The sequence below is a fragment of the Flavobacterium erigeronis genome (genome assembly GCF_054075165.1).
This window is the reverse complement of record NZ_JBSKGP010000009.1, coordinates 115,343-173,013: the sequence shown is the minus strand read 5'-3', so window position 1 is coordinate 173,013 and position 57,671 is coordinate 115,343. Positions and strand designations below refer to the sequence as shown.

Annotated in this window: 54 protein-coding genes and 1 pseudogene (2 of these 55 running past the window's edge); all 55 read right to left on the bottom strand. The window is 29.7% G+C overall.

Annotated elements, in window-relative coordinates; genetic code table 11:
- Window positions 1–493 carry the start of a sugar transferase gene (locus ACWA1F_RS18100; protein WP_456895870.1) on the bottom strand. Its footprint begins 902 nt before the window's first position, so only the first 493 of its 1,395 coding nucleotides appear in the window; the start codon lies at window positions 491–493; its stop codon lies off the left edge, out of view.
- Window positions 494–558: 65 nt separating this feature from the next.
- On the bottom strand, window positions 559–1,899 hold the full coding sequence (locus ACWA1F_RS18095; RefSeq protein ID WP_456895680.1) for an O-antigen ligase family protein: 1,341 nt from the start codon (window positions 1,897–1,899) through the stop codon (window positions 559–561).
- Between the two features lie 3 nt (window positions 1,900–1,902).
- Complete coding sequence (locus tag ACWA1F_RS18090; RefSeq protein ID WP_456895678.1) at window positions 1,903–2,973, bottom strand: glycosyltransferase; 1,071 nt, start codon at window positions 2,971–2,973, stop codon at window positions 1,903–1,905.
- Window positions 2,970–4,088: a glycosyltransferase gene (locus ACWA1F_RS18085; RefSeq protein ID WP_456895676.1), complete on the bottom strand. Its 1,119-nt coding sequence runs from the start codon at window positions 4,086–4,088 to the stop codon at window positions 2,970–2,972. The genes ACWA1F_RS18090 and ACWA1F_RS18085 overlap by 4 nt, the downstream gene beginning before the upstream one ends.
- A gap of 3 nt (window positions 4,089–4,091) precedes the next feature.
- On the bottom strand, window positions 4,092–4,994 hold the full coding sequence (locus ACWA1F_RS18080) for an FkbM family methyltransferase (protein ID WP_456895674.1): 903 nt from the start codon (window positions 4,992–4,994) through the stop codon (window positions 4,092–4,094).
- 8 nt (window positions 4,995–5,002) lie between these two features.
- The gene (locus ACWA1F_RS18075; protein ID WP_456895672.1) at window positions 5,003–6,073 is read right to left on the bottom strand and encodes a glycosyltransferase family 4 protein; all 1,071 of its coding nucleotides are present in this window, start codon (window positions 6,071–6,073) and stop codon (window positions 5,003–5,005) included.
- Complete coding sequence (locus ACWA1F_RS18070; RefSeq protein ID WP_456895670.1) at window positions 6,070–7,212, bottom strand: glycosyltransferase family 4 protein; 1,143 nt, start codon at window positions 7,210–7,212, stop codon at window positions 6,070–6,072. The genes ACWA1F_RS18075 and ACWA1F_RS18070 overlap by 4 nt, the downstream gene beginning before the upstream one ends.
- Window positions 7,212–7,838, bottom strand: coding sequence for a CatB-related O-acetyltransferase (locus ACWA1F_RS18065; RefSeq protein WP_456895668.1), 627 nt, complete (start codon window positions 7,836–7,838; stop codon window positions 7,212–7,214). The genes ACWA1F_RS18070 and ACWA1F_RS18065 overlap by 1 nt, the downstream gene beginning before the upstream one ends.
- 25 nt (window positions 7,839–7,863) lie before the next feature.
- Window positions 7,864–9,264, bottom strand: coding sequence for a glycosyltransferase family protein (locus ACWA1F_RS18060; RefSeq protein ID WP_456895666.1), 1,401 nt, complete (start codon window positions 9,262–9,264; stop codon window positions 7,864–7,866).
- Window position 9,265: 1 nt separating this feature from the next.
- The gene (locus tag ACWA1F_RS18055) at window positions 9,266–10,150 is read right to left on the bottom strand and encodes a hypothetical protein (RefSeq protein ID WP_456895664.1); all 885 of its coding nucleotides are present in this window, start codon (window positions 10,148–10,150) and stop codon (window positions 9,266–9,268) included.
- The gene (locus ACWA1F_RS18050; RefSeq protein WP_456895662.1) at window positions 10,150–11,583 is read right to left on the bottom strand and encodes an MBOAT family O-acyltransferase; all 1,434 of its coding nucleotides are present in this window, start codon (window positions 11,581–11,583) and stop codon (window positions 10,150–10,152) included. Before ACWA1F_RS18050 ends, ACWA1F_RS18055 begins: the two co-directional genes overlap by 1 nt.
- Window positions 11,584–11,618: 35 nt before the next feature.
- Complete coding sequence (gene neuC / locus ACWA1F_RS18045; RefSeq protein WP_456895660.1) at window positions 11,619–12,752, bottom strand: UDP-N-acetylglucosamine 2-epimerase; 1,134 nt, start codon at window positions 12,750–12,752, stop codon at window positions 11,619–11,621.
- The gene (neuB, locus tag ACWA1F_RS18040) at window positions 12,745–13,785 is read right to left on the bottom strand and encodes an N-acetylneuraminate synthase (RefSeq protein ID WP_456895658.1); all 1,041 of its coding nucleotides are present in this window, start codon (window positions 13,783–13,785) and stop codon (window positions 12,745–12,747) included. Before neuB ends, neuC begins: the two co-directional genes overlap by 8 nt.
- A gap of 23 nt (window positions 13,786–13,808) precedes the next feature.
- Entirely contained in the window at window positions 13,809–14,474 is a 666-nt protein-coding gene (locus tag ACWA1F_RS18035) for an acylneuraminate cytidylyltransferase family protein (protein ID WP_456895656.1), read from the bottom strand.
- 76 nt (window positions 14,475–14,550) lie between these two features.
- Entirely contained in the window at window positions 14,551–14,748 is a 198-nt protein-coding gene (locus ACWA1F_RS18030; protein ID WP_456895868.1) for an LbetaH domain-containing protein, read from the bottom strand.
- A 343-nt stretch (window positions 14,749–15,091) separates the two neighbouring features.
- Entirely contained in the window at window positions 15,092–16,030 is a 939-nt protein-coding gene (locus ACWA1F_RS18025) for a glycosyltransferase family 2 protein (protein WP_456895654.1), read from the bottom strand.
- 1 nt (window position 16,031) lies between these two features.
- On the bottom strand, window positions 16,032–16,997 hold the full coding sequence (locus ACWA1F_RS18020) for a glycosyltransferase (RefSeq protein WP_456895652.1): 966 nt from the start codon (window positions 16,995–16,997) through the stop codon (window positions 16,032–16,034).
- Window positions 16,988–18,148: a glycosyltransferase family 4 protein gene (locus ACWA1F_RS18015; protein ID WP_456895650.1), complete on the bottom strand. Its 1,161-nt coding sequence runs from the start codon at window positions 18,146–18,148 to the stop codon at window positions 16,988–16,990. The genes ACWA1F_RS18020 and ACWA1F_RS18015 overlap by 10 nt, the downstream gene beginning before the upstream one ends.
- Window positions 18,149–18,368: 220 nt before the next feature.
- Window positions 18,369–19,214, bottom strand: coding sequence for a glycosyltransferase family 2 protein (locus tag ACWA1F_RS18010; protein WP_456895648.1), 846 nt, complete (start codon window positions 19,212–19,214; stop codon window positions 18,369–18,371).
- A gap of 1 nt (window position 19,215) precedes the next feature.
- On the bottom strand, window positions 19,216–20,055 hold the full coding sequence (locus ACWA1F_RS18005) for a DUF5672 family protein (RefSeq protein WP_456895646.1): 840 nt from the start codon (window positions 20,053–20,055) through the stop codon (window positions 19,216–19,218).
- Window positions 20,056–20,191: 136 nt separating this feature from the next.
- Window positions 20,192–21,001 (bottom strand): 6-hydroxymethylpterin diphosphokinase MptE-like protein, encoded by an 810-nt coding sequence (locus ACWA1F_RS18000; RefSeq protein ID WP_456895644.1) that lies wholly within the window; start codon window positions 20,999–21,001, stop codon window positions 20,192–20,194.
- A gap of 1 nt (window position 21,002) precedes the next feature.
- Window positions 21,003–22,295 carry an ABC transporter ATP-binding protein gene (locus tag ACWA1F_RS17995; RefSeq protein WP_456895642.1) on the bottom strand — a complete coding sequence of 431 codons (1,293 nt, stop codon included), beginning with the start codon at window positions 22,293–22,295 and terminating at the stop codon, window positions 21,003–21,005.
- Entirely contained in the window at window positions 22,296–23,159 is an 864-nt protein-coding gene (locus ACWA1F_RS17990; protein ID WP_456895640.1) for an ABC transporter permease, read from the bottom strand.
- A gap of 130 nt (window positions 23,160–23,289) precedes the next feature.
- Complete coding sequence (locus ACWA1F_RS17985) at window positions 23,290–25,233, bottom strand: polysaccharide biosynthesis protein (RefSeq protein WP_456895866.1); 1,944 nt, start codon at window positions 25,231–25,233, stop codon at window positions 23,290–23,292.
- 108 nt (window positions 25,234–25,341) lie between these two features.
- The gene (rfbA, locus tag ACWA1F_RS17980) at window positions 25,342–26,226 is read right to left on the bottom strand and encodes a glucose-1-phosphate thymidylyltransferase RfbA (RefSeq protein WP_456895638.1); all 885 of its coding nucleotides are present in this window, start codon (window positions 26,224–26,226) and stop codon (window positions 25,342–25,344) included.
- Window positions 26,227–26,263: 37 nt separating this feature from the next.
- On the bottom strand, window positions 26,264–27,109 hold the full coding sequence (gene rfbD, locus ACWA1F_RS17975) for a dTDP-4-dehydrorhamnose reductase (protein WP_456895636.1): 846 nt from the start codon (window positions 27,107–27,109) through the stop codon (window positions 26,264–26,266).
- Entirely contained in the window at window positions 27,109–27,657 is a 549-nt protein-coding gene (rfbC, locus tag ACWA1F_RS17970; RefSeq protein ID WP_456895634.1) for a dTDP-4-dehydrorhamnose 3,5-epimerase, read from the bottom strand. The genes rfbD and rfbC overlap by 1 nt, the downstream gene beginning before the upstream one ends.
- A 14-nt stretch (window positions 27,658–27,671) precedes the next feature.
- Window positions 27,672–28,799, bottom strand: coding sequence for a DegT/DnrJ/EryC1/StrS family aminotransferase (locus ACWA1F_RS17965; RefSeq protein WP_456895632.1), 1,128 nt, complete (start codon window positions 28,797–28,799; stop codon window positions 27,672–27,674).
- A complete protein-coding gene (locus tag ACWA1F_RS17960; protein WP_456895630.1) occupies window positions 28,789–29,220 on the bottom strand; it encodes a WxcM-like domain-containing protein in 432 nt (143 codons plus the stop codon). Before ACWA1F_RS17960 ends, ACWA1F_RS17965 begins: the two co-directional genes overlap by 11 nt.
- A complete protein-coding gene (locus ACWA1F_RS17955; RefSeq protein ID WP_456895628.1) occupies window positions 29,210–30,181 on the bottom strand; it encodes an MraY family glycosyltransferase in 972 nt (323 codons plus the stop codon). The genes ACWA1F_RS17960 and ACWA1F_RS17955 overlap by 11 nt, the downstream gene beginning before the upstream one ends.
- 9 nt (window positions 30,182–30,190) lie before the next feature.
- Window positions 30,191–31,123 carry a GDP-L-fucose synthase family protein gene (locus tag ACWA1F_RS17950; RefSeq protein ID WP_456895626.1) on the bottom strand — a complete coding sequence of 311 codons (933 nt, stop codon included), beginning with the start codon at window positions 31,121–31,123 and terminating at the stop codon, window positions 30,191–30,193.
- A gap of 47 nt (window positions 31,124–31,170) precedes the next feature.
- The gene (gene gmd, locus ACWA1F_RS17945; protein WP_456895624.1) at window positions 31,171–32,289 is read right to left on the bottom strand and encodes a GDP-mannose 4,6-dehydratase; all 1,119 of its coding nucleotides are present in this window, start codon (window positions 32,287–32,289) and stop codon (window positions 31,171–31,173) included.
- A 4-nt stretch (window positions 32,290–32,293) separates the two neighbouring features.
- The gene (locus ACWA1F_RS17940; RefSeq protein ID WP_456895622.1) at window positions 32,294–33,205 is read right to left on the bottom strand and encodes an NAD-dependent epimerase/dehydratase family protein; all 912 of its coding nucleotides are present in this window, start codon (window positions 33,203–33,205) and stop codon (window positions 32,294–32,296) included.
- Window position 33,206: 1 nt separating this feature from the next.
- A complete protein-coding gene (locus ACWA1F_RS17935; protein ID WP_456895620.1) occupies window positions 33,207–34,247 on the bottom strand; it encodes a CgeB family protein in 1,041 nt (346 codons plus the stop codon).
- The gene (locus ACWA1F_RS17930) at window positions 34,244–35,377 is read right to left on the bottom strand and encodes an NAD-dependent epimerase/dehydratase family protein (RefSeq protein WP_456895618.1); all 1,134 of its coding nucleotides are present in this window, start codon (window positions 35,375–35,377) and stop codon (window positions 34,244–34,246) included. Before ACWA1F_RS17930 ends, ACWA1F_RS17935 begins: the two co-directional genes overlap by 4 nt.
- 2 nt (window positions 35,378–35,379) lie before the next feature.
- The gene (locus ACWA1F_RS17925; protein WP_456895616.1) at window positions 35,380–35,964 is read right to left on the bottom strand and encodes a DapH/DapD/GlmU-related protein; all 585 of its coding nucleotides are present in this window, start codon (window positions 35,962–35,964) and stop codon (window positions 35,380–35,382) included.
- A gap of 1 nt (window position 35,965) precedes the next feature.
- Window positions 35,966–36,757, bottom strand: a complete 792-nt coding sequence (locus ACWA1F_RS17920) for a glycosyltransferase family 2 protein (RefSeq protein WP_456895614.1) — start codon at window positions 36,755–36,757, stop codon at window positions 35,966–35,968.
- Between the two features lie 18 nt (window positions 36,758–36,775).
- Entirely contained in the window at window positions 36,776–37,909 is a 1,134-nt protein-coding gene (wecB, locus tag ACWA1F_RS17915; protein WP_456895612.1) for a non-hydrolyzing UDP-N-acetylglucosamine 2-epimerase, read from the bottom strand.
- Window positions 37,910–38,002: 93 nt separating this feature from the next.
- Complete coding sequence (locus ACWA1F_RS17910) at window positions 38,003–39,121, bottom strand: polysaccharide biosynthesis C-terminal domain-containing protein (RefSeq protein WP_456895610.1); 1,119 nt, start codon at window positions 39,119–39,121, stop codon at window positions 38,003–38,005.
- A gap of 53 nt (window positions 39,122–39,174) precedes the next feature.
- Window positions 39,175–40,206, bottom strand: coding sequence for a polysaccharide biosynthesis protein (locus ACWA1F_RS17905; RefSeq protein ID WP_456895608.1), 1,032 nt, complete (start codon window positions 40,204–40,206; stop codon window positions 39,175–39,177).
- A 37-nt stretch (window positions 40,207–40,243) separates the two neighbouring features.
- The gene (locus ACWA1F_RS17900; RefSeq protein WP_456895606.1) at window positions 40,244–41,533 is read right to left on the bottom strand and encodes a glycosyltransferase family protein; all 1,290 of its coding nucleotides are present in this window, start codon (window positions 41,531–41,533) and stop codon (window positions 40,244–40,246) included.
- Between the two features lie 12 nt (window positions 41,534–41,545).
- Window positions 41,546–42,787, bottom strand: a complete 1,242-nt coding sequence (locus ACWA1F_RS17895) for an O-antigen ligase family protein (RefSeq protein WP_456895604.1) — start codon at window positions 42,785–42,787, stop codon at window positions 41,546–41,548.
- Between the two features lie 136 nt (window positions 42,788–42,923).
- Entirely contained in the window at window positions 42,924–44,114 is a 1,191-nt protein-coding gene (locus tag ACWA1F_RS17890; RefSeq protein ID WP_456895602.1) for a glycosyltransferase, read from the bottom strand.
- Window position 44,115: 1 nt separating this feature from the next.
- Window positions 44,116–44,871, bottom strand: coding sequence for a glycosyltransferase family 2 protein (locus tag ACWA1F_RS17885; RefSeq protein ID WP_456895600.1), 756 nt, complete (start codon window positions 44,869–44,871; stop codon window positions 44,116–44,118).
- 3 nt (window positions 44,872–44,874) lie between these two features.
- The gene (locus ACWA1F_RS17880; RefSeq protein WP_456895598.1) at window positions 44,875–46,014 is read right to left on the bottom strand and encodes a glycosyltransferase; all 1,140 of its coding nucleotides are present in this window, start codon (window positions 46,012–46,014) and stop codon (window positions 44,875–44,877) included.
- Window positions 45,993–46,886, bottom strand: a complete 894-nt coding sequence (locus ACWA1F_RS17875) for an NAD-dependent epimerase/dehydratase family protein (RefSeq protein WP_456895596.1) — start codon at window positions 46,884–46,886, stop codon at window positions 45,993–45,995. The genes ACWA1F_RS17880 and ACWA1F_RS17875 overlap by 22 nt, the downstream gene beginning before the upstream one ends.
- A pseudogene (locus ACWA1F_RS17870) lies at window positions 46,883–47,068 on the bottom strand (DapH/DapD/GlmU-related protein); the annotation flags it as partial. The gene ACWA1F_RS17875 and the pseudogene ACWA1F_RS17870, both read right to left, overlap by 4 nt.
- Before the next feature lie 696 nt (window positions 47,069–47,764).
- Window positions 47,765–48,607, bottom strand: a complete 843-nt coding sequence (locus ACWA1F_RS17865; protein ID WP_456895594.1) for a glycosyltransferase family 2 protein — start codon at window positions 48,605–48,607, stop codon at window positions 47,765–47,767.
- Window positions 48,604–49,350, bottom strand: coding sequence for a dTDP-4-amino-4,6-dideoxyglucose formyltransferase (locus tag ACWA1F_RS17860; protein WP_456895592.1), 747 nt, complete (start codon window positions 49,348–49,350; stop codon window positions 48,604–48,606). The genes ACWA1F_RS17865 and ACWA1F_RS17860 overlap by 4 nt, the downstream gene beginning before the upstream one ends.
- 45 nt (window positions 49,351–49,395) lie before the next feature.
- Window positions 49,396–50,478, bottom strand: a complete 1,083-nt coding sequence (locus ACWA1F_RS17855) for a DegT/DnrJ/EryC1/StrS family aminotransferase (RefSeq protein ID WP_456895590.1) — start codon at window positions 50,476–50,478, stop codon at window positions 49,396–49,398.
- Window positions 50,475–51,908: a lipopolysaccharide biosynthesis protein gene (locus tag ACWA1F_RS17850; RefSeq protein WP_456895588.1), complete on the bottom strand. Its 1,434-nt coding sequence runs from the start codon at window positions 51,906–51,908 to the stop codon at window positions 50,475–50,477. Before ACWA1F_RS17850 ends, ACWA1F_RS17855 begins: the two co-directional genes overlap by 4 nt.
- 287 nt (window positions 51,909–52,195) lie before the next feature.
- Complete coding sequence (locus ACWA1F_RS17845; protein WP_456895586.1) at window positions 52,196–53,260, bottom strand: Wzz/FepE/Etk N-terminal domain-containing protein; 1,065 nt, start codon at window positions 53,258–53,260, stop codon at window positions 52,196–52,198.
- A 7-nt stretch (window positions 53,261–53,267) separates the two neighbouring features.
- On the bottom strand, window positions 53,268–55,763 hold the full coding sequence (locus ACWA1F_RS17840) for an SLBB domain-containing protein (RefSeq protein ID WP_456895584.1): 2,496 nt from the start codon (window positions 55,761–55,763) through the stop codon (window positions 53,268–53,270).
- Between the two features lie 45 nt (window positions 55,764–55,808).
- Entirely contained in the window at window positions 55,809–56,855 is a 1,047-nt protein-coding gene (gene rfbB, locus ACWA1F_RS17835) for a dTDP-glucose 4,6-dehydratase (protein ID WP_456895582.1), read from the bottom strand.
- 11 nt (window positions 56,856–56,866) lie between these two features.
- Window positions 56,867–57,671 carry the 3' portion of a mannose-1-phosphate guanylyltransferase gene (locus tag ACWA1F_RS17830; RefSeq protein WP_456895580.1) on the bottom strand. It continues 203 nt past the right edge of the window, so the window shows 805 of its 1,008 coding nt (coding positions 204–1,008); its start codon lies off the right edge, out of view — the gene reads right to left on this strand; it ends in the stop codon at window positions 56,867–56,869.

Sequence of the window (57,671 nt, the reverse complement as noted above, 5' to 3'; positions counted from 1 at the left end):
GCGGATCAACATTTTCAAGTCCCAAAACTAATCGTTCGACTTCACTTTGACCACAAATCAAAACCACATTTTGTGAGAATCGATGAGAAGCTAGAAAATAACAGTAAAATAATCGCCATGCTAAAAGTGTAATTAATATTGTAAAGTAGAATATTAATATAATTAACCTTTGTTTTGGAAGAACAGGGGAAAGTATTGGCGTGAATAAATAAGCTAAAACAGTGGCTGTGGCAGTAAAAACAACATTTTGCAGAATCTGAAGCTGATTGCTGGCAACCTGCAAATTATAAATTTCAAATATTACTCCAAAAATGTAAAGATAGCTTATCAATAAAAGAATGCTCAGCGAGCTGTGCATATCAAAATCAAAATAATGATAATCGAATATGGAGCTTAGTAAATATAAAGCAGATAAAACAAAAACAGCATCGAAAGAAAGAAGTAATATTTTCCTCTCCGAAATTTCGAAATGCATTTTCTTTTTTGATGATATCACTGTAGGTTTAAATTTGGTTGTTGGGCAGAGCAAATGTATCGCAAAAAAAAACAACTAACCTATTAATTTTCTGTTTCTTCGGGAATTTTTATTTGGACAGAAAGGAGGCACAATGCGTATACAAAAGCAGGGGCGGCAATTCTTAATGCTGCATGATTGATTGTAAGAAGCCAAAAGAGAAAAAAGGAAAAAAAATAGATATGTTGTCTGTTATTTATATAGAGAGCAAAAGGTGCGAAAAGTAAAATAAGAAAACTAAATATACCAAATAAACCATGTTCGCTAAGCAAACGAGAAATCTCGCTATGAGCTGCTACAGCTTGTCCTAAAGTTTCTTTTCTATTTTCTTTACCCATTCCTACTCCAATACCCAAAATAGGATTATCTAGAAACAATTTTAAATCTGTATCAATAACAGCCTCTCTACCTCCTAAGCGGTCTTTTTTCTCTCTTCCTTTACCATCTTTATTAGCATATCTTTTTTCAATCATTCCATAAGTCTGTAATGATGTGTATGCGAATATTCCTGCTCCAAGTATGCCTGCAAATAAAAATACCAAAATAATTTTCCTTTTACCCTTATCATTTGAAAAAGAAAAAAGTATAAGTAATAAAAGCAAAATCATTACAACACCCGTAATTACACCTCCTCGAGAAAATGTTGCAATAGCACGATAACTAACCAATATTAATAAAATAAAATTTATGAATATTTCTTTTTTCGATTTGGAGAAAAGAACCAATTGTGAAAAAAAAACAAACATTCCTAATCCTAAAATTGTTGATACTTGATTAGGCCCAAACCCTCCTGAAGTTTCAAAATTAGATTGAGTCCCTGTAACAACATCTTTTACACTAGGATTATATAAGAATAAATAAATAACTGTTGAGATAATAGGTAAACCAATCGCAACTAATACATTTTGTAACTGCGAAAACGAAAATCTCTTTTTATACATATAAATAGATGCAATTGCTAAACATAATGCTCCAGACAAGTTAAAAACTATAGCTTTTTTAATATCAAAATCAATATTTTCTGCAGAACTCACGACTAGAACCCCAGGAACTAATAAAAATAAAAAAACAACATATAAGAATGATTTTATCGAAAAATTGCTGTAAAACATCCCTACTATCATAAAAAAAATTACGAGAAATTTTACGTATTCATTATTAAAGTTACCTCCAGTCATTCGTAGAAAAACCTCAATTCCTACTAAATATGCAGATACAAAAATTACTTCATTATTTTTATTCTGGTTTCTAATAACAATTGAAAGCCCTACAACGGGTATTAAAAGTGCATAAATTTTAGATAAAAAAGGCACAACAAAAATAGCCAGCCCTACGACTATATGAATCAAAACAAGAAATGTATATGATATTGATTTATTTTGCATTTTTTATTTTCTATATAACTTCATTAGCTTTTCAACCACCACTTCTTCTGAATAATTCCTATTAGCGTTTTGCATGAAATTCTCTGCGAGCTTATTTCTAAACGGTTCGTTTTCTATAATTTTGATTAATTTCTTTTTTATTTCTGACTCATTTAACGGATCAAACAATAACCCATTTACCTCATCATCGATAATCTCCGAACAATAACCCGCATTTGTCGAAACAACCGGTAAGCCAGCCAAAGCATATTCTAGTAACGTTACGGGAAACCCTTCATCTGTTGAAGCTAAAACTCCTACAGAAGCCTGCGACAATATATGCTGAATATCACTTCTATTTCCATATAAAAAAATATGATTCTTTAACGAATTTTTGTTAATAAAGTCTTTCAAAATTTCGGAATAGTAATCTTCAAAATCTTTTCCTACCAAATGTAATGTCCAATCTAAATCTTTTAATTTTAAATCAAGAAAAGCTTTTAGGATTGCAATATGATTTTTAGGGCTTTTTAAATTGGCCAAAAACACAATACGTTTATTTTCAAAACCTTCTAAAGTCGTTGCTTTCTCAGGTTTATCTTTTAAAGATGAAAAATTTGGAATAAAGATTATTTCATTGCACAGCATATTTCTTTCGCTCCACTCCTTTAATTGTAAATTCACTACAAAAATGGAAGAAAAAAAGAATGAACAAAAAATTAAAACCTTATTTTTTTTTCTTGACTCCTTAGATCTCGCTCCATAATGATCATGCCAAATAATCTTAATCTTTGGCATGGTTAATTTTGTTAAAATCGCAATAAAAAAAGAAGAGCCATGAGCATGAATTATAGTTACTTGATTTTTAATTATAAAATTTCTTAATCTAAAAACCGCTCCGAAATCAAATATTTTCTTTTTATTTAAAAATAGATAGGAAACGTTCTGACTCAATTGACTAAGCAGCTGACCTTCTTTCCTTGTTGCTATTAACCCTGAAAAGTCAATTTTTTCTGTTAAAGAATTTGCAAAGCTAACTGCTATTCTCTCTGCTCCACCAGCCTCTAAAGAATCTATTAACTGTAAGACTCTCATTTTATAAGTAATTTTTCAATTTCGCTTTCAAATCTGTCTATTGTAAAATTCTGTGACCATTCTTCAGCTAGTCTACTCTTTATTGTGAATAAGTTTTCATCAGAAAGAATATCCTTAACTTTTATTAAATCTTTCTCAAGCTTCATTTCTAATAAAATTCCTCTTTTTCCGTAATCAACCATAAAAGGTAGACAAGAAATATTTGTTGTTATTGGCAAACATCCCCAAAACATTCCTTCGGCTATAGCTTTTGGCCATCCTTCGCTTTTTGAAGGTAAAATTACAAAATGACTTTTTTTGTAAAATTGCTTTACCGTTTCTTTATTTTGATTTCCATATAAAAAAACAAAACTTTCAAGCTGATTATTTTTTATATAAACTTCTAAATTTCCTCGTTCAATTCCTTCTCCAAAAATATGAAGCGTAACATTCTCACCATTCTTTGCTAAATTCTCTATCAGTTTAATCGCATACAGTGGATTTTTCCCAGAAACTAAGCTTCCAACAAAAATAAAAGTTGCGTCTAGATTTATACTTTTTTTCGGAAGAGTTTCTTTTTCGCTTTCAGAATAGGTCGCTGTAAAAAAAGGCTTAACATTTTTAGACTGTTTTTCCCATTCTCCATAAACTAAAACCTGCATATTCCTAGTTAAAAATGTATTGCTTAAAATCCACTTTTGTAATTTGTAAGTAAAAGGCTGTTTACTCTCAGGATCCCAATTTCCAGCATATTTTGCTGTCTTTTTTTTTGAAGGGAAAAATATTTGAATTAAACAACCTAACAATCCAACGTTTCCTGGACATCTGAGATGTATATGATCCGCTTTTCTCATTACCTTATAGATCTCATATGCATTTTTTGGAATTTTAAAAAAAGCTTGAATTTTAGCTCTACTAGTAAGTATATTAAAATTACTAATTTCAATAAATTTAATATTAGAATGTTCATAAACCAATTCAATTTCTGGTTCCTTACTTGTACTAATAGGAGCAGTAATAATAACCTGATCAGCATATTTATTCCATATATTCATTTCTCTCACATATGGTGCATAAGAAAAAAAATGTCCATTTTTGTTAGAATGAATAGCATGGGTAATTATTGCGAATATCATACTTTAAAAAAAAGGTTTTATAGCATTATATAAAACTGCATTAGATAATTTTTTGTAGCAATTTTCATTTTCCTTTGGAATACAAATCCAATTTTTATTAGTTTTTATTCTAAATTTCTCAATATCAACCTTTTTTATTCCCAAAGAATCAATATAATAAGAATCATAATTCATATTCTCAATTTCTTTATAAAGAAAATCAACACTTATATTTGCTCTTTTTTCTAAATAATTCCCATTGACTTCCAAAATAATAAAAGGTCTGAACTTATTAATAATATTTTTGGCACCTTTTAGAACACTGTATTCATGGCCTTCTACATCAATAATAATAGAAGAACAGCTTTGTATATCAATTAATTCCCTATCCAAGGATACCATATCAATTTCAATTGTTTCTTCATTTCGTTCTAAAGCGATATGTCCCGATCCAGAATCATTTTTAGTTGGTATTTTAAAATCTATTCTGCCTGTAGTATCAGATACAATTTTTTCATAAAGATGTAGATTATCAAAGTTATTCAACTTCTTAATTTCTACTAAACACTTAAAGTTTAAAGGGACTGGTTCAAATGAATGGATTAAATTGTTTTTATTAAAATCTGCAAAAGAAATTGTTTCGGTACCAATATTTGCACCAACTTCAATAATATCTCCATTTTTGATTTTTAATATTTTCTTAGCCAATACAATATTTCGCCAATCAAAAAACCCATGAATGGCAAGTTTAAAAGCATGAAAATCTTTAGTGTTCCCTTTAAATGTACCTCCTGTGAAAACTTTTCTTTCAAAATCTAATTCTAAATCTTCTGCTTCTTTTACAGTAATAATCCAGTTCCTAATTTTTTGAGAAATAATTGGCGGTAAGAATTGTGATAAAAATTTAGCTATATAGAATTTATTCATAAAATATGTTATATTAAACTTTGCAACATATTAGCGGTTTCGTTTGTGTTTTTTTCTAATTCAAATTTTTCTAGAAATCTTTCATAACAATTGGCGCTAAATTCATTTCTAAGTGCAGGTTGCTTTAATAAAAAAATCATTTTTTCTGAAAGATCATTTTCATTTTGAGTTTCAAATAGGAATCCGTCTTTTTTATCCCTAATAACTTCAGCTATACCCGTATTATTCGCACCAATAACAGGCGTCTTGACTGAGAAACTTTCAATTATAACAAAACCAAATGCTTCTGTTATAGAAGGCACAATTGAAAAATAAGCTGATGAAAATTCATTCAATAAAACTTCTTTAGACTGATTTCCAGTAAAAATTATATTATCCTTAATCTTTAACAAGAGAGTCATTTCTAAATATTTTTCAAATTCACTACTATTAAGATTGCCACCTATAATTTTTAGTTTCAATTTCGGGAACTCTTTTAAAACTTTCGGCATAGCTTTTAAAAGCGTGTCAATTCCTTTAGATGGATGCATACGACCTGCATATACAATTTTATTACTCTCAACTTCAACTTTATTTTGAAAATTTTGAGTTTTTACAGCATTATAAATAACATGAATTTTTTCATTTTTTACTCCAAAATTATTTATAAGGTCTTGTTTAACCGCATATGAATTTACCAAAACATTTGTACACAATTTATAAACCATCCTTTTTCTAAGCTCAAGCATTTTGCTGTTTTTAAATTGTGTTGAAAGTGTTCTACACCAAGCTATTCTATTTTTTACATTTAATATAAAGCCTGCAACGGTAAACATGTTAACCGCTCCGAAAATTGAAACCATCAATACTGGTTTAAATCTTTTTATTAGTTTACATAAAAAAACAAAATCTTTAAACTTGTTTGGTCTAACTGAAGGCCATTTGAAAACCTCAATATTCGAATTAGCTTCAATTTTTCTTTCTAATCTATCTGTAATTATAATTACATTATTTTCTTCTGCAAGCTTATTTGCAAGTTGCAAAAAAAAATCTGTTACAGAAGAATTTGAAATACTAAAAGACAAGAAAATAGTGTTCATAAGTTTTTATAGAAATTTATATTTTTTTTGCTAATAAATATATTATCAAATTTTTTCATTACTGATAGTCTTGCTTTCTCACCAATCATTTTGCTATTCTCTGGATATTCAAAAAACCATAAAATTTTTTTTGCTATATCTTCCACATCCAGTGGATCACACAATAAACCTGTTTCATAATCTTCAATTATCTCTGGCCCTGGACCATATTTTGTAAAAACAACTGCTTTTTCCATGGCCATTGCTTCTGGAGCGACTAAACCTTGAGTTTCCATATGTGACGGAAAAACGCATACAGAAGCTTCTGAATATACTTTGGGAATATCGCTGTAAGAAACTGCCCCATTAAAATGAATATCTTCTCCTAGCTTACCTAATTGCGATATTTCGTTTTCTTTTAACATCTCTATATAAGAGCTTCCATCTGGAAAAAACCAATCTCTACCATAAATTTCAAGAGTTGCATCTGGAAATTCTTTTTTTACATATGGAAAACACTGAATCAATTGGCGCACACCTTTCTTTTCGCAAACTGTACCAGCAAAAACAATTCTATTTTTATATTCTTTTTCAGTTACTTTGGGTTTAAAAAACTCTGTATCAATCGGATTACTTATATAAGCTATAGGTTTATTATTAAAACTTAGATATTTCTCGGTATGATTTTTTACATAATGCGAAACAGCAATAAACGCGTCACTTTTCTTAAATGACCTTTTTTCCTGAAATCCCTTCCATTTATTAATCTTTCTTTTTTCACTTTCGGCAAAAAAATGATGTCCTCCGTGAAGTCTAATAATATATTTTATGCCTTTTATTTTAGAAAGAAACGCAAGCCCAAGTTCAGAAGACTCAACAATCTGAATAGGATTCTCTTGGTGAATTTCTCGGAGTTTAGAATTGATTGCCTCAGAATTGAAATACCATGACAATCCTTTTGTTTTATTTGGTTTTAATCGATAAACATTTACACCGTCAATATTTTGAGTTTCTGTTTCTGTAGTATAATTAATTCCGACAACTGAAACTTTAATTCCATTTCTGACTAATGCAACAGAAAGTGTTTTAACAAAAGTACCTATCCCGCCATGCGGGAATCCTTCTTTTGGAAATTCGTTTGTTAAAAAACAGATGTGCATTATAAATGTTTTTGAATAAATGTTTCAATAGGTAAATAGAAATCGTTTATATTTTCTTTAATCTTTTCTTCAGACCAATCCCACCACTTTATATTGTTCAATGCATTAATATTTTCTGAGGTATGTTTAATTTTTATAACTTTTGCAGGTACTCCACCTGCAATTGCATAATCAGGAACATCTTCAGACACTACAGCTCCCGCTAAGATAGTTACTCCGTTTCCAATTGTGACGCTTGGCAAAATTGTGGCATTCATTCCTATCCAAACGTCGTTCCCAATCACTATATTTGCCTTATCAGGTTTTAAAGAGCTCGTTATCTTATCGACTTTATATACAATATTGTTGATTGTCAACTCTTCATCTTTGTTTAAAACGTGATGGAATAATGGAAAAGAAGTAATCTCACTTTCTGTATGATAACCAGAATCACAAATAAAATTAACATCATTTGCAATAGAACAATATTTACCAATCTGCAGCTTGGAATTGTTGTACCATTTCCATACAAAAGCACCGTTATCATATGTTTTATTTCCCACATATACCCATTTAGCATCTTTTAAGTATGTTGATCTTTTTCCTTTTAAATAATTATAATAATTAATTCCCAGAATCTTCCACAAAAACTTTCTGATTTTCTCTATCATATTATTTTTTTTCTCTTCTATTTTCTAACACTTTTGCAATTTTAAATGATGCATTATTTACATCCTGTACATTTATTATTTCAAGCCATTTTTTACAATTTTCTATAGAAATCCAATCTTTTTTATATATGATCTTACTGATGATTTCCTCTTTACCATTGAGCCAAATTACAGAATTATTATTTGGCATGCTTTTAAAATGTTGAAACCTATAAATCATTTTTACTGACCAATTCTTATCAGTCTTATTTTCTTGATCATAGTTAATAAATACACACGGTTTATTAAACATGGAAAAATCGAACGCCATTGTTGAGCCAACATTAACTACTGTATCTGAATAAAAAGCAGTACTAACTAATAATTTGACATCATCAATTGATGGATATACTAAATTCCATTCTTTTGATTTGGTGAAATGCCACAGCGGGGGAGCTTCCTTGATTAAATCCTTATATTGTTTTAATACTTTATCAAATCTACCCGAAAAATCTACGGGACATCTTCTTAATAAGATTTGATATTCATGTTGCAAATTCGCTTTGGTAATTTCCTCCGCAATATCTTTTAAATAATATGGGTCATCAGGAGATGTTTTAGTATCATCTCCTGAGAAACATATAATTTTTTTATTAGGATCTAAGTTATATCTTTTATAAAAAACTTCTTTATCAATTATATTATCCGAGTCTTGATAAAATTCAAACTGAGGAGTTCCTGTTACATGAATTTGCTGAGGTGCTATTTCTGGATAATAGAGATTCAGTTCATTTTTCATGTAAACTGACCAAACCAAATAGTTGTCTGCTCGTAAAGCCATACGTGCTTTTGGTAAATTATCCCACGAATAAATAACGGTTGCTGTCGGAATATTCAAATCAACAGCGGCACTAAATACTGTTGCTACTTTTAATGCTCTTTGATGTGAACAAAAAACAATTGAAGGTTTCGTTTCGCTTAAAATATCTTTAACCTCACTGTAAAAAATATTTTGGCGAATAGCTTTTTGATATTTTTTTTCGAGTTTTAAAATACTAGAATAATTTTTAAAATGAGGAGCTAAAAACTGAATAAATTTGTAAAAACTCTTTTTAGCAAATGACTTTTGATTCCAATTCCAATTGGTTAATAATGTTGGATTACCAACTTTGGAATCATTATAGTACAATCTTGAAAGACATATCAATTCACGAAGAAACTTTTCTTTAAACGATTCTTTATAATCTGGAATTACAATATCTTCATTGATAAAAGTATTCTCTTCAATAGCTCGTACAGTTTCTGAATCGAAATTATGAAAGAGAACTAAATCGCCATTAAAACTCTTAAAAACATTTGAATAAAGATAATTCCTTATACCAACACCGTCTGGAAACAATAATAAAACCCTATCTTTTTTCATTTTATTTTTTTGTGAAAAAATCTTCTAATATTCTTGCTGTAAAAATCTTAGCTCCAGCATCGTTCAAATGTCCACAAGACGAAAAATATTTATCTTCTACAACTACATTTTCATAGTTATGAATCTCTGGATATACTTTTTTTACTTTATCGAAATAATTCATTCCTTTTACATTTTCGCACATTGGCGTCATAACTGCTATAAAATTAATATTGTGACTTTTGCAAAGGCTTTTTATTTCTTCGTAATATTTATTATGTGGCAAAGGATTCAAATTTGCAATATTATTTTTCATATTGCCATTTTTATGTTTTTGAAGAGGATAATATCCTAAATTATCTTGCGCATTTGTTTTTTTGCCAATAGAAACGAAAAAAAAATCTCTAAATCCAATTTTACTATCGTATTTTATATATCTATAAAAAGGAATATAATATAGCTCGTCAAAATCTGATTCATTCGAGAAATGATCTTTTATAATTTCTGAATCATGAATGTATGGCAGAAATCTTGCAGAAATTCCTTCAGCTTGATGTTCGTTTGAAAGGTTTAAATCGGCTTCGAGAATGATATTTTTTATCTCGTATTTTCTTTCCAACATTAATTTTAGCATTAGCGATGCTTCAAATAAATGGCCTCCACTCATTCCATAATTAAATGTTTTTAGTCCTTTTTCTTCAAACATTTGAGCTACAAAGTGATTATTTGCTCTTGAAGATCCAAGAATAACAACATCGTACTTCTGAGCTTTTGAATTAAAAACTTTCTCAATTTTCCCTCTTTCATGAGATTGCATAAAGACATACGTGTAGATTCCGTCTAAAAGAAATGCTATTAACACAGTTATTAAAACAATTGTTGCTGTATAAATTACAAATTTCTTCATTAAAATTGAAAGTATATAAATTCTTTATAATCTGAAAAAGTTCCAAAAGCCATTATAGCTAAAATGGCCAAAGCTGTTTTTAACATGCTCATTTTTCCTGAAAGCGGTTCTATTTTTAAACGATTATTCCATTCTATTAAAACAAAAACGCCAATCATCAATAACAATTCATAACTATAACGTTCGTTATCGAGATATTGAAAACTAAAATCCTTGCTTGTTATAATGCGTTTTAGATATGAAACCGCATCTGTTATTGTTCTCGCCCTAAAAAAGACCCATGCTACGCAAGTCAATAAGAATGTATACAATATGCTAGCAAATATCTTTACCGAATCAAAATTGAATCTTAATTGAATGGCATCCATATTATTTCGATTACTGTTTGATAAAAGTAACGGAAGAAAATAAACTGCATTTATAAATCCCCAAGCGATATAAGTCCAGTTTGCTCCGTGCCAAAAACCACTAACTACAAAAATTATAAACGTGTTTCTGATTTTCATCCAAAGCCCTCCTTTGCTTCCGCCCAGAGGAATATACAAATAATCTCTAAACCATGAAGAAAGAGAAATGTGCCATCTGCGCCAAAACTCGGCTATATCTCTTGAAAAATAAGGATAATTGAAGTTTCGCAATAAGTCTAAACCAAATAGTTTTGAAACTCCTAAAGCAATATCTGAATATCCTGAAAAATCTCCATAAATCTGAAAAGCAAAATAAATAGCTCCCACAATAAGTGAGAAAGAATTCATTGAAGTATAATTATCGAAAATAGCATTTGCATAAGGTGCACATGTATCTGCAATAACTACTTTTTTGACTAATCCCCAAATAATTTGGTAGACACCTTCTTTGGCAGTCTGATAATTAAATTCTCTTTTTACTTTTACTTGTGGTAATAAATGAGTTGCTCGTTCTATTGGTCCAGCCACTAAAAGAGGAAAGTAACTTACAAATAAGGAATAATCCACAAAATTATATTCGGCTTTTATTCTCTTAAAATAAATATCAATTACATACGAAAGTCCGTGAAAAGTATAAAATGAAATTCCTACAGGAAGAATAACATTCAATAAAATAGGACTCGCTTTAAAACCTGCAGAAGTTAATAACTCAGCAAATGAAGAGGCAAAGAAATTATAATATTTAAATATTCCTAAAAAACCTAGATTAACTATAATACTAAGCCAAAACCAAAAATTCCGGCTTTTCTGAGATTTTCCTTTTTCTATTTGAATTCCAGTGTAATAATCTAAAAAAGTGGAAAAAACCAATAGAAATAAAAATCTCCAATCCCAACAAGAGTAAAAATAATAACTCGCAACAATTAGCAATGCATTTTGTGTGCTTTTGCTTTTATTAAAAACAAACCAATAGAGGAAGAAAACGATTGGCAGAAAAATAGCAAATGCTATAGAATTAAAAAACATAAATATTTTTAAGTGACATTTATTAAATAAGATATTTATATATCTCTAAATTGTTTTTGGTGATTGAGTTGCCAAATATCGTTTTTCTTTAGTGATTGTAAAAATAATTCGTTGCTGTTTCCTGATCCAAAATCATTATTTGAAATATCAATTTTATGAGAATCTATTTTTGAAAGCGCATCATTTACATTTTCTTTCGAATAATCAACATTCATAATATCTGCATGAACAGCTCTATTTTGCTGGCGTGTTCCAATATTTATAATTGGAATTCCGTAATAGGGAGCTTCTCGAATTCCTGCACTACTATTACCTATTATAAACTGACTATTCTTTAATAAGGTCAAAAAATATTCAAATCTAAGTGAAGGAAAAACTCTAAACCTGTTATTCTTTTGTAATCTATCGAATTCATCCAAAATATATTGACTTCCTAAATCATTATTTGGGTAGATAACAATATAATTATGACTGTCACTTAATAAGCAATCAACAAAATCGACAACATATTTTTTCATCGAAGCAAACTCTGTAGTTACAGGATGAAACATTACGATTGCATATTTATCAAATGAAATTTCATAATATTTTTTTGCCGTTTCTAAAGAAGGTAGATTTTCCGAGAACATAATATCTATATCTGGGGAACCTATTGTAAATATAGATTCTTTTACCTCTCCCATCTGAAGCAATCTTTTAGCTGCTTCTTTATTAGAAACAAAATGGATATGGCTCAATTTGCTTACGCTATGACGAATAAGCTCATCAACAGTTCCAGAAATTTCTCCTCCTTCAATATGAGCTACAAGAATATTATTTAAAGAACCGACAATTGCCCCCGCCAATGTTTCGACGCGGTCACCATGTATAACAATCATATCAGGTTTGGTTTCTTTACAATAATTAGAAAGTCCTTCAATTGTCTTTGCCAGTGTCAAATCCATTGTGGTTTCATGGGTATGATTTTCAAAAGTAAATACATTTTTAAAGTTGCAACGCTCAATTTCTATCAGGGTATATCCATATACTGCCTGAAGATGCATTCCAGTTACGAAAACAAAAACCTCAAATTCTTGCTCTTTTTCAAGTGTTTGAATCAATGATTTTATTTTTCCGAAATCTGCACGCGTTCCTGTTAAAAAAAGAACTTTTCTAGCGGAACTATTCAAAATCAGGAAAATCTAATTGTTCATCCTTTTCGATATCTCTTGACGCTGTTTTACCAATCAAATCATTAAACTGTTCTGCCAAAATCTTACCTGTACCAGGTCTTTTTACCCAAATATTTTCTTTAGTAAAAGTTTCTCCTTTTTTAATTGAAGCAATAGAGCAGACTGTTGCAAAAGCAAAATCGATAGTTACCTGCTCTTCATCTGCTGGCTTTTTTGTACCGCCTCGCATTAGAGCAATTTCTGCACTTGAAACTATTAGTTCTTTACACGCTTTTTCGTCCATACTGCACACAATGTCTGGCCCTTGTCTTTGCATATGATCTGTGAAATGTCTTTCTAAAATACTAGCACCTAGAGCAACTGCGCCTAAACAAGCATTATTATTTAAAGTATGATCGCTTAGTCCAAATACTTTATTCGGAAAAGCTTCGTGCAGTTCAGTCATCGCTCCAAAACGCACTAAGTGAATTGGAGTTGGATAAAGATTGGTAGTATGTAATAATGCAACAGGGACATTATGTTTATCAAAAATAGCAACTGCTTTTTGAACACTCTCAATAGTATTCATACCTGTACTAAGAATTACAGGCTTTCCAAAAGAGGCAATATGCTCCAATAAAGGGTAATTATTACACTCGCCTGAACCTATTTTATAAGCTGGAATATCAAACTTTTTTAATCTTTCTGCTGCCGCTCTAGAAAAAGGAGTAGAAATAAAAATCATTCCTTTACTCTCGACATAATTCTTTAATTCAAATTCTTCCTCTTCATTTAAAGAACATCTTTCCATAATTTCATAGATCGAAACATCTGCATTTCCTGGAATTACTTTTTTAGCAGCTCCCGCCATTTCATCTTCTACAATATGCGTTTGATGCTTTACAACCTCGACCCCTGCTCTTTTAGCCGCATCAACCATTTCTTTGGCTACCAGTAAAGAGCCTTCATGATTAATTCCTATTTCGGCAATGACTAAAGGTGGGTAATCTGGTCCGACTTTACGACCTGCTATTTCGATATATGGATTCATTTATTCTTGAATTTGGGATTTTTTTATTTCTTTAGATACAGATATCTCGCGTAATCTAAATCATCTTGAGTATCGATATCAACTTGTGCAAAAATATGATTTACTTTGAATGGTAATGCATTTTCTGAAATAATTATATCATTTAAAATTAAAGTCTTTTTTGTAATATACAGTAGCCCATTTTCAAAATAAAGTGGCTCTAAATCCTGACTTCTCTGCCCTATAGAATAATTAAATGGTATAAATTTATCATCGATAATTTTTCCAAACTTTTGATGGTTTCTCGAAACTGTAAACAAACTGTCTTTGTTTTCTTTCCTAAAATCTTCAAAAGTTTCTTGTAATAGATTTTTAGGACGTAGCGGATTTGTTGGTTGCAATAAAACTACATTTTCAATCTGATCAGAATCAATATTTTCTAAAACATTCTTTAGAGCAGAAACAGTTTGTTCCAAATCCCCCGAAATAGATTCGGGTCTATCAATAACCTTCGCGCCATATTGCACTGCAATTTGTTTAATTTCATTATTATCTGTTGAAACATAAACCTCATCTATTATGGCTTTATTTTCTTTTGCATAAATAATAGAATGGGCAATTAGAGGTAAATCTCCTAAGGTTTGAATGTTTTTTTCAGGTATTCTTTTAGAGCCTCCTCTTGCAGGAATTATAGCAATTGTTTTATTCATAAATACTATTTTTATTTTGAAAATCTTAAAAAAACAACGGTTTAATTTTATCTAATTCAGATTCTGAATAATTCCATCATCGTAGTCCTTCTATTTCTTGAATAATATTATCCGCAAATTTCTTTTTAATCATTTTTGCTGGCACGCCTCCAACAATTGAATAAGGAAGAACATCTTTTTTTATTACGGAACCAGCAACTAAAATTGCTCCATTTCCAACAGTAACATTGCCTACTATTATTACATTATGACCTATCCAGACATCATTACCAATAAATATTTTGTTTTATTGTCTAATACTTTTTAACTCGCCATCAAACAAGTTTTTATTAATATAGGTTGACATATAATTAGTTGGATGATTTTTAGCAAATATTCCAACATCAATTTATCTGATATTTCCCAATCTTTACATCACCGTGTATAAAATTATTATACTCTAATATCGTTGCAAATCTAATTATGACTTTGCTTCAGAAATTACATCCATGAGGAATGGAGTTATTACCTTCAAAAAATACATTTTCAATTCCATTTGAAAAACGAGAAAAAATGTTACTATTTGTCATCTTTTTTGGACTATTTAGTATCTTAAATAATATTTTTTTTGTTTTTATCTATTGTACAAATCGCAAACCTCTTTTAGTCAGCTTAAATGAAACATAGCCAAGTATTAGTTTTATTAACCACTTAAAATATTGAAAATTAAAATCAAAAGTCTTAAAAATCAAATTTAAATATATATGAATGCATTTGGGATGTTTGTATAAAACTACTAGATTTTGAACCTGATGTTTAAATAAATAAAATTTTATTCCACTCGAAAGTTTATTTACATCTTTCAAAGAACTAATAATTTCTATGATGGCGTTATGTCTAGATTCAGCTACATAAAAATCTGAATTTGATGAATTTGAATTTTCGTGAATCCTGTATAATGCTAAGTATTCATCAACTAAAAACAAGGTAGGTTCTTCAATTAACCGTCTTATATGAAAATCTCTATCAAGCATTTTAAGAAGGCTCTCATTGTATAAGATTTTATTATTTAAAAAGTCTTTTCTCCACAGAATATCATGCATATACCAAGAGACATTTAAAGAAATAAAATCTTCAAGCAAATTATTAGTCAATTTTGTCCTTAGTTCTTTTTTAATTGTTTCTTTCTCATTATTTACCATTATAGTTTTTGAAAGTACTCCATTAACTTCGGGCTTCTCTTTAAAAATTTCCATTTTTTTTTGCAAATAATCTGGAAGAATCCAATCATCAGAATCTAAAGACATTATAAATTCTCCAAAACTATTTTCTATACCATAATTTCTACTTGAATTGGGCCCCTTCATTCTTTCTTCTGGTCTTTTAAAAAACCGTATTCTCGAATCATCATAATATTTAGCGACAATCTCTTCAGTATTATCTGAAGAGCCATCATCGACTATTATACACTCCCAATTTTGATACGTTTGAGCTAAAATACTATCTAAAGTTTCTGCTATTAAACTTGCTCTATTATATGTTGCGATTATTATTGAAACTAAATTATTGTTTATCATTTTAGTTATAGAAATTAAATTTCTTTAGAACTCTCACAATTATGCATTTAAAACTATAGGGAATCAAAACATACATTTTTTTTGGCTTTTCAAATTGCTCCATCATTTTTTCTGCGAATATTACTTTTTCATCAATCCAATTTGGTAATGAATTCCCCAAATGGTACACAAAAGCTTTTAATAAGGAAACTCTGTAATATCCTAATTTATCAATTGGAATGTCTAAAAAGCTTAACTCTCCACCTGGAAAAACATAAATAGGCTTTTCAAAAGGTAGCCTTTTAAAAATTTCTTTTTTGTAAACAGAAGCAAAATGTGCCGCTCCAACAACAGCTTTTGTTGTTCTTGTTTCTAAATAAAATTGTTTTTCCTTCCAATTTTTATTCTTAGTAACAAAAAAATTTTCTTTATTTATGCCTTCTTCGAACAATTCCAATTCTCTATCTTCTACGACTTTGTCTTTCTTTACAAATAAAAATTCATTAGTAAAAAGAGAATTATTGCAATAAAATGTTGTATTCGGATTAGGTGCTAAACCAACAACTCCTACATTTTTAAAGCTTTTAAAAACTGATAATACTTGGTTTTGCCATCCAGAAAAGAAAAAAACATCTGAATCTATAATTGCAATAAAATCTTCGTAACATCCTCTAGCTTCCTGAAGAATTGTTTGTACTTTTCCATAGTTTTCTTTACAGTGAATATGTCTATCAATATCTTTGTTGGAAATTAAGAGGTTAATATAATCTGTGACCTCTTTTTTGCAGTTATTGTTAATTATTGTGATATTGGTATTTTCAACATCTATTGTATTTAATAAAGAATATATGCTTTTTTTAAAAACAGAAAATGCACTATTAAAATACTCAGATTCTTCCTCAGGGATGTAAACAGGAATTATAACTCTAAAAAATTTATATTTAAGTTTTTTAGATTTTTTCTTTTCTGGATTTTCACCTATACGCATACACTTAATACCTCTTCAACAACCTTTAAATAACTATCGCTTATTTTACCAATTGAATATTCTTTTTTGTATTTATTTCTTAGCTCAGCAGATATATTACGAATTTGTGCTTCATTTAAGCCTTTGACTTCAAAAAAAACTTTTTTAAAAGATTCAAAATCATTATAGTCAAACCAATAATCATTTGAAGTCCCTTGCATTCTTTCTTTCATTGCTCCAACTCTAGTCGAAATTATAATCTTGGCAGCACACATTGACTCAATTCCTACTAATGGTCCAGATTCTTCAGGAGACGGTATTATTAAACAATCAATTAACTCAAATAAATTAGAAAGTTTAGCCCCATTTAAAAAACCTAGAAATTTAATATTACTTGAATTCTCATGTTTAGTTTTCAAATGTTTCTCTAAAGCACCATTTCCAACAATATAAAGGATGTCTTTTTCAGTACAAACTCTTAAAAAGAAATCTATTATTTCTTCAACTCCTTTTTCATGGGAGAGTCTACTCAGGATTAAAAAATTACAAACTTCTCTATTTGATAATGAAATATTTAATAAATCTAACTCGCTATTTGCACACTGATCGATAACAACAAATTTCTGATCCTTTGTAATTTTACTTGCATTATTATAGGAATGATGAATAAAACAATCTACAAAGTCAATGAAATCATAATCTGAAAACGCAATGGTTCCAGTTGTTCTAAATAATACACTTTTATTTTTCTCTTTTGCTAATCGAATCATATCCCCCATTAATCCTGAAGAAAGTTGTGCAATTATAAAAAGTGCATCATAATCTGAAATTAATTCTTTCAAAACAATTTCTACTTTTTCATCATATCCTAAAAACTTTCTCGCAAAATTGTTGTTCACATAGTCTCTTACTTTTCCTTTACGACTGTTTTTAAAATAAGATAAAAAAGCAATTATTTTTAATATTAAAAAATGATTAAATAGTATTTCTTTAATACTAAAAGCTTTTTGGTTTTTATTAAAATTAAAAAGTTGCGATTGTTTGGTTATTGTTCCAGTGCTACAAATTGAAACCTCATACTTAGTAGATAAAACCCAAGCAATAAAACTACATTCTATTTCTCTCCCTCCATAATCACCAATTGGTCCAAATAATAAAATTTTTTTTTTCATAAATAATTATAGATTTTTATCAATTGATTTATCTATATCAAAAAGAAGCGTCTTTATTTCTAAATTTCCATCGTTAAATTCCAGTATTCAATTTTTTTTGACTTTACGATCTGATCGTTTGCAAAGTTTTATTTTTGTATTGAGCAAATCAATTGCCAATGCACAATCTTTTCTATTTTCAATTAATATTTTATTTTATATCCTTAATTGCTTATGAAATTTATTTTCTTGCATTAAATATTTTAATCAAAAATTCTATAAAAAACAATTGAAATGTTGCTATCTTTCTAAAAAAAGGACTTTTATCTATTTTTTTTAGTGCGTTGAAACGTTTATTTGTTTCTATGAATCTCCCAAAGATATAGTCGTCATTTTCATTATTAAACACATAAGGCAAATAACTTTTAAAAACCCTTTTTTTTTCTTCTCGAACCAGGTCTTCCTGAAGTGACGATATTCCTCCCATATCGAAATTTGTGATTGTACAATTAATTTTCTTATATGTTGCTCCATTCAACCCCATTGTTTTAAAAAAGAATTCCCAATCTGATACTATTTTATTATTCTCATTATAAAGGTCATATTTTTCAAACAACGATTTTTTTATAAATGTGCTGGGATGGCAAATATTACGAGAAACCAGATGACTGAACGTCATTTGTTCTGGATGCTCCTTAATTAACTTCTTTCCGTTTTGTTCAAAATAAAGATTTCCACAGATAAAATCAATATCAGAATCAAAATTTCTAAAAACATTCTGGAATACATTATTGTCAAAAAGATAATCTCCGGAGTTTAAAAAAAGTAAGTATTTACCTTTAGCTTTTTTAATACCTTTATTCATCGCATTGTAAATCCCATTGTCTTTCTCACTTACCCAATAGCTCACTCTATTGGCATCAGCATACTCTCGTATAACTACAGGACTATTATCTGATGATCCTCCGTCAATTATTATGTACTCAAACTGTTTCCATGTCTGATTCACAACACTGTTCATAGTTTTTTTTAAACCTTCAATATTGTTAAAATTAATGGTGATAATAGATAATTTTGGACTATTCATTTCAATCTATTTTTTTTAACCAAAAGTTTTTATTTCCTTCATAGGGAAAATCTTCTCGAAACCAAGCATGACAGCCGAAAGGAATATCATTTGTAAGTTCATAAATATAATATGGATGTGTATCCCAAGAAAAAGTTAAAACCTCTTGTATTGGCGGTATTTTAAAGTTTTTATTTTTCTCATACATTTCAATAAAATAAAAATCTTCATTAAATTCATAATTGCTTGCACAATATGAATAATTATTTTTATACCCTAATACATTTAATGGTAAAAAAAATAATTCTGTAATAAATTGCAATCTGCTAACGTTAAGCAACTTTTTTTTTTCTCTAAGCAATTCTAAAAAATTCTTTATTGTTTTTTTAGATGATAATATTTTTATTGCACTATCAACTTTACGCAAAGAAAATCCTCCATTACCAGCTTTCCAAATTTTTGCACCAGCATAAGGATTTCCTGCAAACCCCTTGAACCAAATACCACCAATGTAATCAAAATCTCTTTTAGCCCACATCAATAACTCATCTCTAAAAACGTAACAATCAGTCTGATAAACAAGCATATAACTAAACGCTTCAAACATTTTATAAAAAGCTGAGTTCAACATCAACTTATTATAACCTTGTAGGCTTTCAAAATAGTTTTTATCAAAAAAAATTGCCTTTCTTATTGCACTAAATTTTTCTTCATAAAAAGCCATTTTTAATCCTTCTGGGGCTACAAAATATATAGGATAATCGGCCAATACTTTTAAACATTGCAAAACAGATTTCGTTTCTAACAAATTCAATTCTTCCTTATAAATCGGAATTACAATACAAATTTGATTCTTTTGCATTTAATTTTAGGCTATTAATATAACATATTATAAATTCAGATAGTGTATTAATCGATATGATTAAATAGGACATCATTTTTTCAAAACTACTCATCACTATAATGAAAAGAAATTGAAATACTTAACTAATATTTTACTATTGATTATTTTCAACTACAATATCAAATCGTTTTTCAAATGGAAAAACGTCAAAATAAGAAAATGGATCACCATTATAAACTTCTAAACCTAATGCTTTGGCCTCAACTTTCAAACTTTCATACTGCTGATAAAGTTCATACTCCTTATACAAACGTTCTTTCGGGAAAGGAAGCTTTTGCTCTTCATAACTAATTTTTATTCCCTCGCTTTTTAAGTAATATTCTAATGAAGGTTTATTGTGATCATAAAAATGAGTATATGGATGAATACATTGCCAGTCATGATTGATTCCTAACAAAATAATTTTAGGCACTTTACAATAAATAGCTAATTGTAATCCTACAACGGTAACACTCCATGGAGACATTATTTTTTTTGTTAAATCTACAGGTAGTTTTCCTCCATATGAATAAAAATAAACATTACGGTCTTTAAACGCTTCAATTGCAATGTCTTTGTCTCTCTTTTCTACAAGAAGCCAAGTTTCTTTTGGTAATACTTCGTTACATCTTTCCCACCACGAACGAAGCACTGTTCGGGTAATTGGATAGTGTGAGGCAGCAAAAACATGAATATTTGGATTAATTTCATTTATCTCAGGATGCTCATAAAAATTCCCCATTGTTATGATAAAATCATCCTTAAACTTTTTTAAATCAAACTTAGAAATAGAAGGTCCTGAACCTAAAATTACTGCCTGTTTGTAATTACCAAATTTTGTTTTAAAAATTTGATTTTCCTTATTGATATGCGAAGAAGTAAAATAATTTTTAACGTAGCTCTTTATCTTCTTAATTAACATCATATTAAATTAATTCTTCTTTAAACATTCCGTCTATAATTGCCACATTGGTAGCCCTAGCAACTTTATTTGATCCCCAGTAATTACTTGCAAAAACATTAAATACAAAAACATTATGCAACAAATCAATTTGATTTACTCCTATTCTTCCGTTTTGCACAACAATGTCTAAATTATACTGTCCTCCTCTTAATAAAAGTTTAGGGATTTCTAAATCAACAAATCCATTGTTTAGAACATTATTAAATTTTACTCCCATTTCGTCCGAATAGAAATCAGCAATCTTTATTTCGTTGTTATCTCTAAAAACGACACCAAAAACTAAACTTTCAACAGAAATTTCTTCTAGGATATCAAAATAAAGCCTGAATTTGGAATATTCTCCAGAAAATAATTCATTTACATTTTGACCTTTATCATTAAAAAGCATGACATTAGAGAATCGTAATTCTCCACTTCCTTTTCTATCTCTTCTTAGCAGCAAATTATCGCTATTTTTTTGACTCTCATTTGCCAAATAGTAATTTACAGCTTCTTGTGAATCACCCTCAAAAATAATCTTTCCATACTCCATTACAACTCCTTTAGTACATAGACTTTTTATCGCCGCCATATTATGACTCACAAACAAAACAGTCCTTCCCTCCCCTTTTGAAATATCCTGCATTTTTCCAATTGCTTTTTTCTGGAACTCAGTATCCCCAACCGCTAAAACCTCATCAATTACCAAAATCTCAGGTTCTAAAAAAGCCGCCACAGCAAAAGCCAGACGCACTGTCATCCCAGAACTATATCGTTTAACTGGAGTATCAATATAACGTTCACATCCAGAAAACTCTATAATTTCATCAAGTTTTGAGGTAATTTCTTTTTTAGTCATTCCTAAAATAGCTCCATTTAGAAATATATTTTCTCTTCCTGTCATTTCTCCATTAAAGCCTGTTCCAACTTCCAGTAAAGAAGCTATCCGACCTCGAGACTTTATAGAACCCCTTGTTGGTGCTGTAACTTTTGAAAGTATCTTTAAAAGCGTAGATTTTCCTGCACCATTCTTTCCAATAATACCTAAAACCTCGCCTCTTTCGACCTCAAAGTTAATATCTTGCAAAGCCCAAACATAATCTGAAGCTCCTTTTTTTGAGCGATCGTTAGTATCACCAATTTTCAGATATGGATTTTCTTTTCCTTGAATTTTATGCCACCATCGATTTAAATCATGGCTCAAAGTGCCTGTCCCAACTTGACCTAAACGATATTGTTTAGAAATATTTTCAGCTTTTAATATGATGTCTTTCATTTATACAGTATCTATAAAGCTTTTTTCTGTTCTATTAAAAACCAACAATCCAGTAAAGAAAATAATTAATGTAACTACGATTGTATATATCAACCCTAAAATTGATATGCTTCCTATATTTAAAAGCATATAACGAGAAGTCTCTATCACATAAGCCAATGGATTGTATTCTACAATCCAGCCAAATTTTGGGAGTTTTTCTTTTATCAATTCCATCGGATACATTACTGCAGAAATATACATCAAAAGCTGTACTCCAAAACCAACTAAATTGTTTAAATCCCTATATTTTGTAACCATTGAAGAAATCAACATCCCCAAGCCTAATCCCATAATTCCCATAAATGAAATTAAGATTGGAAAAAATAGTATTGATCCATTTAGGCTTAAATCCGCCCCTTGAAAATAATAGAAAAGATAAAAGAAAATAAATATTCCGAACTGAATACCAAATTTGATAAGATTAGAAATAACAATAGATAATGGAGTTATGATTCTCGGAAAATACACTTTTCCAAATATACTAGCATTCGATTTAAAAGTATCTGAAGTTCCATTTAAACAAGCAGTAAAATAATTCCAAACCATAATCCCCGCCAGGTTAAATAAGAATGGAGGAATTGATCCAGTCTTAATTCCTGCAACATTATTAAATATGATAGTAAAAGTTATAGAAGTAAACAAAGGCTGAATTAAATACCAAAGTGGCCCCAAAACTGTTTGTTTATAAACTGTGATAATATCTCTTTTAACAAAAAGCATTAATAAATCTCTATATTGCCAAATTTCTTTAAAATTAAGCGAGAAAAATTTATTCTTGGGTGTTATTTCAAACAGCCAGTCATTTGTGTTTTTAGAATCCATTTTAAAAGAGCTTAAAAATCTTATTTAAAATATTAACAAGATTTTTAACATTTTATAGTTTGTGTAAAAATGTAAAAAGGCGTTTAAAAAACACCTTTTTATTATATTTTAAATATAGAAATATCGTACATTATTTATCTAAAACTTCAAACGTTGAATTCATACTTTTGAATTCTGGAACTATTTTTTTCATTTTAGCAACAATATCATCATTTTCATAAAAATCAGCAATACCAATTAATTCATCAACATCAATATGAAGATTCTCATACTCGTCTTGAATTTCTTGCGCAATCATAATTTTATTATGGTATGTTGGAAGAGTCTTTGATGTATCATTTAACAATTCTTCGTAAAGTTTTTCTCCAGGTCTTAAACCAACAATTTTAATTTTAATCTCTTTATCTGGTATAAAACCAGCAAGTTTAATCATTTTTCGAGCTAAATCGATAATTCGAACTGGTTTTCCCATGTCAAAAATATAGATTTCTCCTCCATTCCCCATTGCTCCGGCTTCTAATACAAGTTGACAAGCTTCAGGGATTGTCATGAAATAACGAATAATATCCTGATGAGTTATAGTTACTGGCCCACCCTCAGCAATTTGCTTAGTAAACAACGGCACCACAGATCCGTTTGAACCCAAAACGTTTCCAAAACGGGTTGTAATGAACTTCGTACCTCCTTCTACATTTTCTCTTTGATTTTTTAAGAATAGAGACTGCACATATTTTTCGGCAATGCGTTTACTCGCTCCCATTACATTACTTGGGTTGACAGCCTTATCTGTAGAAACCATTACAAATTTCTTCACATGGTATTTACAAGCTAAATCAGCAAGATTTTTAGTTCCTTTAATATTGGTTTGAATTGCCTGAGAGGGATTTTCTTCCATCAAAGGCACATGTTTATAAGCTGCTGCATGAAAAACAACGTGTGGATTGTAATTTTTAAAAACCTTTTCCAGCGCTTTTTTGCTTCTTACATCTGCAATTACAGCTACAATTTTAGTATCGACATTCATTCCTTGCGTCTCCAGACATAAATTGTGCAAAGGTGTTTCAGCATGATCCACAACAATGACTCTTTTTGGACCAAAATTTAAAACCTGTCTTACTATTTCGCTTCCAATTGACCCTGCAGCTCCACTGATAAGGATTGTTTTATCTTTTAATTGTTTAGAAATTGATTTACTATCTAGAACTATAGGTTTTCTTTCTAATAAATCTTCAATCTGTATATTTTTTACTTTTTGAGAAATCTCTTTTTGATTTTCCCAGTCAGAAATCAATGGAACTGTATATACTCTATAATTGAATTCTAAACATTGATCAACTATAATAAGCTGTTCATCTTTTGTCAAGCTTTTGTCAGCGATAATAACACCCTCAGCTGCAACAGACCTCATTAATGCAGGAAGTTTTTTTCTCAAAATTAAGATTGGCAAATCAAGCATACGTTTAGACGCATTCTGATTATTTTTATCAACAAATCCTACAATTTTAAATCTAGAAGGAGTCTCAAACTTTAAAGCATTTGCTACGGAAATTGCATTTGCGTCTGTTCCATAAATAACTGTTCTTACAAGCTTTGTTGTTGCTTTTTCCGAAAAGTACATCTCAAAGGTCTGTTTTACAATTACGCGATATAAGAATAAACCACAAAACGATAGAACTAGATTAATAAAAAGAGCTGTATTTAAAAAAGCTTTATGTCCAGTATACAGTTCAAATATTAAATTTATGAACAGAAAAAAAACCAAAACTGACATTTGAGAAAAAAGCAGTTTTATTGCATCAATATACGATGAATGCCTAATAATTCCTGAATATGTTCTAAAAAGCCAAAAGAAAAATATATTTACTGTTATTAAACTTGCTACAAAATAAAAATCGTGCGACGTTATAATATACCCTATTGCAGTGCCATCAAATAGTAAATAGGTAAAAGAAAAAGAAAAAAACAAGACCATTACATCAATAGCAACAATTATCCATCTCGGCAAATAGCTGAGATTATTAATATTTGCCCTAAGATTTCTTGGAGAGAAAGTGTTATATAACAAAGAGGCTATGTTATTTGGTTTTTCCGTATTCAATTTAGCATTTTTTAAGTCAGTAAAATTTGAACTTTAAACAAAAATACAAATTAAAGGTTTTAAATAATCACTTGATGATGCAAATTAAACTTTAACACCTTTTTTCTTTTGCTTTAAAAATTCCAAAAGATAAGTCCCATAGCCCGATTTAAGTAATGGCTGAGCTAATTCTTCAAGTCTATCATCATCAATAAAGCCTTGTCTCCAAGCAATTTCTTCAATACAACCCACTTTTAAACCTTGTCTTTCTTCTAAAACCTGTACAAATTGCCCTGCCTGCATTAAACTATTAAAAGTTCCAGTGTCTAACCACGCTGTTCCCCTACTTAATATACCAACTTTTAATTTTCCTTTTTCAAGATAAACTTTATTCACATCTGTAATTTCGTATTCACCACGAGCACTTGGCCTTATGTTTTTTGCTATCTCTACAACAGAGTTATCATAGAAATATAATCCTGGAACAGCGTAATTTGATTTTGGTTCTAACGGTTTTTCTTCTATCGAAACAGCATTTTTATTTTCGTCAAATTCTACTACTCCATATCTTTCCGGATCACAGACATGATAAGCAAATACAACACCTCCATCGGGATTAGCATTATCTTTTAAAAGCTGTTGCATGTTTGTTCCAAAGAAAATATTATCTCCAAGTACTAAAGCCACTTTATCTCTTCCAATAAATTCTTCGCCAATAACAAATGCCTGTGCTAAACCATTTGGGTTTGGCTGCTCAGCATAACTAAATTTACACCCAATTGTGCTACCATCTCCTAAAAGCTTTTTAAAATTTGGAAGATCGTGAGGCGTCGAAATTATTAAAATTTCATTAATTCCAGCCATCATTAAAGTTGACAATGGATAGTAAATCATTGGTTTATCATAAACCGGCATTAGCTGTTTACTTACAGCTAATGTCAATGGGTGTAACCTTGTGCCAGAACCTCCAGCTAAAATAATTCCTTTCATATAATTTCATTTATGATTTCGAAATTTGAAATCACTTTTAAACAAAAATTTCTTTTAAACTCTCTTTGTAATCTGGAACAGCTAAATTATAAACTGATTTTATTTTTGTTTTATCCAATAATGAATAGTTAGGTCTTTTTGCAGGAGTTGGATAAGCTGAAGAAGGGATACCTCCTACCTTACATTCATAAGATCCAATTTCTTTAATAGCCAAAGCAAACTCATACCAACTAATTTCACCTTCATTTGAATAATTATAAATACCTGAAATCCATTTTGAGGATTCAATTATATCAATCATTGCTTTTGCTAAATCAGCAGCATAAGTTGGTGAACCAATCTGGTCATTTACAACATTAATTTCATCTCTCTCCTTCATTAATTGCTGCATGGTTTTTACAAAATTATTTCCAAACTTACTGTAAACCCATGAAGTTCTTATTATAATAGATTCAGAATTTTCTTTCAAACAAGCAGTTTCTCCAGCCAATTTACTTTGTCCGTAAACATTTATAGGGTTAGTTTTAGCCTCTTCATTTAAAGCAATGGCTGAAGAGCCATCAAACACATAATCTGTCGAAATATGAATTAATTTAGAATTATTTTCTCTGGCATATTTTGCAATTAACTCTACTGCTAAATAATTTACTTTAAATGCCAAGTCTTTTTCTGATTCGGCTCTATCCACAGCTGTATAAGCTCCACAATTAAATATAATATCAGGATTAATTTCTTTTAATTGAGATTGAAGCAACTCTACATTATCTAATGTAATTTTACTACGATCTGCAAATATCCATTCATATTGAGGATAGACTGGTGCTAAACTTGAAAGTTCAGATCCTAATTGCCCTGTTGCTCCTGTTACTAGAATTTTTTTCATTAAAATAAGCTATTACAATTTTCAATAAAAGGTAAAATTTGATCTTTTTCTGAAACAATTGCGTCATCTAAATTCATTCCCCAATCAATATTTAAAGATGGATCGTCATAATTAATACCTCCTTCAGAAGCTTTATTATAAAATTGATCACATTTATAAATTACTGAAGCAGTTTCACTAATAACAGAAAATCCATGTGCAAATCCTTGTGGCACTAGTAATTGCTTTTTGTTTTCCGCTGACAATAAAATACTGAATGATTTTCCGTAAGTAGTAGAATCTTTTCTTAAATCTACTGCAACATCTATAATTTCACCTTCTAAAACACGAACGAGTTTTGTTTGCGCGAAAGGAGGATTTTGGTAATGCAACCCTCTTAAAGTTCCTTTCTTTGAGAATGATTGATTATCTTGAACAAATTCAATATTAATTCCTAGATCTTCAAATTTAATTTTACTGTAAGATTCAAAAAAATAACCTCTTTCGTCTCCAAACACCATTGGTTCTACAATTACCAAGTCTTTTATAAATGTTTCTTCGATTTTCATTTTTTAATTTATATTCATTTAAAGAAATTAATAACAACCTCTTTTATTCTATTTTTATCTGCATTAGTTAAATTTGATCCTGATGGCAAACATAATCCTTTTTCAAATAACTCTTCAGAAATCTTACCACCATAATATGAATATTTTTCAAAAATTGGCTGAAGATGCATTGGTTTCCATAATGGTCGGCTCTCTATGTTAGCTTCTTCAAAAGCAAGTCGTAGATTTTCCCTTTCTCTTAGTGTTTCTAGTAATATTGCATTTAGCCAATAATTAGAAAAAAAATCATCATTCAGATTTTCAAAAAGCTTTACATTTTTAAATTCTTTAAAAATCTCTTTATAAAATAAATGATTGGCTTGCCTTAAACTAATATTCTCTTCTAAAATTTTCATTTGCCCAAGACCAATTCCTGCACAAATATTACTCATTCTGTAATTATAACCTATTTCACTGTGCTGATAGTGTACTGCAGTATCTTTTGATTGTGTTGCATAAAATATAGCTCTATCCTTTAATTTTTCAGAATTCGTTATTAATACTCCTCCATTAGAAGTTGTTATAATTTTATTTCCATTGAATGACAATACTCCAAAATAGCCAAAGCTTCCGCATTTTTTCCCTTTATAACAGCTTCCAAGAGCTTCTGCACTATCTTCAATAATTGGTATTCCATATTTATCAGCAATTAAATGTACCTCATCAATTTTATAAGGCATTCCGTACAAATGAACTGTTATAATTGCTTTTGGCCTTTTCCCTTTATCTATACGATCTTTTATTGCAATCTCGAGATTTTTTGGACAAATGTTCCATGTATCAGCTTCACTATCCACAAATACTGGATGAGCATTCTGATATAAAATTGGATTTGCCGAAGCTGAAAAAGTCATACTTTGACAAATCACCTCATCACCAGTTTTAACACCTAATAAAATTAACGCTAAATGTATGGCAGATGTTCCAGAATTAGACGCCGCAACAAAATTTTTATTTTCAAAATACTCCTGAAGCTTATTTTCAAATTCATCAACATTTGGTCCTCCAGACGTAATCCAATTAGATTTTAGAGCTCTCTGAATATATTCATGCTCATAACCACTTTCGTGAGATAATGATAAATAAATTCTTTTATGATCCATTGTTTAAAGGCCAATAATCTGATGGATAACGTACATCATCATCACTTAGATCATTTAATGGCAAAGTAGAAAAGGATAATAGTACGGAATTTTCTTCTAAAGATTCAATTGCATTTGCGTAGCCAGCCGGAATGTGAATAATTTTGCTGTCAGCTTCTGAGACAAAAACAGTCTCACTAATCAAATCTTTAGATGGATTTTCCCAATTATCAATCTTAATAAAATGAATATTAAAAGATCCGGAAAGACAATAAAAATTTTTAGCGTCCAATTTATGCCCTTGCCAGGCTCGGATAGGATTTCCGATAGAATTGCTTATGACATAAAACCTTTCAATGTCTTTAAAACTGAAATCATTTACATACGAAATACTCCCTCGATGATCTGAGAATTTCCCTCCTTGAATTATTTTAGGTTCCATGTTTTAAACGTAAATTAACTTTATTTAACAAATAAAATTTTGATGAATAAACACAAAGCAACGGTAAAATGATAATTAAAATAATAATCAAATCGTGAACTTTCTGATAAAGAAATATGACCAAAATAGAAATTCCAGCCTGTACTAAGGCGTATAAAAGCGAGACTAATCTATGCTGTATTTTATATTCATTGCTCAATATTTGATACAAGTGCAATCTATGTGCTTCAAAAATATTTTGCTTCAGATAAAGTCTATGTATAATGGTGCAAACAGAATCGACACCATATACCGCTAAAAATAGTAGCCAAATTAGTGATTCCGTTACAAGAATTAGTTTTACAAACAAATAAATTACCCAAAAAGCTATCGCAATACTTCCAACATCTCCAGCAAAACATTTTGCTTTTTTTCTGTAATTGAAAAACAAAAAAACTAAACTAGCGATCATTGCATACTTTATAAACATTCCATCAGTAAAAAGCTGAATTTTTGTATTGACATACAATAATGATCCCATTACCACTAAAGTATATAGTCCTGTAATACCATTAATTCCATCCATGAAATTATAAGCATTTATTAGTCCAATAGCCAAAAAATAAGAAACTATAACTCCCAAAACAGGCATCAAATAGAATAAATTTAAATCACAAAAAATTAGAGTAATAGAAAGAAAATGAATTGAAATTCTAATTTTATTTGATAAACTTTGAATATCATCCCAAAAGCTTACTAGGCTTACTAAAGTTATACCTGTAAAGAAAAAATAATTATTTTGTATATGTTGCATGAAATAAAGTAGGGCTGAAAACCAAAATATGATCCCGCCGCCTCTTAATGTTATTTCTGTATGGGAACTTCTTTGGTTTGGCTTGTCAATTATATTAAAATGATCTGCTACTTTAAAATAGAGCAACATAATAATCATTAAAATAATTCCTAAAATTGTGTACTCCATTTTATGAACTTACTCCCAATTAGTATCTTTAATTTCTTGATATACTTTCTTAATCCCCTCTTCTAGGCTAGTCTTAGCTTTCCATCCAAAACTATTTAATTTTGAAACATCCATTAGTTTACGAAGCGTACCATCTGGCTTAGAGGTATCCGTCAAAATTTCTCCTTCAAAACCAACTATTTTTTTTACCAAAATAGCCAGATCTAAAATCGAAATATCTTCTCCTACTCCAATATTTACTAATCCTTGTTCATTATAGTTTTCCATTAAATATAGACAGGCTTCGGCAAGATCATCTGCATGCAAAAATTCTCTTTTTGGGTGTCCTGTTCCCCAAATAGTAACAGAAGAGTCATTATTACGTTTTGCAGTAATAAATTTTCTTAACATTGCAGGAAGAACATGAGAATTCTTTAAATCGTAATTATCATTAGGTCCATACAAATTTGTTGGCATAACAGAGATAAAATTACATCCAAATTGATCTCTATACGCATCACACATTTTAATTCCAGCAATTTTTGCAATGGCATAAGGCTCGTTAGTAGGCTCTAATTCTCCTGTAAGCATATACTCTTCTTTTAATGGCTGAGGCGCCATCTTAGGATAAATACAAGAAGATCCTAAAAACATCAACTTTTTTACATTGTTTAAATAAGATTGATGAATAATGTTATTTTGAATCATTAGATTTTCATAGATAAAATCCCCTTTATAAGTGTTATTGGCAATAATACCTCCAACCTTTGCTGCTGCTAAAAAAACATAATCAGGCTTTTCTTCAGCAAAAAAATCTGCTACTGCTTGCTGATTTCTCAAATCTAATTCTGAAGAAGTTTTCAATACGAAATTTGTATATCCCTTTTCTTTTAATTGACGTAAAATTGCCGAACCTACCATACCTCTATGTCCAGCTACGTATATTTTATCTTGTAAATTCATAGTGTTACTCTTCGATCTTGAATATGAAGTATTCTAATATATCTAAATTAATATCTAATAGCTGATCTTACTTCATTTAACATCTTTTCTTTCTTAACATAATTGAGATCAGATATCATCATTTCTTTAACTAGTCCTGACAAATCATATTTAGGAATCCATCCTAATTTTGTTTTTGATTTAGTAGGATCTCCAATAAGCAAATCTACTTCTGTTGGACGGAAATATTGTGGATCAACAGAAATTACTTGTTTACCTATTTCAATTTGATAGTCAGGATTACTACAAGATGCAACATATCCTTTTTCTTCTACTCCTTCACCTCTAAATTCGATATCTATCCCTACTTCTGCAAATGACATTTTAACAAAATCGCGAACATATGTAGTTTCTCCCATAGCAATAACATAGTCTTCAGCAACATCCTGTTGTAAAATACGCCACATTGCTTCCACATAATCTTTCGCATGTCCCCAATCACGTTGTGCATCTAGATTTCCTAAATACAAACAATCTTGTTCTCCTAAAGCAATAGCGGCCGTAGCCATAGTAATTTTACGAGTTACGAAAGTTTCTCCTCGACGTGGTGATTCATGGTTAAACAAAATACCGTTACAAGCAAATATATCGTACGCTTCTCTATAATTTTTGGTAATCCAAAAACCGTAAATTTTAGCTACACCATAAGGCGAACGCGGGTAAAATGGTGAATTTTCATCATAAAAGCCTTTTTCATTTTTATTCTCAGCTAAGCCACCATATAATTCGGATGTTGATGCTTGATAAATACGAGTTTTCTTTTCTAACCCTAAAATACGAACTGCCTCTAGAATTCTTAAAGTTCCTATACCATCTACATTTGCAACATATTCTGGAGAATCAAAAGAGACCTTGACATGGCTCATAGCTCCAAGATTATATATTTCATCTGGTTGCACCTCTTGAATAATTCTTATAACATTTGTAGAATCTGTCAAATCTCCATAATGTAACTTAAAATTTACGTTAGCTTCGTGCTGATCTTGATATATATGATCAATACGTTGAGTGTTAAAAGAAGAAGCTCTTCTTTTAACGCCATGAACCACATATCCTTTTTCCAGCAATAATTCTGCTAAATATGACCCATCTTGTCCTGTAATTCCTGTTATAAGTGCTACTTTCATTTATTTATTTATTTTTTTTTTTATTTATCTTAAAAGATTCAAATGTTTTCATTAACCCAACTTCAGCAGCAATCGGCAATGATTTTCCGAGAACACTAATCATTTTTTTATTACTCACTACGTAGTTTTGCGTTAACTTTTGCAAACGTTCTGAATTTAATGGCATATGAAAATAATCTCCAAATTTAGCTAGAAATTTAATAAAAGATGAATTAATATTCCATATTAAACTTTTCTTTCCTAAAGTAGAACCTAAAACTTTAATTAATTCATTAGTTGACAAAACTTCATTATCTGCTATATTATAAATACCAGAAGGAATCATTTTGTTCTCTAACAACTCCTTAATGACAAAACAAAGATTTTCAATGCTCAAAAATGAACGTTGATTTTTAAAAGCCCCTAAGGGCCAAGGTAAACCTTTAGAAACCAATTGATATAAAAGATTGAGATTTCCTTTATTTCCTGGTCCATGAATCATGCACGGTCTTAAGATATAAACGCGTTTACCATAAGGAATTTTTTGGCTTATAATATAATCTTCTGCCATCTTCTTTGCTATGCCATAGTGAGTTTTAGGATTACATTGAGCTTCTTCTGTTAAAATTCCGTCAACCTCATCAGCACATGCTTTAACCGTACTCATAAAAATAAAAATCTTAGCGTCCGAAACCAAAAAACTATCAAAAAGTTGTTTAGTTAACTCAAAATTGGCATCATAATATTCATTTGGCTGTGATACATTTTTCAGGTCATGTGCCTTTCCCGCTAAATGAATTATTGCATCTGTTTTAAGATCAAACTCCTGATTGGGAACATATCTGATACTCTTTGACTCAATTTCGTTCGAAGTTCCTAAATCTTTTTTGAGATTGACCCCCACAAAACCACTAGCTCCAGTTATGGTTATTTTCATTCTAATTTATATCTTTAATCCAATACTTTGATTCATTTTCAACAAAGATACATTTTAACCAGCCTTCTATTGAAGCTTTGTAATATAATTCTTTATCAACTTCTACATAAGGCAATTCAAAAAAGTTTTTATCCATAACAATGCCGTTTCTATCTATTACATATATATTATTAGTATTATAAAAAGGATATTTTTTAATTTCAGAGTTAGTAGTAATCATTTTTTTACCTGCTCCAATAGTCTCAAACGTCCTCATTGTTAATCCTTTCTGACCTGGGTGATTGATATCTAAAATAACTTTTGAATCTTTATATAATTCTAATATTTGATTCGTTGTTAAGCTTTTGAAGCTTAATTTCTTATAATCAAATAATTGAAAAGTCTTATCAAATTTCTTTTTATAAAAATAAACTAAACGACCATGAATAAAATAATAACAATATGAAGCCAAATTATTTAAATCGCACCATTCTTTTACTTTACTACTTATTGTATATCTATCTGAATGGGCAGTGCCAAGAAAAAGCAAATCATATTTAAATTTTTCATTAATGTCCTTATATATGTTTTTAAAAGAGTCTAAATAAAACAAAGGTCGAAAATTCAAATTAAATTTTACTGCATCATCAGGATCAAAAGTAAATTTCTTATCAAAGTATTTTAATATCTGAGTAGGGTGACTGTGATTTGTAAATGAATCCCAAGTATAAAAAATACACTCGCACTCCAGATGATCTTTCTTAAAATTTTGAAGAAAAAATTCTGGAACTACCTCACCTCTATTTACAAACAAATAATTATAAATTTCATTTTTAGTTTTTAGCAAGATCTCCCTGTAATAACTATCTATTTTTTTCTGATAAAAATTCCTTTTAACCCTTATAATTCCTTTAACAAAACTATTATTTGAAGGTCTTTCATCATAGTAATCAACTTGCGCACCAAGCTCCTCTAACTTTTTTATAATCTCTTTCTCTAGATTAAAGGTCTGGACAGAAAAGAAAAGTATCTTTTTATTGTCAAGCTTATCTTTTAACCTCATTTTAACAAACCTTTTTTCTTCATTTCTTCAAGTGAATTACTTAACTTATCTTCTTGAATTTCTTGCTGTAAAACCCACTTAGAAAATTTCTCAATCCCCTCTTTAAAATAAACTTTTGGTTCAAATCCTAAAAATGTTTTAATTTTAGTTAAGTCAGCATAATTATGACGAATATCTCCCAATCTAAATTTACCAGTTACAGTAACGGGAACGTTAATTTCATAAGACTTAATCAATGACTTTGCTACTTCCAGCACATCGGTAGCAACTCCTGTACCTACATTAAAAACCTGACCATTAGCTTCACTCTTTTCAATTCCAAGAATAGTTGCCGCAACTACATCATCAATAAAAACAAAATCTCTACTCTCCTTGCCGTCTTCAAAAATTTGAATAGGATTATTATTTCTTATTTGTGTAGAAAAAATAGATAAAATTCCTGTATAAGGATTTGACAATGATTGTCCAGGGCCATATACATTTTGATATCTAAAAGCAACAGGGGCAATACCTAATGTTGGACAAACAGTCATAACCATTTGTTCTTGATTCTGCTTTGTAATACCATAAACTGAAGATGGATGTATTTTTGAATCTTCATCAGTTGCCAATAATTCCAGTTTTTGATTGTCTGCAAATGTTAGATCAAAATTTCCAGCCAGCATATTTTGTTCTTCTCTGTGTTTTGGATAAACAATTCCCAATTCTGGATGTCTATATTTTCCTTCACCATAAATAGAACGTGAAGAAGCTATTAAAATTTTTTCGACATTATGATTGCTATTTGCTAAAATATCAAGCATAATTGCAGTTCCTTGAATATTTACTTCTGTATATTTTTCAATGCAGTACATAGACTGTCCTGTTCCGGTTTCCGCTGCAAAATGTACAACTATATTTTGCCCTTCAAGAGCTTGTTCCCAGTCCTTTCTTGAGGTAACTGTTCCACTAATAAATTTTACTTTGTTTTTTATACTTTTAAACAAAGGTGATGTAAGTTCAGGGTTTTCGCCATGAATTTGAGGAGATAAATTATCTATAATTGTAATACAATATCCTTTATCAATTAATTTTAGTGCTAAATTACTCCCTATAAATCCGGCTCCTCCCGTTATTAATATATTTTTCATAATTATATTTTATTTTCATTTAAAAATGATCCATCAGGATTAGTTTTTTCCCAAAGTTTAGTATCTAAATTATATCTTTTTACAACTTTTGCTGGTATTCCAACAATTACTGAATAGTCCGGAAAATTACCTCTAACTACCGAACTTGCTCCCACTACACAATGTTCTCCAAGAATTGTACCTGCCTGAATTGCTACCCCATAACCAATAAAACAATTACTACCAATCATTGTTTCTTTAATAATCATAGGTTGTTCTAATATATGCCTACCTATTTCTTTATATTCATGATCAATATTTGTTATGAATGTGTTACCTGATATTGTAGTATCCCTTCCAATAATAAGATTCCCTCCAGAAGTAATATGAAAATTTTGGCCTATTGACACTCCACTTTCAAAAATTATAGTTCCGTTACCATGTGTCTCTATCCTAAGTCCAGGAAAAATTCTAACTCTTTTCTGTATGGTAACTCTTTTAAGTCCCTTTGTGAAAATTGGTACGCCTATATGAGAGGGAAAGCTAAACTTTTTAAAAAAAAAGGAGTAAAAAAAAGATACAAAGCCCCAATATATTTTATATAACATACTATCTAAATTTAGTAATTATAATTCTTCTTAAATATTTAATTCTTGAATAACCCATTAAAAAAATATAAAAATTAAAACGTATTAAATTATTATTTCTAGCTTCTTTAAAAATAAATTCATTTCCTTTTTGCATTGCTTCAAGATTTGCAGATAAACCGCTATGTCCGAAGCTTGGCTTTCCTCCTCCCGTTATTACCAAAGACTCCGGTAGATAATAAAAGTTTGCATTTGCACAAAAACGTATCCATAATTCACCATCTTCAGCATGTGTCAATTTTTCATTGTATCCACCTACATTTAAATATAAGTCTCTTTTAAATACAGCTGTAGAGGTTTGAGGAAACATCTTAACAAGCAATTCTTTAATATTTGCTTTATGAAGCCTTTTTATTACTCTTCCGAAAATATTCAATTGTTCACCATTTCTACTACACCCCAGAAAATCAATTTCAGAATTATTTTTAAGAATTTGCATCTGGCGTTCTAATTTGTTTGGAAGCCATTCATCATCACTATCTAACAACGCAATATAAAATCCAGTTGCATTTTTCAAACCTAAGTTTCTAGCCGAAGAAACGCCTCCATTTTCTTTATTAATTAATTTTATAATTATCTCAGAATTATTGTTTTCTATAAATTTTTCAACTATCATCTTAGATGAATCTTTAGATCCATCATTTACAATAATAATTTCAATTTTTCCTTTATATGTTTGTTTCAATACCGATTCTAAACTTTTCTTAATAGTGTTTTCAGCATTGTACATGGGGATTATTACAGAGATATCCATTTAGCTTTTATATTTTTATTATTCGCTCCAAACTACACGTTTAATATAATCTGTATAACTTAAGATGATTCTAACCATTTTTTCGGACACATTTGGCATCGAATAATCAGCTACTGATCTAAAATTACGTTGCTCTCCCCTTTTTTGTGTCTTCAATTGAATAAGAGCCTGCATAATTCTTTCTGGATTTAAACCAACCATCATAACTGAGGCTTCTTCCATAGCCTCTGGACGCTCATGAGCATCTCTAATATTTAAAGCCGGAAAATTTAATGTAGAAGATTCTTCTGAAATCGTGCCACTATCAGATAAGACCGCAAAAGATTTCATTTGCAAAGCATTATAATCATTAAATCCCATTGGTTTTAAAAACTGAACTTCAGGTTGCATTGCAATCTGTTTAACATCAATCATCTTTTGTGTTCTCGGATGTGTACTAACAATAATTGGGAATTTATATTTATCCGCTATTAAGTTTAGTGTATCCATTAGTCCTTTGAAGTTTTTCTCACTATTTATGTTTTCTTCTCTATGAGCTGACACAACAAAAAATTTCTCACTCTCGAGATTAAGTTTTTCAAGAATATCTGATGAATTAATATCTTCCATGTAATGATTTAAAACTTCAAACATTGGAGAACCAGTTTTAATGATTCTATCTGCAGGCAAGCCTTCCCTTAATAAATATTCTCGCGCAATATCACTGTAAGTAAGATTTATATCTGAAATATGATCAACAATTTTACGGTTAGTTTCTTCTGGAACCCTTTGATCAAAACAACGATTTCCTGCTTCCATATGAAAAATAGGAATATGTCTTTTTTTAGCAGGTATTGCACATAAACAACTGTTTGTATCTCCTAATACTAAAAAAGCATCTGGTTTTTCAGCTTCGAGAAGTGGATCGATTTTTATTAAAATTTGGCCAACCGTTTCAGTTGCCGTCACTCCGGCTGCATTTAAAAAATGATTAGGTTTTCTTATATTTAGATCTTCAAAAAAAATCTGATTTAGTTCATAGTCATAGTTTTGCCCAGTGTGTACAATTATATGTTCAATTGCTTGTGAAGCATCTAACGCTGCCATAACACGCGAAAGTCTGATAATTTCAGGACGGGTACCGACCACCGTCATAACTTTTAACTTTTTCATATATAATCTTTTTCTATCTAAAAATGATAGTTTTTCCAATAATTTAGTTCATGTTTTTCTAAGACAATTCTATTTTTATTAGCTGTTTATTAATTATACATCTAAAAAATAGGTATCTGGATCATTTGGATCAAAAAATTCGTTTATCCAAAAGTTCGTATACAATACTTCATCGCCAATATTTTTTATATTATGTGTATACCATATCGGCATATCAACATATGCAGGTTCATTACCATCTAAATAAAAATTGATTACTTCATCACGATCTATACGGCGTAGCTGAATTAGTGCTTTACCTTTTATTACTGCAAACCGTTCTATTTTTCTAGTATGAAAATGGTTTCCTCTTGTAATTCCAGGCACTGTCGTGGAAAATGAAACTTGTCCTCCTACACCTAAACGGATAATTTCTACAAAACTGCCTCTAGTATCATTATGTTGTGTGAATTTTACAGGGAAATAATTTTTAATATCAATATAGCTACGATATGTATTAAACAAATTAAGTTCAAATACATCGTTTATAACTGGTATTATTCCTTTGTCCTGATATTGTTCTTTATATGAGGTTAGCAAAGCTAGAATATCGGATACCTTACATTGCGAAGTATGTTCTATAATTACCTTTTCATTCCCTTTTCCTATTTTTATTTCTCTTAAAATAAATTCAACCAATTCTCCTACATAAATTAATTTTAAGTCAGCATCAATTTCAATAGAGGGGTTTTCACTTCTAGATATCTTATGACTAAAAGTTGCTATTACTGAATTATAATTAGGATGTCCAAAAGGCCCAAAAACATTAGGGATAATTAACCCGGTAAATTTTCCAGAAGATTTTTGCGCCCATTCGGACATCATTTCACGGCCTTCTTTTTTAGATTTTCCATAAAGATTATCTCTTTCTTCTTGAGTAGACGACGAAAAAATAACATGAGCTTTACTGTTCGAAATTTCAAGGGAATGAATTAACTTTTTAACTAACCCGATATTAGAATCATAGATTACTTGTGGATCATGATGTCTATTCATTGCTGCAAGATGAATAATTACATCACATTTTGCTACAAATTCATTTAATAGATCATCATCATCAAAATAATCTTTCTGAAATTCTATTCTCTGAAATTCTTCTGGGTGAAGTCCTAATACATTATATAAATGTGTACCTACAAAGCCTGCCTGTCCAGTTATCCCTACTTTTAACATATTTATGTTTATTCTTTAAAAATATTATTTAGTAAATTAATTTTAAAGGCTTACTATCCTGGCATTTGAACTACATCTTCTCCAAACACTTCTTTCCTTATAAGTGGTAATTTTGACAATAATGCTTTCATTCCTTCAACACCTTGTTGTTCGGTATTATGAGAATGATAATCTTCAATAAATGAAATATCTTTTTCACCTTCTGAAAAATATTGTGCGTAATTCAAATCTCTATTATCAGCTGGAATTCTATAAAAATCCCCCATATCTTCAGCTTTCAACATTTCTTCACGTGTACATAAGGTTTCATAAAGCTTTTCACCATGACGCGTTCCTATAATTTTAATTTCGTTACTAGAATTACAAAGCTCCTTTAATGCTTGTGCCAAATCTCCAATTGTACCCGCCGGTGCCTTATTAACAAATAAATCTCCTGGATTCCCATGTTCGAATGCGAATAAAACCAAATCTACTGCTTCATCTAATGACATTAAGAAACGAGTCATATTAGGATCTGTAATCGTAATCGGATTACCTTCTTTTATTTGCTTTAAAAATAATGGAATCACAGAGCCTCTGGACGCCATTACGTTACCATATCTTGTCAGACAAACAGTGGTCTCTTTAGAGTTTCTAGATGCCGCTACAGCAACTTTCTCCATTAATGCCTTCGAAATTCCCATAGCATTAATTGGATAAGCGGCCTTATCAGTACTCAAACAGATAACTTTTGCTACTTTATTTGCAACAGCCGCATCGATAACATTTTGAGTACCTATAACATTTGTCTTAGTCGCTTCTAATGGGAAAAACTCACATGATGGCACCTGTTTTAAAGCTGCAGCATGAAAAACGTAATCAACATTACGCATAGCCCTTTCTACACTATTGTAATCTCTTACATCTCCAATGTAAAATTTAAGTTTATCACTTTTTAATTGATTACGCATATCGTCTTGCTTTTTTTCGTCTCGCGAAAAAATACGAATTTCTTTAAAGTGATCTGTAGTAAGGAATTTATTTAAAACTGCATTCCCAAATGAGCCTGTACCTCCCGTTATTAGTAATATTTTATCTTTGAACATATTAATATTTTCTTCCTTTAATTTAAATGATGAAACTCTATTGTTTCCTTTCTGATATAAAACTTAAATATTTATTTGCAACATTTTCAAATAAATAATCTTTTAAAATACTTTTTAAAGATTCTATATCAATGTTAGCATCTTCTTGAAAAAAATGCATAATTTTTTCAACAGATTCCATATTATCTATTTCATCTGAAAAAATACTTAAGCTTAACGGATATATTTTTAATAACTCAGCTGAAGTATCATTCATGATAGAGCAAATATTAAGTATCTTTTTTCCTGAATACATGTATTCGATTAGTTTACTTGGCTCTTGATATTCATTATTATTACCAATATTCAATAAAACATCAGCATTTTTTATAACTAAGTTCAATTCAGTTCTATCGACAAATCCATTCAACTTTAAATGATCTTTTAACAATTGTGGATATTGCTGAAAAAGTATAGCAGTATCAGTAAAATCTCCATAAAAATCAAAAGTAAAGTCTAAATCTGGATACCTAAACACTAAGTTTTTTAATAAAATAAGTAAATTTTTAGGAGATCTTGTACTAGTGCTTAAAGTTCCTAAAAAAACTATTTTTATTTTTTTCAAACTTTTTTCATTCGTATAGTTGTAATTACTAGGAATAAAAACATTGTTATTTACAACTATTTTATTTTCTAAATTTGGAAATAGTGACACATACTTTCTTCTAATTCTATCTGTCAACACGCAATTTAAATCTGCCTTTTCAAATATTTTTTTTTCGAATGCCCTATTTAATTTACCATAGAGAAATGTATTGTTTACTTTTGCATTGTAACTAAATGGATCTATAGTATCTGCAAGCCAATAAAGCTTTTTATGTTTGTTTACTAACTTATAGCCAATTTGATGAGCGGAAAATGTCCATGATACTGTAATTAGCTTATCAATATTATTTTTATCAATAATTTTTGAGGCCAAAGGAACAGCAGAAAATTGCCATAAAAAAGAATGATCAGGCCAATATAAATTTGACCATGTTAAATCATAGATTTTTCTAAATATTTTTTTAATTGTAACTTTAAAAGTTGTTCTTTTTTTACTTATGTCCAGAGAATTGATTTGAAGGTTCCCTCTAAATTTATATTTGAGATTCCCTAAAAAATATTCTGTTGTCCTATAAATTTTCACTCCTTCAATTTCCTCAAATTCTGGATAAGAATTTTTATTAGCTGTAATAACATGTACTTCTATACCTTCCTTAACCCATTTTTTTGCGATATTAAACCAACGGTAAGTGTTAGGCTTAGCTTCAGGATAAAAATCATATGACACTATTAAAATCTTCACGATAAACTTATTTTAATTTTCGAGTTTTTTTCTACTAAGTAACCCCCACGTTAAAAATGTTGCTGACATTAAGGAATACCTTAATTCTTCATTACTATATAACATAATCAAAACCAACAATATAAAAGTTCTAACAATGATTGAATTAGACGCTTTTTTTGCGAAACTAATCAGCATATAAATAAATAAAAAACCAAATAAAAAACCATAAACCGCTAATATTGTTGTAATTGTATTAGTATTATTTCCTACATCTAACCCAATACCAATTAGGGTACGAGTGTATTTCTCAAAGAATAATGGATAATTTTTAATTCCTACCCCAAAGAAAATATTATCCAAAAAAATATTGAAATTAGCTAGAACGGACATCGCTCTGGCAAGTGAGCTACCATCTCCAATATTATCTTTTCCCATTTTTTCAAAAATCATGCTATACAGTTCGCCCGACAAAAGAACAACTATAAAACCAATCAACAATACTGCAACAATTAAACTTTTATTTTTTATTGAGGCCTTACTTTTACTATGTGTAAACAAGAATGAGATAAAAATGATACCTACTGTAATAAATGCTGCTGTAGAAAATGTACTAAATAAAGCCAATATAAAAACAAAAAGATATTTTTTATTGATTTGGCTTTTAAAAAATAACTCAAACAATATTGCTATATTTAAGTAAATCATAAAAACGCCTGGTTCTCTAAAAATGCTAGTATTCCTTACATAGCTACCATCAGCAAAAACAATAGCAACTCCTAAATTATACATTGTTGCGCCAGCCGAATTATATTGAACTGGAAATATTTCAAAAAAAGATAAGGAAATTGAAGCAATTACAAATATGATTAATGAAATAAAGCTTAAAATATAAATTAGTTTCAAATACACATCAATAAAATTTTTATATGAATAAAAATTTACAATTATCAATGCTAAAAAGAACAACCATATTTGATAAACATACCCCCCAGAAAAGTCAAAATTCAAAAAAGCTGTGACAAAAACGGAAAAAACTATAAAATAAAAGACTAAACTACTTTTGGTTAAAATCGTCAGAAACTTTAAATTAGAAATTGTCAAAAGAAATACTGTTAACAAAAGATATATTAGGTATTTTACTGCAACATAAACCAGATTCTCATTGGTACCAAAATTAAAAGTATCATCAGAAACAAATATTACTATAAAAAATATAAGATAATGCACCCAACTAGTTTGATCATTCAATTCTTTATCTTTTATATTTATCATTAATTATTTATTTATTATAATGTCATAAAATCCTAAGTCTCTTAACAAATTCTTGGAGCTATATGGAGATATTTTTAAAATCAGTATGTTAAAACCTCAATACTTGAATATTTTTAATTTACCTTTTATGAGCTTATTAAATTGATAAAAAATGATTATCAATAATAGATTGTACAGATTGATTATGTTTTACTATTTCAACAAACTTATTTTTTGCATTATCACACATATTAAAATATTCAGAATTGTTTAAGGTTGACATTTTATTTATTGCGCTTGCCAATTCTTTTCCATTTCCATTTCTGAAAAACAATCCATTATTCAAATCAACTAATTCATCCATACCTATAATATCAGACACAATTACGGGTTTCCCTACTGAAAATGATTCTAAAACAGGAAGCGCTGCATGAGGTTTTGAAAATGGAGACACTAAAGATAAAGAATTTGCATAGTAATCAAATATATTATCAACTAAGCCAATTTTGATAATATGTTTAGATTTATTTAAACTCTTAATTAATGAATTAATTCTCCACATATAGGGATCAAAAAATAAAACAAATCTTTTAAATTTGTTATCTGGAAATCTGAAGTCTCCTCCCAAAAAATAAATCCTAACATTTTCATTTAAATAAGGTAAAGCCTGAACCAATTGCTCAAAACCTTTTATTCGCTGCATTCCTCCCATATATAAGAAATGTTTAAAATTTGGATTTTGATTTATCGCATTTGAGAAACTTCGCCCTTTAACCACTACTGGATCATATACAATAGTTGTTTTAGTTTCTAAACCGACCCTCAAAGCATTATCTTTCGATATCGCTATAATTTTATCACAATATTTATCTATATCATTTTTTATAATACTTCTTCTAATTCCTAATACACCTTTTGCAAGAGGCTCTCTAATATGAATAAAAGTTTGTTTTTTATATTTTTTTGCTGCCAATGCCCAATCAGATATAAAAGTAGAATTCAGATAAATTATATCGAAATTGATGTTCAAGCTTGACAATTCTTTTTTTGCAAATATGTATTTATTTAAAAAAAAACTAATTAAATTTTTTAAGTTTCTGCAAAGATCAATTATATCAAAATAAGATGCTTCACTGTGAACAAAAATTCCATAAAAATTTGAGTAAAATTTTGACTTTGCAATAATTACTTCGACACCTAATTTCTGAATATATTGAACTGCTTCACTATCAAAAACACATAAAACGTGAACATTATTTTTTTGTTTAAGTTCTTCTATCAGACCAAGCAAAGCAATCAGGCCTCCACCTACACCTCTTCCATGGTGAATTATGAGAATATTTTTCAATCTATTTTTTAAAAAAATTTAAAACAGTATTTCTATTGAATGGAAGTAACATTTTAGCAAATTTATATCCAAACCAAATTTTTTTGCTTATTCCTTTATGGGAATTAGATATAATTAAAAATCTCTCTTTAATATATTTCTTACTAGCATTAGAAGAAATTCCACCATATTCAAATATTGAGATAGCACTTTTAATATAATAAAAGTTATAGCCATTAATAAATAAATTTAAAAACAAGTTATAATCTGAGGATATTTTATAGTTTAAAGAAAAAGGGTGTTTAATTAATATTTCTCTCCTTACAAAAGAACTTTGATGACAAAAATTAAGTGAATAGTTTAACTGTTGTATTTCCCTTGCTTTGTCAAGACTTAAAATCTCATTTTTTTTAATGAAAACGTCCCCATAAATAACATCGTGACTGTCATCTATTAGTGCTTCATTTAGTAACTTAGAAATGTTATTGGCAAACAAATCTCCAGCGTTCATAAAATTAACCCATTCCCCTTTTGCTAATAGAACTCCTTTGTTCATAGCATCATAAATTCCTTTATCTGGTTCTGATACCCAAATAGTAATTTTATCTTCAAATTTTTTAATAATCTCTAAAGTTCCGTCCTGGCTACCACCATCAATTATAATGTATTCATAATTATCAAATCCCTGATTAATTACGCTCAGTATTGTTTGCTCAATAGTATTAACCACATTATATGAAACGGTTATGACAGAAATAAGAGGTCTTTTTAAATTCATGAATTAATTAAAAATAGAAATTATTTTATTTGCAAAATCTAATTGGTTTTTTGCCATATCAAAATTAGTAGTCCTAAAATTATTATCCATTGCGAATATTAATTTATCTGCTAATTCAATTCCATCTAAAGGATTAAAAAAAATACAATTATCCTTTATTTGTTCTCTATGCAATGGTAGATCAGACAAAATAATTACATGGTTTATTGCTTTTGTATCTTCAACAACTGTACTCCAACCTTCAAACAAGGAAGGCTGTATAATTGCAATAGAATTTTTCATCAATTGTAGCTGTTCTGCTCTATCTATAAACCCTAAAAAACAAAAATTATCTTCTAAACCGTTTTCTTTTATTTCTCTTTTTAAACTTAAAGTATAATCTGGATTTCTATAATCGTATTCTTTTCCTGTAAAAACAACTAAAAACTTATCCCCTCTTTCTTTAATTACTTTTGCAGCTTCTAATATAACCTTATGGTTTTTATGTTTCCAAAATTGATTTGGAACTATGAAATAATCATCTTTAATAGAATATTTTTTTTTCAATTCTGAAATTTCGATATTCGAATAAATGTTATCAACAATACTAACAAACCTCAAAACTTCTTTCCTGTTTTTATTATTTGGATAAAACTTATTAAAATCTTCCAAAGCATTATTACTACTAAAAACTATTGGATATTTTTTATCCACTAAGTACTTTTGAGAGTCTTTTCTATATTGAATTTCTTTTTTTGAAAAAAAATCAGGAAGATACCATTCCTGAAAATCTGGAATCCAAAAAAAGAATTCATCAATATTTGAAGTATCTATAGAAGAATTTATTGGATATAAATTTTTAATTCTTTTATCTCCTATTCTATTTTTAATAAAATCTCGACCTAATATTATTCTGCCTACTTTATTTATTATTCTTTCAAAAATATTAAAATTGTAACCAAAATATTGAAATTCTATGTAAGGATAATTTAATGATTTAATCAATTGAGTAGATTCCTCAGAATTGTGAAATATTACTAAATGAGGTTTTTCAACATCAACTAAAACATTCAATGCTTTTATAATATTTATAATATAATAAGTTCCTCCAATCCAATTATCATTATATTGATAAAGCAGACTTATTTCTTTTCTTTCAACCATTCTACCGTACTTCTTAAACCGTTTTCAATTGATGTTTCATTTTTAAATCCAAAGCTTTCCAACAAACTTATATCTGCTCTCCAGTTTAAAGGATCGCCTGGTTTTACAATCATATTAAACTTGAGATTTATACTAGAATCTATTTCATTTATAAAAATAGTAGCCACCTTTTTTATTTCCGTCTCAATACCTGATGCTACATTTATAGCTTCTCCATTAAATAATCCCTCTTTTATTACGCAATCAATAGCACGCATCAAGTCATTTATATAGATAAAATCTCTTGTTTCTTTACCTGATCCAAACAATTCAACTTCTGAAGTATGGAGACACTTGTGATAGAGATCCCAAAACAATTGTTTTCTAAGATTTTCGCCATAAACTGAAAAGAGTCTAAGATTTATTGTCTGAATATTATACAAATAATAATATTCTTTACAAACTTGCTCTGCGTATAATTTATGCCATCCATAAGGTGATAATGGCTTAAGATCTGAAAATTCCTTTATGGGCAAAACTGCTGGATTACCATAAACAGCCGCTGAAGACATATTAATGTACTTACACTCTGGATTATAAATCCTGATTGCATCTAATATTTTAATTGTATTTGTAACATTTAGTTCAAAATCAAAAACAGGCTTATTCAACGATATAGGAACACTGCCATTCCCACTCGCATTTATACAGACATCGAACTTAACATTTTCAAATATTGTATCGAAACGGGAATCAGATGTCTCTATTTGAAAATAAAATGCTTCATTATCTTTATTTTGTATATCTGCACCCCATACTTCATTGAAACTAGAAAAGTACTGTTTAGCATGTCCACCAATAAATCCTTCTGATCCTATAATTAATATTTTCATTTTTTTCTCAAATTTTCAGGTAGTACTTTTATAACTCGAGCAGGATTCCCCCCAACAACAGTCCAGTCAGGAACATCTTTTGTCACAACGCTACCCGCACCAACTATTGCCCCTTCACCAATTGTAACGCCTTTTAATATAATACAATTCATTCCTATCCAAGCATAAGACTTTATTAAAATTGGTTTTGAATTTACAACTTCCCAATTTTTATTGGTAATAAAATTTTTACCTGACCTAAAATCTAAAATTTGTTGCTCAATGTCTTTTTGTCTTTCTCTATAATCTAACGAATGAGAATCGTGATCATAAATGGTTCCTCCCCATGCAATAAATACATTGTCACATATCTCAATTTTACTTCTGCAAATTAAATGACTTCCGCCTAGAAATGTATTATTACCGACTACAATTTCCCCCTTTTGCGATTCGAAAGTAATCTGACAATCCAAAATTGTATCATTTCCAACTGAAACATAGATTTTATCTTTCAAAGGGTTATTTAAATTAATTCTAAAAGCATCTAAAAAATGAGAATTTCCCATTTTAATATAATCTTTAAAAGAATTATACCTCGATTTCAATTGGTATTTTCTTCTAATATTCAACAAAAAACCAATCATAGTTTATTTAAATTATTTATAATTCGCATTATATCCTTTAACAACATAACATTATTAGAATTAGCCGATGCTAATCCTTGAGACCCATTAGTCCTTTTTAAATAGATATATAAAAAATCTATAAAAATAGTTGCTTAAAAAAAATCAAGGGATTACTTTACGAAAATCAATTTTCTAAATCTTTTATTTACCAAATAAATCTGAGTGTTTTTTTAAGCATTGACTTTGGAAGGCTAAGTCTTTTTTATAGGAAACCTACCATTTCGTTAGTAAATGCAAGAGGAGCTTACAGCGGTATTTCAAAGTTTTCAAAAATGAATTCCCTGGATTACTCAAATTATCTTTCCCTTTTTTTAAATTTTGAATTATATTTAAAGAAAACCAATTAGAATTAATCAATAAATCATACGTATTCAAAACGATGTTTCTATTCCTAATTTCATCTTGCATCCCCCATGTACTTTCAAGATATAAATGCCTAACACTCATAACTTGCGGAATATAATAATAATTTCCATTTTTTAAATTCAGTAAATGTAATGGCCAATCACATATGGGTAAATTTAGAAAGGCATCAGTAAAAACCTCATTGGGTACCGGACTTCTAAAAACAATAGACGCTGTGGGAACCATATTACTATTTGTCATGTCTTGCAAACTAACTTCTCTTGCACCTCGTATATCTAAATATAGCGCAGAAGCTTTAGTATAATCATTCCAATATCGTTCTTCAGAATTATGAAAACTACCCATTAAGTTAGGATTATTTTCCAAAATATCAACTTGTTTTTGCAATTTCAAAGAATCTGACCAATAATCATCGCCCTCACATATGGCAATGTATTTTCCTTGACAAGATTTCATTGTTTCAATCCAATTCGCCATCATGCCAAGATTCGTATCCCTTTTTATTAATCTGATTTTATCAGGATATTTAAATGCATATTCTTCGCATATTTTTAAAGTCTTATCTGTTGATTTGTCTTCTCCAATAACAATTTCATAATCAAAATCAACAATCTGTGACAAAGCGCCTTCAATACAATTTACAATATAATCCTCATGATTATATGTTATTAAACAAGCCGAAACCTTCATATTTTCTCCAAAGTTAATTCGATATTAACAAATACTTTTTTACCTGTAGTTGGGTCAATAAAAAATGCATTTTTATAATCCCCATGCGATAATGCTCTTAATTTATTAATAGTTTGTCCAACAGTTTGACTTTCATCTAATTTAATTTCACAAAGTTCATTAAAATCTTTTTTCAAATAAATCTTTCCTTCTGTTTCAGGCTCTGTAGTCGTGTAAGAATCTAACACTATACTCACTATATTCTTTTTCACCAGCTCAATCTCTAGATTAACAACTTTATTATAAAGTGATAAGGAAGTATCCCATGCATCTTTCTCTACAAATGCACGATCAATAATAGGTCCATGATCAAGTTCAATATCGATTTCATGGATAGTTGCACCAATTGGATAATCGTTTATTATTGCAAAAACTTGTGGATACCATCCTCTATTTATTGGATTGTACCCTGGATGAATATTTATACATTTTACTCTTGATACTAATTCCTCAGGGAAAATTTGTTTACAGTGCACTGAAAACACAATATCATATGTATCACATATTTCAGTAATTTCCTTATTGTCTCTTAAATTTCTTACGCAAACACTTCTTACTAATGAATCTGAAAATAATTTATAGTCCGAAAATGGACTAATCGCAAAATCCCAACTAATATCAGGCTGTTCTATAGTTTCAATAATTTTTTCAAACTCATTACAAAGTAATAAGTTATCTGATATAACCAATATTTTTTTTTTCATATTTTTATAGTAAATTAAAAAAATTAATTGTCATTTATTAACTTTTTAATTGTTTTGAGCTCTCAACATTAAACGACATATTAAATCTATTTCTTCTATTGACAGATCATAATATAAAGGGAGGCACAAAACTCGTTTAGAAACAGCATCTGTCACGTCCAAATCTTGAGGTTGCAAATAAGGTAACGTATTTGCCAAAGATGGATAAAAATAACGACGGGTAAAAATTTCATGACCATCCAAAAAAGTTTTTATTTTCAGTAACAATTTCTCACTCTCTAATACTATAGGATAATAAGAATAATTTTCGCTTGAGCCACTATGCCAAAGAGGTCTATAAGCTTTCAATCCCTTTAATTTGGTATTATAATGAATTGTTAAATCTTTTCTTTTCTCATGTATTTCTTGTATATATCTTAAATTTACCAATCCCATGGCCGCATGAAACTCCGAATTTTTCCCGTTTATTCCCAATTCTGCAAAAGAATCAAAACCTGAGATTCCAAAATTACGGATGTAAGCCAATGTTTTTAACAACTCTGCATCTTTAGTAATAATCAAACCACCTTCAATAGAATGATACAATTTAGTAGCATGTAAAGAGCAGGTTGAAATGTCACCATACTCAAATATAGATTTTCCACCTACTTGTACGCCAAAAGCATGAGCTCCGTCATAAATCACTTTCAGATTATGTTTTTTGGCAATTTTATCAATCTCCTGGACGTCACAAGGATTCCCATACACGTGGGTTGCTAATATCGCTTCAGTTTTTTCTGTAATAGCAGCCTCTATTTTCGTCACATCTATATTTAAGCTCTTCTCATCTATATCTACAAAAACTGGTGTACATCCTTCCCAAACAATAGTAGATGTAGTCGCAACAAAGGAAAAAGGTGTCGTAATAATTTCACCTGTAATGTTTAAAGCTTTGATTGCCATTTGCAAAGCCACCGTACCATTAGTCACATATAATAAATGATTAACTCTTAAATAGTCCTTCAAATTCATTTCTAAATCGCTTGACAAGGGCCCCATGTTGGTCAACCATTTTCGTTTCCAGATACCATCAACTAATCGTTGATATTCTTCTTGAGGTGGCAAAAAAGGTTTTGTTACTGGTATCATATTTTTAAAATTAGATTTTTAATATCTTGTATGCTTTCAAATTTAAACAAATAGGCAACTAATATATAAGTCAAACCACCTGACAAACTACCCAAGATTAATCTTACAATATCAATTTGACTACTCAATACTCTATCAACTATAAAAGTAATTGTTGCCATTACTACAGCAAAAATAAAGATTGGCAAAATATCTCTTATTTGTTGCCACATACTGTACTTCAATATCTTTCCCGCATAATGTGTATTAATGAATAGTGCAAGTATTGAAAAAATTAATTGCCCCCACAACAAAGCATAAAATCCATAGAAAAAACTTACAATTAGAATAATTGTTAATAATATTTTCTTGAAAATTTCTAACTTTAAAAACAAATCACTTCTTCCCTTAACTTCCAATACAATTAAATTATACAAATGAATTGGATACAGTATTCCGGTAAAGCATATAATTTTAAAAATTGGCACTACAGCAAGCCACTTATCAGTAAACAACAATATGATCAAAGGTTTGGCTAACAATCCCATTAATACAATAATTGGAGTAACTATGAATAGTACCATTTGCATAATTTGCTTATAAGAATTTCTAAATCTTGGAAGATCATCCTGAACTTTAGAAAACAATGGAAAAACCACTTTGTTAAGCGCCCCAGAAATATTCCCTACAGGAAGCATCATTAAAGTATTAGCACGAGTATAATAGCCTACTAGTGCGGGAGAATAAAATCTACCAATAACAATCTGATAAATATTTGTAAAAACAGTCTCCAAAATTGCAGATATTGTTAATTTGTAACCATAATAAAAATGCTGTATAAATTTATCTTTGCTAAAAATTAATTTCGGATACCAATCAGCGCTGAACCATAAAAAAAAACTAACAAAAAATGTATTAACTAAAGTTGACAAAATTAAACTCCAGACACCATAATTCAAATATGCCATTACGATCCCAACTACACTACTTATAACTAAAGCAGGCACACTTATAATTGCCAACTTTTTAAATTTTAATTCTCTAGTCAGAATTGTATTTTGAACAGTACCAAAAGCTGAAAATATAAAAGTCAAACCATATACCCTCGTTATAATTGTTAATTGAGGCTGATGATAAAATTTAGCTATCCAAGGTGCCGCTATAAAAAGAATGCCATAAATTAGAATACTTCCCAAGAAATTAAAATAAAATACAGTGGAATAGTCTTCTTGTGAACATTCTTGAGTTCTTATAAGTGAACTCGTTAATCCTCCATTAAACAAAGCTGATCCAATTCCCATAAATATGGTTAACATACCAATAAGTCCAAATTCTTCTGGCAATAAGAGTCTAGCTAATACCATTGATACTACAAAAGATATTAACTGACTACCAAACTGCTGTAAGAAAGTCCAAATCATTCCAGATACGGCTTGTTTTCTAAGTGACATTTTTTTTATAAATTATCTTAATTATAAATAAAGTAATTACGTAGGCATATACCTCTTCCATCTGTGTTTTTCAAATCACTAGCCAGCATTTCTTTAATTAATTTTTTAGATTGGAAGAGTCTCTATATGAGATAAACTTTTGTTTGAGGTAATATTGGGAATCCACAGAAAAACTATATTACAACTATTTCTATGTGGTAAAGTCAATATAAAATTAAAATTTTATGCTTTTCTTTCTAATTCCTGAAGTTAGAAGTATAATTTTTCATCATTTTTAAGACCAAAAATTATTTAATTAGATCTCTAAAAATTTTCGTAGTTAGCAAATAGAACAATATTAAAAACACTCCTATAAAACCGCCCATTACAATACCTTTTGCTTTCCCAAAACGCTCCTTTGGCAATGGTAAAATAGGTCTGTCAATAACTTGAATTAACGGAGTTTCTTTACGTAATGTAACTTTAGCTAATTCTGATTGCTTAACCAGTTCTGTTAATATAGCAGTATTCGCCTGAACATCAACCTGTCGTCTTGAAGATACCGACCTACGTACATTCATTGCTGGATTTAGATTAAAAGTATTATCAGTGGCTACCGCTACACCTGTAATAGCTCCATTTAGCTCTTTCCGAATTGAATCGACTTGACGCTCTAAGATATCCATATTCATTCTAGCTTTCTTACTTTTTGTTGTCACATAAAACATTCCAACTTGTTTAGCCAAAGCTTCACAAAAATATTTTGCAAACAACTCATCTCCTGACATTACATCAATACTTGTTATTGCTATTTTTTTATCTTTCTGACCAACTGATAATCCTCCTTTTAATAAATTTGAATAGATACTCCCTATTATACTATCTTGTACGCGGGTAAACCTTTCTCTATCTGAATTCGGCAAAAATTTAATTGACTCCAATTTTGGTTTATCCGACCAGCTCTCCCTCCATTTATTATTTTGGATAAACATCTCTGCTAAAGAAATTACTTTTCCGTTAACCTTAACTGGAGTAAGCAATGTTTTCTCAACCATTGATCTTGATTTGAATAACTCAGTCAAATTTGAACCAGCAAAAATACCTCCTCCACTTCCTCCAATATCTAAACCAAATGAACTAGCAAAGCCCAGTGCTCCACCCAGACCTCCTGATTTTTCATCCTCTAATGCAAATGTTAACGTTGCAGTATAAACAGGCTTTTTAGTAAATGAGTATAATAAACCTAGAGATCCACCTATTATTCCAGCCAAAACTATAACTTTCCAATGTGACAATAAATACAGATACCAATCTCTTAATTTTTGTATTAAATCTTTTAATGATACTTCATCATTTTCAATATTTGCATTCATCAAATGTCTATTTAAAAGCAGTTACAATTAATAATGCTAAGCTAGCAAATGCTGTTCCAAGACCAGCCCATTCCCCCGCACTCATCTTTTTCTTTTCAGGCTTCTCAGGTACAACAATCTGTGAATCTGGTTCTACTCTTGGATAAGATCTAAAAAATAAAAATGAACTTGTTACGGCTGCTTTTCCATTGGGATAAATTATATAAGCCTTTCTCTTCCACCCTTTATTATCTACACCTCCAACAGAATTAATGTAATATTTAAATCCTTTTCCATTTCTATATGGAATTTCGGACGTAAGCAAAACGTTGCCTGTAACTTTTACCCCTTCGTTATACACTGCAACCTCAATTTCATCTCCAGGAAATAAGGTAACATTAGAATAATGATTTTTGTCTTTTACAATTTTTTCCCAATTCACAGGAATAGTCGTATATTTTAGTTCGTCTCTTAATTTTTTTGATAATTTAGATTTAAGTGTATCATTAGTTTTAAGATCTGATTCTTCTATAATTCCTTCTTTTTTTTCTGAAGTTTCTTTCTTTTCCAAGTTAAGATTTATGCTTTCTAATTGCTCAATCTGTTCCTCTTTGACTGGTCGTTTAATCTTCATCCCATCTAAATTTGCTATAGATGTAAGTCCTCCAGCTCTCATTACTACATTGTAAACTTTTTCTTTCTTATTTGCTAGAACATATTTTCCTGGATAGGTAACTGCTCCACTTACTTTAACCATCTCTGGTTTCTCATAAACTGCCATTCTACGAATATTAATAACATCAAAAGGTCTTAAAACAAAGTTTTTAATCTGCTCGTTATTATCTGCGGTTATCTCCAACTCAACCAATTCTATACGTTTAGGATCCGCATCATCAATAGCATCAGATTTAATCATTCTAGCAATTTCAACTCTTTTTGAAGCAGAACCTGTTAATCCACCTACTTGAACTACTAAATCATTTAAAGTAAGATTTTCGAAATACTCATATACTCCAGGATTTTTTACCTCTCCATCAATAGTAACTTTATATTCTTCTCTAAAATCTAGAATAGAATATACTGTAACTATATCTTCTCTTTTTAGTTCAATATCAGCATTTAAATCACCCGACAATGCAGCGCCTAAATCTACATTAACAATTTGTGTTGTCAAATCTGTTTTTAAACGGATAATTCTTGCTCGTTTGCTATATGCGTCTTCTTTTAAACCTTCTGCTCTTGTGATAAGATCTGAAATTCTCATCCCTTCAGTAAAAGAATAATAATCTGGTCTAAAAACTGCTCCCTCTATTTTAATTCTATTTTCAAAACGATTTAAAATTTTGGTAATTCTGAAAACATCTCCAGATTGAGCTTGGTAAGACTTATATTCACTTTCATTAATATCGTGAACCTTAAATTCTTTTCCTGTTTTCTGGATAACATTTACAGATGCCGTATAAGCAAATTCATTAAATCCGGAAGCAAAATTCAATAAATCTGAAAATGACTCTCCTTTTTTCATTTCGAAAATACCTGGACGTTTTACTTCGCCTTCAACTGTAACTCTTTGACTATACGAAGGAATTCTAATTACGTCATTTTCTTTTAAAGCAACATTATCTGATTGGTCTCCTTTAACTAAAAATCTATAAATATCAATATTCTTGTAAACTTTATTGTTTCTTATCAATTCAATATTTCTATAGCTTCCATTTTTCCCAGGACCACCTGCCAAATGTAATGCATTGTAAACAGTTGCTAACGAAGATATTGAATAATTTCCTGGCTGCTTTCCACCAACAATTGTTACTTTAATAGTGCGTATCTTTCCTAGACTAACGCTTACCTGAGATTGTCCAGAAAGAACGGTGCTATAGACTCTGGCAATAGCTGCTTTTATTTTTTGCGTCGCTGCTTCGATAGACATACCAGAAACAGAGATTTGTCCCACATAGTCAATATTTATCTTCCCCTCTACACTTACAGGTATGTTGGCATTATATTCTTGAACTCCATAAACACTAACTTGTAATTCATCTCCAGGGCCAAGAACATAGTTCATAGGAGTAGCCAAATTTAAATCAGGCTCAAAATTTAAAGTGGGATTATCAAATAGTTCCGAACCAAAAATTAGTGCATTTAAAGAATCTTTTACTTTCTCATTTTTTATTTCACTTTGTTTCCTTCCAAATTCTGAAGTTTTTTCTCCGTTTTTTGATTTTCCCTCTTTACTTTTATCTTTTCCTCCATCTTTTGCATTTTTTCTTTCATAATCATTAAGCTTAACCTTAAGCTTGTTAAACTCAGTTTGACTCATCCCCTTTGAAAGCACCATTGATTCAACCTGATCAATAGTGGCATTATTACTTTTTAGCTGAGCACTAATTTTTGCTAAATCATAATCAGATAAGTAATCAACTTTTAATGTACTTAAATCTTTAGATTTCATAATATCTTGTGCTGTTGCATTAAAGGTAATGAATGCAAAAAACAGGGTAAGAACGTATATTATTTTTTTCATGTTTATGAGAAAATTATTTAAAAGAAATTTATTAATTATTTTCCTTTATGAGTATTGTTTTTGATAATAATCTTTGTACGCCCCTGAAGTAACATTTTGAAGCCATTCTTGATTATTCAAGTACCAGCTGATAGTTTTTTCTAATCCTACCTCAAAAGTAAGAGAAGGTTTCCACCCTAATTCTTTATTTATTTTTGAAGCATCGATCGCATAACGTAAATCATGACCTGGTCTATCTTTAACATAAGTAATAAGCTTTTCAGATGTACCAGCCTCTCTATCTAATTTACTATCCATTATTCTGCATAGTAACTTCACAAGATCTATGTTTTTCCATTCGTTAAACCCACCAATATTATACGTTTCATGATTTTTTCCTTCATGAAAAACTAAATCTATTGCAATAGCATGATCTTCAACAAAAAGCCAATCACGAGTATAATTACCATCTCCATAAACTGGTAATGGTTTATTATTTATAATATTATTAATGAAAAGCGGAATTAGTTTTTCTGGAAAATGATATGATCCATAATTATTTGAGCAGTTGGTCAAAACATAAGGCAAACCATAAGTCTCTCCGTAAGCTCTAACAAAATGATCAGAACTTGCTTTTGAAGCTGAATATGGAGAGTTTGGATCGTAAGGAGTGGTTTCTGTAAAAAGTCCTTCTGCACCTAGTGATCCATAAACTTCATCTGTACTAATATGATAAAATCTTTTACCCTCAAAATTTCCTTTCCATTGATTTTTTGCTGCATTCAATAAATTCATAGTTCCTATAACATTGGTTTTTACAAAAGCCAAAGGATCTTCAATTGAACGGTCAACATGTGATTCTGCTGCCAAATGTAGAACTCCATCAAAATTATGATCTGAAAAAAGTTCATTAATAAAACTCTCATCAACTATATCTCCTTTTACAAATGTGTAATTTGGTTTATTTTCAATGTCTTTGATATTTTCCAAATTCCCAGCGTAGGTCAAGGCATCTAAATTAAAAATTTGGTATTCTGAATATCTATTTACAAAACGTCTCACTACATGTGAACCTATAAAACCAGCGCCTCCGGTGATAAGAATTTTTTTCATTTTCAATTTTTCTAATTTAGTAACTCAGATTTTTGTTTTTCTAATTCACTATAAATATCTTTTACATCTTGTGAATTTTCTTTTTGTAAAATTAAATTAGCAGTGTCTGTATAAACAAAAATAGTATTTTTTAAACCTAAAAATGTTGTATGCTTATCACAACCTATAACCATATTCCCATTAGAATCTGTTGAATGTCCTTTTGAATTTAAATAATCATATACAGATTCAAAAGATCCTAAATCTGACCATGAGAAAGAAGCCGGAACTACTTTTATCTTTTTACTACGCTCCATTACTGCGTAATCAATACTTATAGATGGTATTTCAATTGATAAATTCAAATCTAAAAAGCCATCTTTATTTGTTTCCCAAACTTTTTTTGATTTCTCATAGACCTCTGGCTGAAATTGTTTCAATTCATCTAAAAGTACACTTGCTTTAAAACAAAACATTCCACTATTCCATAGGAAATTTCCTTTTGCAATAAACTCTTTTGCCGTAGTCTCATTAGGTTTTTCACGGAAAGAAATAACATTATCTCCTTCTGCTTCAATATAACCATAACCAGTTTCTGGTTTAGTTGGAATTACACCGAAAGTTACAATAAATCCCTCTTCAGCTTTTGATACGGCTTCATTTATTGCTTGATTATAATTCTCCATTTGATCGATGATGTGATCAGAAGGAGTAATAATTAAGACATCGTCTGGTTCAGAGGCAAACGCTGCAAAAGCAATTGCGGCAGCAGTATTTCTTGGTGTAGCTTCAATAATATTTAGATATGAAGTACTTGTTTTTTCCATTACTTTACCA

Excerpts from the sequence above, each read along its gene's own strand:
- ACWA1F_RS18095 (WP_456895680.1), bottom strand. The coding sequence starts at position 1,899 with ATGCAAAATAAATCAATATCATATACATTTCTTGTTTTGATTCATATA.
- ACWA1F_RS18090 (WP_456895678.1), bottom strand. The coding sequence starts at position 2,973 with ATGAGAGTCTTACAGTTAATAGATTCTTTAGAGGCTGGTGGAGCAGAG.
- ACWA1F_RS18085 (WP_456895676.1), bottom strand. The coding sequence starts at position 4,088 with ATGATATTCGCAATAATTACCCATGCTATTCATTCTAACAAAAATGGA.
- ACWA1F_RS18080 (WP_456895674.1), bottom strand. The coding sequence starts at position 4,994 with ATGAATAAATTCTATATAGCTAAATTTTTATCACAATTCTTACCGCCA.
- ACWA1F_RS18075 (WP_456895672.1), bottom strand. The coding sequence starts at position 6,073 with ATGAACACTATTTTCTTGTCTTTTAGTATTTCAAATTCTTCTGTAACA.
- ACWA1F_RS18070 (WP_456895670.1), bottom strand. The coding sequence starts at position 7,212 with ATGCACATCTGTTTTTTAACAAACGAATTTCCAAAAGAAGGATTCCCG.
- ACWA1F_RS18060 (WP_456895666.1), bottom strand. The coding sequence starts at position 9,264 with ATGAAAAAAGATAGGGTTTTATTATTGTTTCCAGACGGTGTTGGTATA.
- ACWA1F_RS18055 (WP_456895664.1), bottom strand. The coding sequence starts at position 10,150 with ATGAAGAAATTTGTAATTTATACAGCAACAATTGTTTTAATAACTGTG.
- ACWA1F_RS18050 (WP_456895662.1), bottom strand. The coding sequence starts at position 11,583 with ATGTTTTTTAATTCTATAGCATTTGCTATTTTTCTGCCAATCGTTTTC.
- neuB (WP_456895658.1), bottom strand. The coding sequence starts at position 13,785 with ATGAATCCATATATCGAAATAGCAGGTCGTAAAGTCGGACCAGATTAC.
- ACWA1F_RS18035 (WP_456895656.1), bottom strand. The coding sequence starts at position 14,474 with ATGAATAAAACAATTGCTATAATTCCTGCAAGAGGAGGCTCTAAAAGA.
- ACWA1F_RS18025 (WP_456895654.1), bottom strand. The coding sequence starts at position 16,030 with ATGATAAACAATAATTTAGTTTCAATAATAATCGCAACATATAATAGA.
- ACWA1F_RS18020 (WP_456895652.1), bottom strand. The coding sequence starts at position 16,997 with ATGCGTATAGGTGAAAATCCAGAAAAGAAAAAATCTAAAAAACTTAAA.
- ACWA1F_RS18015 (WP_456895650.1), bottom strand. The coding sequence starts at position 18,148 with ATGAAAAAAAAAATTTTATTATTTGGACCAATTGGTGATTATGGAGGG.
- ACWA1F_RS18010 (WP_456895648.1), bottom strand. The coding sequence starts at position 19,214 with ATGAATAGTCCAAAATTATCTATTATCACCATTAATTTTAACAATATT.
- ACWA1F_RS18005 (WP_456895646.1), bottom strand. The coding sequence starts at position 20,055 with ATGCAAAAGAATCAAATTTGTATTGTAATTCCGATTTATAAGGAAGAA.
- ACWA1F_RS18000 (WP_456895644.1), bottom strand. The coding sequence starts at position 21,001 with ATGATGTTAATTAAGAAGATAAAGAGCTACGTTAAAAATTATTTTACT.
- ACWA1F_RS17995 (WP_456895642.1), bottom strand. The coding sequence starts at position 22,295 with ATGAAAGACATCATATTAAAAGCTGAAAATATTTCTAAACAATATCGT.
- ACWA1F_RS17990 (WP_456895640.1), bottom strand. The coding sequence starts at position 23,159 with ATGGATTCTAAAAACACAAATGACTGGCTGTTTGAAATAACACCCAAG.
- rfbA (WP_456895638.1), bottom strand. The coding sequence starts at position 26,226 with ATGAAAGGAATTATTTTAGCTGGAGGTTCTGGCACAAGGTTACACCCA.
- rfbD (WP_456895636.1), bottom strand. The coding sequence starts at position 27,109 with ATGAAAAAAATTCTAGTAACAGGAGCAACAGGGCAATTAGGATCTGAA.
- rfbC (WP_456895634.1), bottom strand. The coding sequence starts at position 27,657 with ATGAAAATCGAAGAAACATTTATAAAAGACTTGGTAATTGTAGAACCA.
- ACWA1F_RS17965 (WP_456895632.1), bottom strand. The coding sequence starts at position 28,799 with ATGGATCATAAAAGAATTTATTTATCATTATCTCACGAAAGTGGTTAT.
- ACWA1F_RS17960 (WP_456895630.1), bottom strand. The coding sequence starts at position 29,220 with ATGGAACCTAAAATAATTCAAGGAGGGAAATTCTCAGATCATCGAGGG.
- ACWA1F_RS17955 (WP_456895628.1), bottom strand. The coding sequence starts at position 30,181 with ATGGAGTACACAATTTTAGGAATTATTTTAATGATTATTATGTTGCTC.
- ACWA1F_RS17950 (WP_456895626.1), bottom strand. The coding sequence starts at position 31,123 with ATGAATTTACAAGATAAAATATACGTAGCTGGACATAGAGGTATGGTA.
- gmd (WP_456895624.1), bottom strand. The coding sequence starts at position 32,289 with ATGAAAGTAGCACTTATAACAGGAATTACAGGACAAGATGGGTCATAT.
- ACWA1F_RS17940 (WP_456895622.1), bottom strand. The coding sequence starts at position 33,205 with ATGAAAATAACCATAACTGGAGCTAGTGGTTTTGTGGGGGTCAATCTC.
- ACWA1F_RS17935 (WP_456895620.1), bottom strand. The coding sequence starts at position 34,247 with ATGAGGTTAAAAGATAAGCTTGACAATAAAAAGATACTTTTCTTTTCT.
- ACWA1F_RS17930 (WP_456895618.1), bottom strand. The coding sequence starts at position 35,377 with ATGAAAAATATATTAATAACGGGAGGAGCCGGATTTATAGGGAGTAAT.
- ACWA1F_RS17925 (WP_456895616.1), bottom strand. The coding sequence starts at position 35,964 with ATGTTATATAAAATATATTGGGGCTTTGTATCTTTTTTTTACTCCTTT.
- ACWA1F_RS17920 (WP_456895614.1), bottom strand. The coding sequence starts at position 36,757 with ATGGATATCTCTGTAATAATCCCCATGTACAATGCTGAAAACACTATT.
- wecB (WP_456895612.1), bottom strand. The coding sequence starts at position 37,909 with ATGAAAAAGTTAAAAGTTATGACGGTGGTCGGTACCCGTCCTGAAATT.
- ACWA1F_RS17910 (WP_456895610.1), bottom strand. The coding sequence starts at position 39,121 with ATGTTAAAAGTAGGGATAACTGGACAGGCAGGCTTTGTAGGTACACAT.
- ACWA1F_RS17905 (WP_456895608.1), bottom strand. The coding sequence starts at position 40,206 with ATGTTCAAAGATAAAATATTACTAATAACGGGAGGTACAGGCTCATTT.
- ACWA1F_RS17895 (WP_456895604.1), bottom strand. The coding sequence starts at position 42,787 with ATGATAAATATAAAAGATAAAGAATTGAATGATCAAACTAGTTGGGTG.
- ACWA1F_RS17885 (WP_456895600.1), bottom strand. The coding sequence starts at position 44,871 with ATGAATTTAAAAAGACCTCTTATTTCTGTCATAACCGTTTCATATAAT.
- ACWA1F_RS17880 (WP_456895598.1), bottom strand. The coding sequence starts at position 46,014 with ATGGTTGAAAGAAAAGAAATAAGTCTGCTTTATCAATATAATGATAAT.
- ACWA1F_RS17875 (WP_456895596.1), bottom strand. The coding sequence starts at position 46,886 with ATGAAAATATTAATTATAGGATCAGAAGGATTTATTGGTGGACATGCT.
- ACWA1F_RS17865 (WP_456895594.1), bottom strand. The coding sequence starts at position 48,607 with ATGAAGGTTTCGGCTTGTTTAATAACATATAATCATGAGGATTATATT.
- ACWA1F_RS17860 (WP_456895592.1), bottom strand. The coding sequence starts at position 49,350 with ATGAAAAAAAAAATATTGGTTATATCAGATAACTTATTACTTTGTAAT.
- ACWA1F_RS17855 (WP_456895590.1), bottom strand. The coding sequence starts at position 50,478 with ATGATACCAGTAACAAAACCTTTTTTGCCACCTCAAGAAGAATATCAA.
- ACWA1F_RS17850 (WP_456895588.1), bottom strand. The coding sequence starts at position 51,908 with ATGTCACTTAGAAAACAAGCCGTATCTGGAATGATTTGGACTTTCTTA.
- ACWA1F_RS17845 (WP_456895586.1), bottom strand. The coding sequence starts at position 53,260 with ATGAATGCAAATATTGAAAATGATGAAGTATCATTAAAAGATTTAATA.
- ACWA1F_RS17840 (WP_456895584.1), bottom strand. The coding sequence starts at position 55,763 with ATGAAAAAAATAATATACGTTCTTACCCTGTTTTTTGCATTCATTACC.
- rfbB (WP_456895582.1), bottom strand. The coding sequence starts at position 56,855 with ATGAAAAAAATTCTTATCACCGGAGGCGCTGGTTTTATAGGTTCACAT.